Origin of the sequence: Bradyrhizobium sp., from assembly GCF_004799405.1 — a bacterium.
GTDB lineage: Bacteria > Pseudomonadota > Alphaproteobacteria > Rhizobiales > Xanthobacteraceae > Bradyrhizobium.
On sequence record NZ_SSMW01000122.1, the window covers coordinates 1 to 56649 of the forward strand.

The window sequence follows — 56649 nt, forward strand, 5'->3', positions numbered from 1 at the left end:
GACGGCGCCTGCTGTTGGTCGCAGCGGGGATCCGGGAAGTTCAAATCTAGCTTCATCATTCCGGGCCTGGCCGTTCGGACCATCCCGGAATGACGGTGCCGAGAAACATCAGCCGTTGCGAAGGCCGTCCGCGGCGCGCTTCCATTGCGAGACGTTGTCGGCGATCATGCGCGTCGACTTCATCGCGGCCTGGCTGAGCTGGGCATAGCCGGAAATCTCGCGCTGCACCCGCTGGCCTTCGGCATGCAGCAGGTCGCGCAGGCCCTCGAGTTCGGTAATCAGCTTCTCGATTTCGGCGAGCGAGGTTCCGGCGACGCGCTGGATCAGCGAGTTGACGTTGGTGACGGTGGCCTCGGCGCTGGGCTCCAGCGGCGTCTCGCTGTTCGGCGCCAGCGAAACCGGGCGGCGCAGATAGGCGATATCGTTGCGGACGAATTCTCGGATGCCGGCCTCGACCTCCGAGACCGCATCGAGGTCACGGTCCACTTCCGTCGATTCGATTTTTTCAGAAAGCATGGCATTCATCTGCTGTTCCCCTGTTTCGCGTTGCGATGCGGATGTCCCCCGCACGACGAAATCAACGATGCCATCTGGGCTGCCGATTTTGACCGGATCGCGGCCAATATGCGGCAATGCTCGATCTTTCCGTGGAATCAGCAAGATGGCAGCGCTGCGACGGCCTCGCCGGATTTGCCTCAACCCGGCACTGTCACGCGAGCTTCGGCAGATGGATCGGGTGCCCGAGCGCCTGCTCCACCAGGTCGAAGGTATCGAGCAGGACGCGGATGTTGAGCAGCCGACCGGCCTTGAATTGCGCGAAGTGGGCGAGCCGCAGGCTGATCGGCTTGCTGGACTCCAGCGAGGTCAGCGAGTAGCGCATCATCGACGCCGCCGAATCCACCCCCAGCATGATCGATTCGCGGTCGAAGCGGTGCACCCGGATGTTGTCGGCGATCTGCCGGATCACCTCGAGCACGGCTTCCTTGCCGCGGCGCGCGCCGAGAAACGGAAACATGTCGATCGGGCCGTAGATCGCCCAATCGACGTCGTCGTCGATCAAGGGTTCGATTTCTTCGCGCTGGCGCTCGTTGATGGCGCGATGGATCGCGCGCGAAAAACGCCAGAGGCAGTTCTCTGTCATGATGTCTGGTCCCTGAACTGGATTGCAAACCGGTAAAACGGCCCTGACAAGCGTCATTGGCGTCGGAAGCCGCACGCGGGTATTTGAAGCTTCAAGTAATTAAGGTGCGGCCAAAACGCAATCTGCATTTTTGCATTGCACGGATGCAGGCCGGTTTCGAGTTGCTTGTCTTGTCAAGTATCCCTGGGATGCGCGGGCTCCCGTTCGATGGCGATTTCGGCGTCGCGGGCCGCGATCACGACAAACAATAAAGCGCCGCCGAGCCCGCCGATCAAGGCGACCGCCGGCATGAAGGTCAAAAACACCAGCATGCCGCTATAGCCTTCAAGGTTGGTGGTGTTGAAAATCGTGATCCAGGCAAGCCCAACGGCGATGCCGAGTGCTGCACCGCCGAGCGCGCCCAGCATCAGACCCAGCAGCCCCAGCAACGCGATTTTCATGGCCGTGTGTTCGCCCGTCGAGATCCGCATCAACCCGTGATGAGTCGCGGCAGGCGGCGAAAAGGTTCAATTGTTTTTCGGCATTCACCGCCGCATAGCGCCGCGCACGCTGGCGGCGAAGGCCTCGGTCAGGTCGTGGCCGAGCACCTGCTGGACGAAATCGAACGAATCGAAAAACGAGCGGTGTTCGAGGATGCGTGCCTTGCGCAAGGTGAAGAATTCCGCGACCTCGAGATGCACGACGCGGTCGTCGCTGCGCTTGCGCAAGGAGACGACCTGGGTGGTCGCGACCTTGGCGCCATCGACCGCCAGAAACCTGATTTCGTATTTTCGGCTCGAATAGCGCTTCTGCTGGGTCTGGATCGCTTCGGCGACCCAGTCCTTGCCGTGCTTGTGGCCGAGATGCGGAAATAGTTCGACCGGCGCGTGCGTGATGCTGTCGAACTCGTCGTCGCAGCAGGCCTGCGCGGCGGCGATGTCGCCGGCATAGAACGCATCGAGAAAGTTCAGCACACGCCGCCGAGCAAGGCTCTCGACCATGTTGTTCTCCGCCGGTGTTGAGCCCGACTCCCGTTCCGGCCATTGTGCAGGGAAACCGGCAGATGGCCGAACAATCTTTAGTTGTACTGTGGTCCATAGCCTACTTTGACTGCAAGACGCGGAGCCCTGTTGCAGCCCGCAAAAGGGCAGCGAGCAGCAGTCCCGCCCGATCGGCGTGACCCGCTGCGCCGACAGCGGGGGTCAGTTCTTCCGGCTGTTGGGGCTCTGGCCGGCCGGGGTCTTGCCCGAGGCGAACGGCGAGGGCGCGGCGCCGCCTTTCTTGAGGTTCTTGTCGGCCTTCGGTTTCTTCTTTTCCTTGTTGCTGCGCATTTGACCCTTGGCCATGACGATCTCCCTCGCGCCCCGTTGAAAGTTTCGGCGCGATCCGAGACTAGCAAATCCGCCGGCGTTTGTATGCAGGCGGCCGCGACGCTTCATGACCTGCCAGCGGCCTTGAAAGACCGAAGTGGCTGCCTAACTCAGCCGGCGAATGGAACCGGATCGGCCGCTGCCGATTATCTCATCACCCACGTCGCCGAGTCACCCAGAGGATTGCCGCCATGAAAACGCTTCCCACCTTGCTCGCCATCGCTTTGCTCGCGCTGGCGGCCAATGCGGCCGAGGCCAAGGGCTGCCTGAAAGGCGCCGTAGTCGGCGGCGTCGCCGGTCACTATGCCGGCCATCACGGCGTGATCGGCGCCATCGCCGGCTGCGCCTACGGCCGCCACCACGCCAAGGAACAGGCGCGTCCACCGCAGGACCAGGCGCCGCCGGGGCAGGAGAAGATTTGAGGCGGTCGTTGCGGGCCGTGGCGATGGGCCTCGGCGTAATCTCGCAACGCTTGGCGTAATCTCTCGAGGTCGTCCCTGCGAACGCAGGGACCCAAACGCCGTGTCGCCTGTTGTGAAAGACGCTCTTCGACGACTTTCGCACAACCCCAACTGCCTGTGCTTATGGGTCCCTGCGTCCGCAGGGACGACGAAACTGGGATGATGCAAGGTACTGCTCCGTCATGCCTCGCCACCGGGTCTCGCCTTCGGCGAGCCCGATGACAGGCTCCGGCGGGGCATCCAGTGCGCCGCGGCTTATCGATTCATCATCGGTGTCTCTGGAATACTGGATCATCCGCTTTCGCGGATGATGACAGCTCGGATTCAATTTTCAAACAGCCCGACCGTCATTGCGAGCGAAGCGAAGCAATCCACACTGACTTCGACGGTCGCTATAAGACCGATTACCTCTTCTTCCACCCGCCGCGATGTCCCGGTGCACCGCCGGTGGAGCGGGGGGCGGGGCCGAATTCGGGGCCGGACTGGCGCGAGTCGGTGGGCTGGAAGATCCGGCTTTCGGGGCCGATGTCGTCGAGCGAGGGTTTGCGCGGTCTAGAGCGGTCCGGACGATAGGGCAGGGATTCCGGGCCGTGCATTTCGTCGAGATGGGGTTTGTGGACGCGGGAGGTGTCACGACTCGTTCGCCCCTCTCCCTGGCCCTCCCCCACAAGGGGGGAGGGAACAGAGGCAGCGCCGCGAGGGGAGCGTGAAGCCACGCGCGGGGTGTTGTTGCCGCCGCGCTTTGAGGAGCCGCGTGGCAAATTCGCCGACTCGCCGTATTTCTTCATCCCGGCATAGGCGCCGGCCTTGCCTTGCACCACGCGCTGTTTGGCGGTGGGGTCGTCGACCACGGCGAGCTCGGTGGCGCGCAGGCGCTTGACTTCGTCGCGCAGTCTAGCGGCTTCCTCGAAGTTCAGGTCGGCGGCGGCCTCGCGCATCCGGGTTTCCAGGTCGTTCAGCACGGTCTCGAAATTATGCCCGATCGAGATGACGTCGTCCGCCATGCCGCCGTCGCCGATCTCCACCAGCACATGGTCGCGCTCGTAGACGCTGTTCATGATGTCGCCGATGGATTTCTTGATGCTCTCCGGCGTGATGCCGTTGGCGGTGTTGTATTCGACCTGCTTCTCGCGGCGGCGGTCGGTCTCGGCGATGGCACGCTCCATCGATCCGGTGATCTGGTCGGCGTAGAGGATCACCTTGCCGTCGACATTGCGCGCGGCGCGGCCGATGGTCTGGATCAGCGAGGTCTCGCTGCGCAGAAAACCTTCCTTGTCGGCGTCGAGGATCGCCACCAGCGCGCATTCGGGAATGTCGAGGCCTTCGCGCAACAGGTTGATGCCGACCAGCGCGTCGAACGCGCCGAGCCGCAAGTCGCGGATGATCTCGATGCGCTCGATGGTGTCGATATCGCTATGCATGTAGCGCACGCGGATACCCTGCTCGTGCAGGTACTCGGTGAGGTCTTCCGCCATCCGCTTGGTCAATACGGTGACGAGGCTGCGATAGCCGGCCTGGGCTGTGGCGCGGACTTCGCCGACGAGATCGTCCACTTGGGTGCGGGCCGGGCGGATATTGACCGGCGGATCGATCAGGCCGGTGGGGCGGATCACCTGCTCGACGAACACGCCGCCGGACTCGTTGAGCTCCCATGCCGACGGGGTCGCTGACACCGCGACCGATTGCGGGCGCATCATGTCCCATTCCTCGAACCGCAAGGGGCGGTTGTCCATGCAGGAGGGCAGGCGGAAGCCGTATTCGGCCAGCGTCGCCTTGCGCCGGAAATCGCCTTTGAACATGCCGCCGATCTGCGGCACCGTGACATGGCTTTCATCCGCGAACACCAGCGCGTTGTCGGGGACATATTCGAACAGCGTCGGCGGCGGCTCCCCGGGGCGGCGTCCGGTCAGGTACCGCGAATAGTTTTCGATGCCGGCGCAGGAACCTGTGGCTTCCATCATTTCGAGATCGAAGGTGGTGCGCTGCTCCAGCCGCTGCGCTTCCAACAGGCGGCCCTGGTTGTTGAGCTGGTCGAGGCGCAGCTTCAGCTCGGACTTGATCGACTTGATCGCCTGCACCAAGGTCGGCCGCGGCGTCACGTAGTGCGAGTTGGCGTAGATCTTGATGAATTCGAGCTCGTCCTGCTTGTGGCCGGTGAGCGGATCGAACTCCTCGATATTCTCCACGGTGTCGCCGAACAGGTTGACGCGCCAGGCGCGGTCTTCGTAGTGCGCCGGGAAGATGTCGATGACGTCGCCGCGGATACGGAAGGTGCCGCGGGTGAAGTCGGCCTGGGTGCGCTTGTATTGCAGCGCGACGAGATCGGCGATCAATTGCCGCTGGTCGATGCGCTCGCCCTTTTTCAGCGCGAAGGTCATCGCGGTATAGGTCTCGACCGAACCGATACCGTAGATGCACGACACGGACGCGACGATGATGACGTCGTCGCGCTCCAGGAGCGCCCGCGTCGCCGAGTGCCGCATGCGGTCGATCTGCTCGTTGATCGAGGAATCCTTCTCGATGTAGGTGTCGGTGCGCGGCACATAGGCTTCGGGCTGGTAGTAGTCGTAGTAGGAGACGAAATATTCCACCGCATTGTCGGGGAAAAAGCTCTTGAACTCGCCATAAAGCTGCGCCGCCAGCGTCTTGTTCGGCGCGAGAATCAGAGCGGGGCGTTGCGTCGCCTCGATCACCTTGGCCATGGTGTAGGTCTTGCCGGAGCCGGTGACGCCGAGCAGTACCTGGGTGCGGTCGTTGCGCTTGATGCCCTCGACCAGTTCGGCGATCGCGGTCGGTTGGTCGCCCTTCGGCTCGTATTCGGACTTGATGACGAAGCGCACGCCGCCTTCGGACTTTTCCGGGCGCGGCGGGCGATGCGGCGCCCAGATTTTCACTTGGCCGTCCTCGCCCTTGAACTCGGGACGTCCTTCGCGGATCAGCGCGTCCAGCGCGTCGGCAGTAGCGGCGACCCCGAGCGCCTCCATCTTGTTGCGCGGCGGGCGCGCCAGAGCGGCGGCGTCTTCCTCCTCGGTGGTGAAGCCGAGTTGCTTTGCCAATTCCGGATCGAGCGCCGGAATGGTGGCTGCGGTGCCGTAATTGGCCGGCGCGAATTCGCGTTGCGGGGATTCGTCGAAACCTTCTGCTCCCCTCCCTCCGCGCGCGTCGCGCGCGGGGAGAGGAGAGGAAGAATCGTCGCCGCGCTTGGTCAGCGAATTATCTCTGGTCGCGACAACATCCCGCATCGAGCCCTCTCCCGCTTGCGGGGGAGGGTTGGGTGGGGGCGATCCACGGGTGGTCTCGAGCGAAGCATCCCGCTTGGCGACATCATCCCTGGTGCCCCTGGTCGAGGCCCGCGCGCGGTGGGCGGCGGCTTCGCCGCCGGAGCGGCGGTCCCAGGAATTATCCGGCGGCGGCTGCAAGCCGGCATTTCTCTCCCGGGCGCCGGTGGTCGATCCTAGTCCGGCCTCGCCGCGGTTGATCGCGGGATTGAGCAGTTCCGCCAGCGCAGGCCCGATCGGCTGCACGTCGGGACGATGGGCCTTGGATTTCGGGGCCTTGGATTTCGGAGTTTTGACGGGCTTTTTGGGAGGATTGGGATTCTTCGCCATGACGTGAATATGGGGCGAGTCCGGCCGGGATAAAAGAGCAAAAGCCGCGAAGGAAGACGAACAGAATCACTTGCGCGCGGCGATGTGGTCCGCGAGCACGGCGGCGTCGTCGCCCACGCCGGAGAGAAACGACGAGTTCATCTTGGAGAGCCATTGCAGGCCGAGGAAATACAGGCCCGGAACCTCGGCGATGCCGCGGCGGTGGATCGGCTCGCCGCTGGCATTGAACGCGTCAATATCGATCCAGCCGAAGTCGACGCCGTAGCCGGTGGCCCAGATCACCGCGCCGATGCCGTCGGCGCCGATATCGAGCTGCCGCAGCGGTGCGGTAACGCAGTGCGGATCCGGCAGCACCGCGCGGGCGGCGGGATCTTCCGGCATGTTCGGCGCGTGACGTTTGACATGGGTATCGGCCATGTCGAGGAAGGCCGCGTACGTCGCGTCGCCACCGGCGAGACTTTCGGCGAGGTCCGCCGCGAAACCGATGACACCGTCACGCGCGGCCTCGACGCGCCCGAGCAGCGTCACACCTTCATCGGCGAACCGGCGGAAGTCGATGGTGTGGCCGCCATAAGCGCCTGAGATCACCGGCAATAATCGCGACGGGCCGCGCTGCTCCACCGTGGTTTGATCGAGGCCGAGCGCGCTCAGCCACCAGATCAGGTCGCGGCCGCGATAGCGGCGCGGCAGCCGGGTGTGCCGGCCGACCGAGAGATAGACGCGGCGGCCCGAGCGAAAAAGTTCTTCGGCGATCTGCGCGCCGGAAGCGCCGGAGCCGACCACCAGCACCGCGCCCGGCGGCAACTGGCCGGGATTGGCGTAGCGGCTGGCATGCACCTGAAAGATTCTTGTGTCACCCAACAAGGCCGGCATGATCGCACGCTGATAGGGACCGGTGGCGACCACGACATTGTCGGCCTCGATCGCGCCATCCGACGTTTCGGCGATGAAACCGGAACCGCCGTCGCGGCGCCGCAGCCGCGTCACCGCGACGCCGCAGCGGATCGGCGGCGCGACAAAGGCGGCGTAGGCCTCGATGTAAGCCAGGATATCGGCGGTCGCCGCGAAGGCGTCGGGATCATGATGCGGAAACGGAAAGTCCGGCAGCCGCACCGACCAGTTGGGAAACTGAAACCGCAGGCCGTCCCAGCGTTCGCTGCGCCAGCGTTCGGCCACGCGACCCCGCTCCAGCACCAGATGCGCGCGGCCGCGCTGCTTGAGCCGGTGGCTCATCACGAGGCCAGCCTGACCGCCGCCGACGATCAATGTCTCGACGTGCTCAACCGGCATGGCGGCTGCTCCTGCGCAACGTCGGTCCGGCGGCGGCGCGGATGATCCAGCGCCGGAACGAGGCGAAGTCGCGCTGCTCGGCGCGGAAGCCGCGATAGACCAGGTACCAGCGCATGCCCTTGGGCACGCTGAGCGCAAACGGCGCCACCAGTCTTCCGGCGGCGAGGTCGTCGTCGATATAGGGCCGGATGCCTATCGCGATGCCGAGCCCGTCGCTGGCGGCCTGCAGCGCCTGGCCGTAGAATTGAAACTGCGGTCCGCGCGCGGTGACGCGGGCGACGCCGGCGGCTTTGAGCCATGACGGCCAGTCATCCGGCGAATGCGCGACGCGCAGCAGGCCGGAGCCCTTCAAGTCGCCGGGACGTTTTAACGGCGTTGCCAATCGCGGCGCGCAGACCGGTTGCAGGTCGGCCGCGAACAACGGCTCGGCGACCAGGCCCGGCCAGTCGCCGTCGCCGAGCTTGATGCCGCAACTCCAGTCCTCGCCGAACGGTGCCGCGGCGCCGCCGGTGGTGATGCGCACGTCGATGCCGGGCGACTGTTGGTAAAACTCCGCCAGCCGCGGAATCAGCCAGCGCATCGCAAAGGTCGGACCGACGCCGACGGTCAGCACCCGCACCCCGGCGGGGGCGGTGATTTGCGCGGTCAGGCTGGCGAGCGCGTCGAAGATCGGCGTCAGCCCGTTCTGGTAGGCGCGCCCCGCCGCCGTCATCGACAGCCGGTTCGCCTTGCGCTCGAACAGTTCGACGCCGAGCCGCTGCTCCAAAAGATGCACCATCCGGCTGACCGCGGCCGCCGTGACGTTGAGCTCGGAGCCCGCGCCGCTGAGCTGCCGCTGCGCGCCGCGGCCTCGAATGCCTTGATGCCGTTGAGGAAGAGCAGGCGGCGCATTCCACCCTCAGGAAAACTGATGCCAGACCAAGATAAACCGGTTTGCGCCGCCGATACAAGCAAGGCAGAACTATCGCGGCGATTCCATTGACGCGCGATGGAGGAAGATCCCGATGGTCGATAATCAAGACCCGCTGGTCCTCGATCTCGTCGAATGGATCGCCCGCGAGCCCAGGCTTTATGCCGAGGTGATCGAGAGCTGGCGCACCTCATGCCCGCGGCTGACGATCTGGGAGGACGCGGTCGATCGCGGCTACGTCACGCGCCAGCCGGTTGGCGGCGAGATGCGCGTGGCCATCACCGCGAACGGCGAAAAATTCCTGCGTGACAACGGCCGCTCTCGCCCTTCTCCCCTTGTGGGTGAAGGTGGCGCGGACGAAGTCCGTGCCGGATGAGGGGTTCTCTCGATAGCCCGGAACCCGCATCTATCAGCGCGCATCACATTTCCGCGCCTTGGCGCCAATGCCATTGACTCGTCCTGGGGTTATGGCGACCTTCATGCATCCGCATCCATTTTGCGATGCACGCCCTTTTACATCAGGAATGCCGCCATGATCGACCTTCATTACTGGTCCACGCCGAACGGCCACAAGATCACGATGTTTCTCGAGGAGACCGGGCTCAAGTACAAGATTTTCCCGGTCAACATCGGCAAGGGCGACCAGTTCAAGCCGGAGTTCCTGGCGATAGCGCCCAACAACCGCATCCCCGCGATGGTCGATCACGAGCCGAAGGGCGGCGGCAAGCCGATCTCGATCTTCGAGTCCGGCGCGATGCTGCTGTATCTCGCCGAGAAGACCGGCAAGTTCCTGCCCGCCGACATCTATGGCCGCTACGATGTGATCCAGTGGACGTTCTGGCAGATGGGCGGGCTCGGGCCGATGGCCGGGCAGAACCATCATTTCTCGAACTACGCCCAGGAAAAAATCAAATACGCCATCGACCGCTATGTGAACGAGACCAACCGGCTCTACGGCGTGCTCAACAAGCGGCTGTCGAATCGCGAATTCATCGGCGGCGAGTATTCGATCGCGGACATGGCGAGCTATCCCTGGATCGTGCCGTACAAGAACCAGAGCCAGAACATCGACGACTTCCCGCATCTCAAGCGCTGGCTGGAGACCATCCGCGGACGGCCCGCCACGGTGCGCGCCTACGCCAAGGCCAAGGAAGTCAACCCGAACTTCGGCCAGCCGGCGATCCGCACCGAGGAAGAGCGCAAGCTGTTGTTCGGCCAGACCGCGGCGGTGGTGAAGTAAGTCTGACCCACGGAGTCTTTGTCTTTCGTCATGCCCGGGCTTGCCCCGGGCATCCATCACTTTAGCAAGAGTCTTTCGACGAGGATGGATTGCCGGGTCATCTGGCGCGAAGACGCGCTTCGCGCTTTTGCCCGGTAATGACATGGAATGTTTTTATTCGGCGGCGTGCATCTCGGCCGCCATCTTCCGCAGGCAATTCCGGCACAGGCAATCGCCGCCGTCGGCCGGCATCGGCAGCCGCGCGGTTTCCTCGGCGCACCAGCACGGCCCCGACAGGCTGCAGGTAAATTCTGTTCCACAGCCGGAACAGCAAAGGCGCCGCGATGGCGGAGTTTCTAAACGATTTGTCATGAATCGAACCGAATCCCGGTCCCTGATTTTCATGTCGGGTTCATGCCGAACGGCGTTATGATCCAACATAAGCGTAAAGGTGCGTTCAAGATACGTTGAAGACTCCTCAAAGGGAACTGCGATGGCCCGCGATTCGCAAGCAGCGTTGGTGGCGCTCAATCGTTTCGGTTTTGGCGCGCGCGGCGGCGCCTCGGGCGACTTCGTCAACGCGGCATCCGATCCGCGCGGCTTCGTGAAGGCCGAACTCGACCGTCCCAACGGCGTGCTGCTACAGGTCCCCGGATTGTTGCCGACGCCGGCGCTGGGCGAAGCCGTGTTCGCCTATCAGCTCGAGGTCAAGCAGGCGCGCGCGGCCGCGGAGAAGGCCGGCGTGCCACCGCCGGTGGAAGACACCAAGGCGCAAAAGCGCGGGCTCTCGCTCAACATGGCGATGGACATGGCGGAGCCTGCGCCTGCGGCGAAGGTTGCGGAAGGCGCCAACCCGGCCATGGCCGCCGGCGATACGATGCAGCCTGGCGCGATGCAGCCCAACACTGCCGCCAAGCCCGCGCCGCAGCCGCTCAATATCATTCAGAAAACCTTCCGGGCCGAAGCGCTGGCGCGGCTTCAACGCGCCGTGATCGCCGATTGCGGATTTGCCGAGCGGCTGGTGGTGTTCTGGTCCAATCACTTTTGCATTTCGGCCAACAAAGGCGAGTTGGGCCGGATGTGGGCCGGCTCGTTCGAGCGCGAGGCGATCCGGCCCCATGTGCTGGGACGTTTCGGCGACATGCTCAAGGCGGTGGAGCAGCATCCGGCGATGCTGTTCTTTCTCGACAACCAGCAATCGCTCGGGCCTGACTCCCGCGCCGGGCAAAACCGCAAGCGCGGACTGAATGAAAATCTCGCGCGCGAGATCATGGAGCTGCACACGCTCGGCGTCGGCAGCGGCTACTCCCAGGAAGACGTGACGTCGCTGGCGCGCATCATTACCGGCTGGACCTTTGCCGGACGCCAGGGAAAACTCGGCCAGCCCGGCAGCTTCGTGTTCAACGCCAACGCGCATCAACCGGGCGCGCAACGGCTGCTCGGCAGGGTCTACGAGAACGACGGCGTCGCCCAGGGCGAAGCCGCGCTGGCCGATATCGCGCGCCATCCCGCCACCGCGAAATTCATCGCCACCAAATTCGCCCGCCACTTCGTGGCCGACGATCCGCCGCCTGCACTGGTGGCCCGGCTTCGGGACGTGTTCGTCAAGTCCGACGGCGACCTCAAGGCGCTGGCGACGGCGCTCCTGGATTCCAGCGAAGCCTGGCAGGCGCCGCTGACCAAGATGCGCAGTCCTTATGAGTTCCTGATCGCGACCGACCGGCTGCTGGCACGAATCCCCGAGGACCCCGTCCGCTACCTCGGCGGCCTGAATGTATTGGGGCAGCCGCTGTGGTCGCCGGCCGGGCCGAACGGATTTCCCGATAGCAATGCCGCCTGGGCCGCGCCCGAAGGCATGAAGCTGCGGCTCGACATCGCGGCGCAGATATCGTCGCGTCTGGCCGACAGCGTCGATCCGCGCGACCTGCTCGAACTCGTCGTCGCCGACGCTGCGTCATCCGAAACGCGCCACACCGTGGAGCGCGCCGAGACGCGGCAACAGGCGCTGGCGCTGCTGCTGATGTCGCCGGAATTCCAGAGGAGGTGACGATGGATTGCTGCGAAAGCCGGACTTCGCTTGCGGTCAGCCGCCGCGGGCTGCTGCTCGGTGGCGCATCGTTTGCCGCCTGGGCGTACTTGCCGAAATTCGCGCGCGCCGCCGACGGACGCGATCCGCGGCTGATCGTGGTGATCCTGCGCGGCGCGCTCGACGGCCTCGCCACCGTCGCACCATCAGGCGATCCCGACTACGCCGGCCTGCATGGTTCGATCGCGCTGACCCCGGATGGCCCGCACGCGGCCGTGATGCTCGATTCGTTCTTCGCGCTGCATCCCTCGATGCCGGAATTCGCGCGGATGTATCGCGAGAAACATGCCGCCGTTATCCATGCGGTGTCGACGCCGTACCGCGACCGTTCGCATTTCGATGGCCAGGATGTGCTCGAAAGCGGCTATGCCGGTCCGGGCCGGGTGCAATCCGGCTGGCTCAACCGGACGCTGGCAGCCTTGCCGCGCGGCGACCGCGTGACGAGCGGCCTCGCCGTCGGTCCGACCACGCCGTTGGTGCTGCGCGGTCCGGCGCCGACGGTCGGATGGGCGCCCGTCACCCTGCCGCAGGCCGCCGACGATACCGCCGCAAGGCTGCTTGAACTCTACAGCCATCGCGATCCCGCGCTGGCGACGGCGCTGTCGCAGGGCCTCAAACTCGACAAGACCGCGCAGGGCGACGACATGAAGCCGAAGCCGGGCACCAACAACATCGGCGCCATGCGGCTGGTGGCGCGGGGCGCGGCCAAGTTGATGTCGGCCGACGATGGCCCGCGCATCGCCGCACTGGCGTTCGACGGCTGGGATACCCATGCCAATGAAGGCGGTCCGGTCGGCCGACTGGCGCAGTTGCTGTCGGGGCTCGACGGCGCTCTCGCCGAATTCGAGAGCGGTCTCGGCGAGCGCTGGCGCGACACCGTGGTGGTGGTTGCCACCGAATTCGGCCGCACGGCGCGCATCAACGGCACCGAGGGCACCGATCACGGCACCGGCACGATCGCGCTGCTGGCGGGCGGCGCTGTCAAAGGCGGCCGGGTGATCGCGGATTGGCCGGGGCTGAAACCCGCCAATCTGTATGAAGGCCGCGATCTCGCGCCGACCACCGATCTGCGCGCCGTCATCAAGGGCGTGCTGCACGACCATCTCAGCCTCAACGAGCGCGCGCTGGCGGAGACGGTGTTTCCGGATAGCGCGACGGTGAAGCCGGTGAAGGGACTGCTGGGGTGACTATGTCGTCCCGGCCAAGCGAAGCGCGCGCCGGGACCCATAACCCCGGTACGTCGTTGTTGCGGGAGCTGGGGCAACAGCTCACCTAGTCGGGAAGTCCTGCGGCTATGGGCGTTGCTTTCGCAGGGACGACGAGCTGCGCGATCTATCCCTTCGTTATCTTGTCGATCTCCGCGATCTCATCCGCGCTCAGCGTCCAGCCGATCGCCTTGACGTTCTGCTCGACCTGCTCGACGCGGGTGGCGCCGGCGATCACGCTCGATACTTGCGGCCGCGACGCCAGCCAGGAGAAGGCGAGCTCCAGCATGGTGTGGCCGCGCGCCTGTGCAAACGCCTGCAGCTTTTCGACGATGTCCTCGTTGCGCGGCGTGACGTAGCGATCGCGCAATGCCGGCGCCTTGCCAAAGCGCGTGTCGTCCGGCGCCGCGGCGCCGCGCTTGTATTTGCCGGTCAACAGTCCGCTGGCGAGCGGGAAGAACGGCAGCAGGCCCAATTTGTATTCTTTCGCCGCCGGCAGCAGATCCTTTTCGATGTCGCGCACCACCAGGCTGTATTCGTCCTGGCACGACACGAAGCGGCTGACATTGATGGCGCGGGCGGTGAGTTCGGCTTCGGCGATGCGCCATGCCGGAAAATTCGAATTGCCGATGTAGCGCACCTTGCCTTGCCGGATCAAGTCGTCCAGCGCCCGCAAGGTTTCCTCGATCGGCGTCAGGGGATCGTAGTCGTGCTGCTGGTAGAGGTCGATATAGTCGGTCTTCAATCGCGTCAGGCTGGCCTCGACGGCGGACAGGATGTAGCGCCGCGATGCACCCTGCTTTGTGCCGTCCTTGCTCATCGGCTTGGAATATTTGGTCGCCAGCACGATGTCCTTGCGCCGGTCGCCCAGCACCTGGCCGAGCACGGTCTCCGAGCCGCCCATGCCCGCGTAGATGTCGGCGGTATCGAACAGCGTGACGCCGAGGTCGATCGCCTTGTGGATCACCTTGCGCGAGGTCTCGAGGTCGGTGCGCTGGCCGAAATTATTGCAGCCGAGGCCGACGGCGGAAACACGCAGGCCGGAGCCGCCGAGATTGCGAATTTGCATGATCGATGCTCTGATTTCCGAAGGAGCGCATGAGAGTTGCGGACGGATCGTATTGTGACTCGCCGGCCTCAAGGCCGCAAGGCGCGCAACGCCGCCGTCGTCATGCGGCGTACCGATTTTTCGGAAATCCGCGTAATCGCCTTGCGATCGGCGGCCATGTCGTAGGCGACGGCCTCGCCCCAGCTCACGGTGACGTCGATGGCGCCGGAAGCCACCACTTGAATCAGGTGCGGGATCAGTTCGAGGTCGCCGTACCACGCCACCCGGTCGCGTAGCGCGCGGCAGGTCGGCAGGCCGTCGAACCTGACATAGGCCAGCGACATCGGCTGCACGGTGACATGGGTATGATGCGTGCTGTTGCCGAGCGCGTGATGGACCGCGCCGACCAGCGAGGAGCGGAACGGCAACACCCGGATGCCGTCGCTCGAGGTACCCTCGGCGAACAGCACCACCGCATCGCCGCCGAGCAAGCGGTCGGCGATTTCGCGGGTCGCCGCGCCGGTCTGATGACGGGCCTGCCGGTTGATGAAGATCGTTCGCTGCAATCTCGCCAGCCAGCCGAACACCGGCCACCTCGCGACCTCGCGCTTGGCGACGAACACCACCGGCGCCAGCGCGGTGATGACACAGACGTCCAGCCAGGACACGTGGTTGGACAGGATCAGCGCCGGGCTGGCGGTCGATCGCCGGCCGACCTCATGAATCCGCACCCCGATCAGTTTGCAGAGAATGCGGTGGTAGAGATGGGGAACGCTCCGCTGCAGCCGCAGGTCGAAGGCGATGCCGATCAACTGGAACGGCAGCAGCACCAGCGTCAGCACGACAAAGGCCAGTGCGATTGAAATGACGCGGATCATGACGTGGTTCGCTGAAGTCCTGGATGCCGTGCGGCGGACAGGCAGGACCGTCGCGCGCCGGTTATACGCAACGCAGCCGGCGGCGTGACAAAAAAGCGGCCCCGGTCAGACGCGGCGACTGACGGGGACCGCTTTGGGGCGCGTGATCGATGACGGGGGGCCTGATCAGACGCGAGCGGAACCTAACTTGGCTTTGTTACGCCCCGGTGACAGCCGGACTTATCCACAGGCCGGTACGGCCGGCGCGGAGGATTCCGGATGTTGGAAACGTGAAAGTTCAGAACGGCTTGCGATAGGCGACAAATCCGGAGTGTGCGCCACCGTGTCGTAAAGCGGCATCGCGGTGAGCAGCGTGGCTATTCCGCGGCGCGCAGGTGCCGGGCAACGCGACGGTCGTTGCCGCCGCGCAGCGACAGGTAGTAGTCGGCGTTGGCGGGGTCGTCGCCATAGCGGATCAGGTCGGTCACCGGCGTATAGCTCAGCATTCGGCCGCCGTCGGGCAGTGCCGTGCAACGGAAACGCAAGACCTGTCCGTTCGCGAGCTTGATATTGATCGGCGTCGAATCGCCGGCGCGCATCATCTCGGTGCGCTGCGCGATGAACGCGCTCAATTCCTCCTCCGGCAGTTCATAGGCGCCGGTATCGCGGCCGTGATACATCAGCGCGATGAAGGGCGGCTTGCTGTCGGCCTTCTGGTCCGGCAGCGAGAAGTAATCGCGAAAGGCGCGGTTGATGAATTCGGCGCGGGTATCGGAGTCCAATAGCACGATGCCGATATCGACCTGATCGAGCGCCGCCGCCAGCCGCTCCGCGGTCGCGTGATGCTTGCGCTCCCAGGCAAAGGCATCCACCAGTTTTTTCCGCAACAGGCCGGTGATGAACGCGGTACCGGCCGCGGTTACCGCCAGCATCGACAGCCGAACCAGGTCCGCGGTGTCGTAGCCGGGCGTTGCGCGGTGATCGAGGACAAACAGCGCGGCTGAAACCACCGCGATGACGGCGCTGGCCATGGCGGAGCCAAGGCCGCTGAGCGAACCTGCGAAAGCGACGATGCAAACCAAAAGCGGCGCGGGATTGGGGACGGTCAGGAAATGACGATCGACAAAGATGGCGATCAAAGCCGTCGCTGCCGCCAGGGCCGGACCGGAGATTTCGCGCCAGTTTAGCTGCATGGCCCGTTCTCGCTCACCACGAGAGTAAGGGCCGCAGTCCGGTGCATGGTTGCATCAGCGGCGGGTTTTCGTCTGCTGTCCTTAACAGGCGGTTGATCGAACCGGTCCGGCTTTACGATTTCTCGGCTCAAATGCTCCCCGCTTTGGGCCGCAATCATTTTGCTTTTGGCGGCGCCAGTGAGAACCGTGCGGGACGCAACAGCGGCGATGCTACTTCGTGAGTGGTGACAGAAACCCGCTCGCCGGTTGTCCGGTGAGCAGCGGCAGGCCCTCGTCGCCGCGCGTTCCGGTGGCGATCAAAAGGAACGCGGCCAGCAGGATCGCTACCGTCAGCGTCGCAGCAACAAGTACGACAGGTGTTTTCATCATTGTCCGATCGCGATGCAGATCATTGCGCGGTGACGCGCAAAAAATGCCAATGGCCGGAAAAATAGTTCGGGCTTACGCCGGTATCGGCATCGCCACCGCGACCCGGATCGAAAGCACGGTGAGGGTCACCATCAGGCACAGCGACAACGAGCCGATCGCAAGCGAGGCCGCGACGGCGTCGGTTAGTCGGGACGAGGCAACTGGCGCGGATGGGCGAACAAAACCCGCGGCGCCGGGCGACCGTGTCATGGCCGATATCCTTTGGCCGATATCCTTCAATGCGCGGGCGAATCACCGCGACATCGGAAATTTTGCAGGAATCGCTGGCAATATTGGGGCGGCAACCGCCCGAAAGTGGCCAAATGGCGGCGAGGTCGGCGTTGTACCGGCGGTTCCCGCCGTCTACGCCTCGGCGGCGGCGCTGGCCGGATCCTCGACGGCAGCGTCGGGCCGCCAGTCCATGGACACGAAGCCGGGGATCTGCTCGACCCGCCGCAACCAGGCGCGGATTGCCGGGAATGTCGCGAGGTCGAAATCGCAGCGATCGGCGAGGTGGGTATAGCCGTACAGCGCGATATCCGCGACCGTGAGCTGGCCCGCCGCAAAATAATCGTGGGTCTTGAGGTGATTTTCCATCACCTGCAACGCGGCATAGCCGCGCTCCATCCAGTCTTCCAGCGCGTGGGTTTGCAGGTCGCGGCCGCCCTTGACCAGCGACAGCCAGAAATAGGCCGCGCCGATGTTTGGCTCCAGCGCGTGCTGTTCGAAGAACATCCACTGCAGCGCCTCGGCGCGTTCGATCCGGCTTTCCGGCGCAAGCGAGGTGCCGATCGCGACATACCAGAGAATGGCGTTGGATTCGGCGAGGTAGCGTCCTTCCGCGACTTCCAGCAGCGGCACCTGTCCGCTCGGATTCATCGCCAGGAAATCCGGCGTGCGGCTCTCGCCGCGCAGGATGTCGATTTCGATCGCGCGATAGGGGGCATCCAGCAACGCCAGCGCCAGGCGGACCTTGTAGCTGTTGCCGGAGCGCTGCATGGAATAGAGTTTGTACATTCTCGATTTCGTTCGGTGGGCCACGCGCCGCGAGTCAAAAGGACGCGCCGCGCATGCGATCAGGCTATCGCTTGGCAACGCGGCCAAACAATGATGCCGATGCGGATACCTCGCAAGGCCCGGTGGTTGGAAAAAGTCGAAAACCTCTGCCGCACTGCAACCGCGCAGCAAAATTTTCCCAACACGGGACGGCGCACACCAGATCACGTTAGCGCGAGTCCAGGGATGCGGCTGACGGGCGATCATGCCCGGCCGCCATCGAAACCGTGGCTCGGCGGCGGCCGGCGAAAACACGCTGCCGGCTACGGGCATGGCGGGATGGCCGGCAAGACCGCGCGGCGTCCTTGCCGGAAATAAGCCATTTGGTTGCAGAATTTTAGGAATGTTGCGCGAAAACCGGCGAGCAACTTTCAGGTCCGCGAAAGTTTGGGTGCATCGGGCCAACGTTCTTGCGATGCAGCTTAATGCGTTTTAGGGTGCGCCGATCCCATTAAAAAGAGTCGTGAACGCGCCAGTTCACGACGCCTGCAAGGAGATGAATGATGCCGTTCCTGTCCGCTGCGCTCGACCGTGTGAAGCCGTCCGCGACCATCGCGGTGACGGATAAAGCACGCGCGCTCAAAGCGGCCGGCCGCAACGTCATCGGCCTCGGCGCCGGCGAACCCGATTTCGACACCCCGGCCAACATCAAGCTGGCGGCGATCCACGCCATCGAGGCCGGCAAGACCAAATATACCGATGTCGGCGGCATTCCCGAGCTGAAGGAGGCGATCGCCGCCAAATTCAAGCGCGAGAACGGCCTCACTTACAAGCCGAACCAGATCATCGTCGGGACCGGCGGCAAGCAGGTGCTCTACAACGCGCTGATGGCCACCATCAATCCGGGCGACGAGGTGATCATTCCGGCGCCCTACTGGGTGAGCTATCCGGAAATGGTGGCGCTCGCCGGCGGCGAACCGGTGCCGGTGGTGTGCACGGCGGCGGCTGGCTTCAAGCTGCAGCCCGACGCGCTCGAAAAGGCGATCACGCCGAAGACCAAGTGGATCATCCTTTGCTCGCCGTCGAACCCGACGGGTGCTGCCTATACGCGTGCCGAATTGAAGGCGATCACCGACGTGCTGGTGAAGCACCCCAATGTCTGGGTCATGACCGACGACATGTACGAGCATCTGGTCTATGACGACTTCGTGTTCTCGACGCCGGCGCAGGTCGAGCCGAAACTGTACGACCGCACGCTGACGGTGAACGGCGTGTCGAAGGCCTATTGCATGACCGGGTGGCGCATCGGCTACGCCGGCGGCCCGGCCGAGCTGATCAAGGCGATGGCGACGATCCAGTCGCAGTCGACCTCAAACCCGTCGTCGATCTCGCAATGGGCGTCGGTCGAGGCGCTCAACGGCCCGCAGGACTTCATTCCGGTGAACAACAAGGTGTTTAAGGAACGCCGCGATCTCGTGGTGTCGATGCTCAATCAGGCCAAGGGTATCGATTGTCCGCGGCCGCAGGGCGCGTTCTATGTCTACCCGTCCTGCGCCGGCACCATCGGCAAGAGCTCGCCGTCGGGCAAGACGATCGCCAACGACGAGGACTTCGTCACCGAACTCCTGGAGAACGAAGGCGTCGCGGTGGTGCAGGGTTCGGCGTTCGGGCTCGGGCCGGCGTTCCGCATCTCCTACGCGGCCAAGACTTCGGATCTCGAGGAAGCCTGCAAACGCATCCAGCGGTTTTGTGGCAATTTGAGATAGAGCGTTTTCAAGCGAAGTGGCTTCGGTTCGCGTGAAAAGAACGCGTCGGAAAAGAGGCTGTCAAATCACTTCTCACATCGCTTCGCCGTCGAACGTTTGATGTTTTGATGGCGGTCTCCTGAAAGCGCCTTGTTTTGAACAAGGCGTTTTCTTTCTGTCGCTCCGCCAACTTAATCCGTCATGCGGGGATCACAGATATGCGACTTTCAACCCTCACCATTTCCGCCGCCGCGCTGGTGGCGTCGTTCGCGAGCGCCAAGGCGCTGCCACCGGTTCGTGCCGGTATCCTGCAATGCCAGGGTGGTCAGAATGTCGGTTTCGTCGTCGGCTCGGTGACCAGCTTCCAGTGCGTATTCCAGAGCGAGGGTGGTCGTCCTGATCCCTATATCGCTACCGTCCGCCGCTATGGCGTGGATCTCGGCTTTACCGAGCAGACCCGGTTTTCCTGGGCGGTGAATGCGCCGGTGCGGCGGGTGGGACGCGGCGAACTCGCCGGCGACTATGGCGGCGTCGGCGCCAACGCGTCGATCGGGGTCGGCTTTGGCGGCAATTTTCTGGTCGGCGGTCCGGCCAATGCCTACGCGCTGCAGCCGATCAGCGTGCAGGGCCAGACCGGGCTGAATGTCGCGGCCGGCATTGCCGATATCGACTTGCAGCCGTACCGGCCCGGCCATGGCGGCCGGTCTTATCATCGCCATCACCATCGCGGTTGAGCGATCGCGATGTTATTGGAAGAGGCCCGCGGAAGCGGGGCTTTTTATTTGGCGGAATCCAAACGCGGTGAAATCTGGCACCGCTGCCGATGTTGTGGCATAGAGAGGGCGGCGCCGGGGCTATGGCGCTTTCCTGATTCTCTGCCCGCATCACATCCTTTCAGCCGGAGATTTCCTCATGCGCCGCTTCATCAACCTTGCCGGTGTCGCCGGCACCTTGCTGGTTGCCCTTTCCGCCGCCGCTGCGCAGCAGCCGATGCAGCGCGTACAGATCGGCGTCCTCGAATGTCGCGGCGGCGCCAGCGTAGGCTTCATCGTCGGCTCGGTGACCAACCTCGGCTGCGTACTGCACGCCGACGGGATGCCGGACGACCGCTACGTCGCCACCATTCGTAAAGTGGGCGTCGACCTTGGCATCACCCAGGAATCGGCGCTGGCCTGGGGCGTGTTCGCGCCGTCGGCGCGGCTTGGGCCGGGCGGCCTGTCCGGCAATTATGCCGGCGCGCAGGGCAGCGCTTCGGTCGGCGTCGGTGTCGGCGGCAACGCGCTGATCGGCGGTTCGGAGAATTCGATCGCGCTGCAGCCGCTCAGCGTCCAGGGCCAAGTCGGCCTCAATGTCGCGGCCGGGCTGGAAAGCCTGGAACTTCGACCGGGAATGTAATTTCTTCTCCCTCGTCCCGCACTCGCCGCGAAGGCGACATAGCCGAAACTTCGCTTCGGCGTTCTTGAAGAACGGCCGCCGAAGGTGGGCTGTGCTCTTCCGCGCCGAGCGGGGAGAGGTGAAGAAGCCACCAGCCTCGCATCGCAGCGATATTTTTCCCGCTTGCCAAAATCTCGCGGCGGGCGGAGCATCCATCCGCCGACCCAATCAAGGGCCGAGCTCCAGATGAGGAGGCGGCGATGGGACATGATGTCAGAAGTCCTCGCGGTCCACGGTGCATTGCACTGGTGGGCCCTTTCCAAAGCGGTAAAACCACACTTCTTGAAGCGATCTTGGCGCGCACCGGCGCCATCCCGCGTGCCGGCAGCGTCGATGCCGGAACTTCGGTAGGCGACGCCAGCCCCGAGGCCCGCCATCACAAGATGGGCGTCGGCCTGACCGCCGCCACGACCAGTTTCATGGGCGACAGCTACACCTTTATCGATTGCCCCGGCTCGGTGGAATTCGCGCACGACATGCGCGCGGCGGTCCCGGCGGTCGACGCCGCGGTGGTGGTCTGCGAGGCCGACGAACGCAAGCTGCCGCAACTTCAGATCATCCTGCGCGAGCTCGAGGATCTCGGCATTCCGCGCTTTCTGTTTCTCAACAAGATCGACAAGGCCAGCAAGCGCATCCGCGAGACGCTTGCGACCCTGCAGCCGGCATCGCGGATCCCGCTGGTGCTGCGGCAGATTCCGATCTGGAACGGCGATTTGATCGCGGGCTTCGTCGATCTCGCGCTGGAACGCGCCTTCGTCTATCGCGAACACAAGGCCTCCGAAGTCGTGGCCCTGGAAGGCGGCGACCTAGACCGCGAGAAGGAAGCGCGGTTCTCGATGCTGGAAAAGCTCGCCGACCACGACGACGCGCTGATGGAGCAATTGCTCGAGGACATTGCGCCGCCGCGCGACGCGGTGTTCGACGACCTCGCCCGCGAATTGCGCGAAGGTTTGATCTGCCCGGTGCTGCTCGGTTCTGCGCTGCGCGAGAACGGCGTGCTGCGCCTGATGAAGGCGCTGCGGCATGAATCGCCCGATGTCACCGCGACCGCAAAGCGTCTCGGTGCGTCCTCGAAAGGCGATGCGCTGGCCTATGTGTTCAAGACCGTGCATCTGCAGCACGGCGGCAAGCTGTCGCTGACGCGCGTGCTGGCCGGACATCTCGACGACGGCGCGACGCTGCAATCCTCACGCGGCGAGACCGGCCGGGTGTCCGGGATCCTTGCGGCGAACGGCGCCCACGACACCAAACGCGCCGCAGCCGAGGCCGGCGACATCGTCGCGCTCGGCAAGCTCGATTCCGTCAGGACCGGCGACACGCTGTCCAGCGGCAAGACCGCGCCGTCATCGCTGGTCAGCGTCGTGCCGTCGCCGCCGGTGCTGGCCGTGGCGCTCGCGGCCGCCGACCGCAAGGATGACGTCAAGCTCGGTCAGGCCCTGTTGCGGCTGAACGAGGAAGATCCGTCGCTGACGATGATCCACAACGCCCAGACCCACGACATCGTGCTGTGGGGGCAGGGCGAAATGCATCTGCGGGTCGCCCTCGAGCGGTTACGCGACCGCTTCGGCGTCAACGTCAAATCGCAGGCTCCCGGAATCGGATACCAGGAGACGATCCGCAAATCGATCACCCAGCGCGGCCGGCACAAGAAACAGTCCGGCGGCCACGGCCAGTTCGGCGACGTGGTGCTGGAGGTCAAGCCGATGCCGCGCGGCGGCGGCTTCGTGTTTCAGGAAACGGTGGTCGGCGGCGCGGTGCCGCGCAACTATATCGGCGCCGTGGAAGAGGGCGTTGTCGACGGGCTGTTGCGCGGACCGCTCGGCTTTCCCGTCATCGACGTGCAGGTGACGCTGACCGACGGTTCCTATCACAGCGTGGATTCGTCGGATCTGGCGTTCCGCACCGCGGCCCGGATCGGCGTCACCGAAGCGCTGCCGCAGTGCCAACCGGTATTGCTGGAGCCGATCCACGTGGTCGAGATCGTCTGTCCGACCGAGGCTACCGCCAAGATCAACGCCATCCTGTCGGGACGGCGCGGCCAGATTCTCGGCTTCGATACCCGCGAGGGCTGGGCCGGATGGGATCGCGTCCGCGCCATGATGCCGGAAGCCGAGATCGGCGAACTGATCGTGGAGTTGCGGTCGGCAACCGCCGGCGCCGGCAGTTTTACCCGGCAGTTCGACCGCATGGCCGAGGTCACCGGCCGCGCCGCCGACCAGATCATCGCGGCGCACCGGGTGGCGGCGTAGCTTCGGCGGCGTCGCTTCCTTTTTTGCCAGCGCACGCCATTTCCGCTTTTGCGGGAATGGCGGCGTGGGCGTCGGGTTGTCCCGTGTCTCGCGCCGGTACGCCGGACAACTGCGGCGTCAGCGCAATCCGCAAGCAAGATCACGGCTTCGCAATCGTCCGCGGCGGATCGACCAGCGTTCATGGCTCTGGCGCATCACGCGTTCGAGCGTCGCCCGTGAACCCAGCGTCTTCTCGGGCGTGCAGGCGATGATGGCATTGCGGTTCTCGATGCCTTGCTCGTCGACGATCCATGTCCGCAGGTCTTCACCCGCAAGCCGGGCGGCGATCCGGTCAACGGTGGGATCAATGTCGTTTGCCACCATGGCGTTCATCACGATCCTGCCGCCCGGTGCAAGGCGGGCGCGGATGGCGTCGCAGGTCTCTGCATCGAACTCGTCCGTGAACCGGAATTCCGGGCCGCCAACGTCGATCGCGATGCCATCGTAGTAGGCGCGGTCATCGAAGACGAATTTTCGGAAGTCGGAGACGATGCAAGGTATTTCGTCCGGCAGTTCGAAGAACCGATGTGCAAGCACGAAGCTGATCGGGTTGATGTCGACCATCGTCAACTTCTTGCCGTGACGCGACAGCCTGGTCGCCAGATTTCCGCCGCCGCAGCCCAGGATGAGGATTTGCTGGGAGCAGGATAGCAGTTCGTCCATGAGCTTGACGTAGGTGAACACGCTTTCGCCGTCCCGCGTGGCCTGGCTTTGCCTGACGCCCTCCTCGAAGTACACGCGCGTGCCGTCCCAGGAACACTCGACGATATCGATCTGCCCGTTCCTCCCTTGATAACGACCCAGCAATTTCACGGCGGACCATACCTCAAGAGTAGTGCATCACAATATATGCATTAAACATCTCTTATCATGTAATTTTTGTGCCGGCAACCATCCCAAGGTTTTGCTGATGATGTTTCCATGTTCAGTCCTCGCGAAAAATTCGATACAAAAGTCGCCGCTTCGATCTGTCTTTGGACGGCGCGAACGGCGTGTTGATATATTTTGCATCTGAATTGATGCTTGAAACGGTAATTCAGATAGTATAGATATATTCAATACGCATCGAACCGGAGGCCGCTATTTCATGATCACGGCCAACCAACTCAGGGCCGCCCGCGCGCTGCTGAACATAGATCAGCGGCAGACTGCCGATCTGGCAGACCTTTCGGTTCCCACCATCCAGCGCATGGAAGCCAGCGATGGCGTGATCCGGGCCAACGTCGATTCTCTCATGAAACTGGTTTCCGCGCTGGAGAACGCAGGGATCGAACTGATCAATCCGGGCGTTCCGAGTTCGACCGGCGGGCGGGGCGTTCGGCTTAGGGAGCATGTGGCAAACCCAAAGATCAGGAATGTCCGGCAACCCAGGCAGTCCTCCTCGCGGGCCATGGAGCGGGCCCGGTAGCTCGCACAACACTTTCAAGTCGTCACGGCGTTGATGTCCACCCGTTCCAGCAGTGCCAGCAGCCCTTGCAGCATGTCCGTTGGATTCGGCGGGCAGCCGGCAATGTGGAGATCGACCGGGATCACGTCGGAGACGCCTCCGACGACCGCGTAGCTCCCGGCGAAACAGCCGCCATCCCGCGCGCAATCGCCAATCGCGACGACCCATTTGGGATTGGGCGTCGCATGATAGGTGCGCTCCAGCGCCTCGCGCATGTTTTTGGTCACGGGGCCCGTCACCATCAGCACGTCGGCATGGCGCGGCGAGGCCACGAAGCGCAGGCCGAAGCGCTCGACGTCATAGTAGGCGTTGTTGAGCGCGTGGATTTCGAGTTCACATCCATTGCAGGATCCAGCGTCGACCTCGCGTATCGACAGGCTTCGGCCGAGCCGCCGCCGCGCAGCGCGACCGACCATGGTGGCAAGCTCGATCACCGCGGCACCGTCTGCGGACGGCGCCTGTTCGGTGAACGGCCGGCGAAACAGACTGTCAAAAAGCAGCTTGCGCATTTTGTGCCGTCCTTAGAGATCGTGCCCGGAATAGGAACAGTTGAACGACTTGTTGCAGAGTGGAAAGTCAGCGACGATATTGTTCTCGACCACAGCCTCGAGCAGCGGCCACTGGAACCAGGATGGGTCGCGCATGTGGCACCGTTCGATCCGACCATCCCGCAAGCGTAGCCAGACCAGCACGTCGCCGCGAAACCCCTCGACGATCGCCATGCCTTCCCGCGCCTCCGACCGATCTCCCGCCGGTGTCATCAACCGGCCCTCGGGAAGCCGATTCAGTATCTGGTCGATCAGTGAAAGACCCTGCTCGACCTCGCGTATGCGAATCCAGACGCGGGCGTTGACGTCCCCCTCGCTGAGGACGGGCACCTCAAAGGACAGGCTGTCATAGGGCGGGTAGGCAAGGGCCCGGCGCGCGTCGAAGGATCGGCCGGAGGCGCGGCCGATGTAGCCGCCGGCGGCATATTGCCTGGTCAATGCGGGTTTGAGCACACCCGTATCGACGGTACGATCCTGCAGCGACGCCGTGTTGTCGTACAGTTCGACCAAAGCGGGAAAGCGCAGGCGGATGTTGTCCGCCATCGCCTGGATGATTTCCGTCCCTGCGTCGTCGAGATCGCCGATGACGCCGCCGGGGACGATGATATCCCGCATCAGTCGATGGCCGAATGCGCTACCGGAAGCACGCAGGACGCTCTCCCGCAGCACGCTGCAATGCGCGTGCATCAGTGCGAAGGAGGCATCGTTGCAGATGGCGCCGATGTCGCCGAGATGATTGGCGAGCCGCTCGAGTTCCGCCAGCAGAGCCCGCAGCCAAACCGCGCGATCGGGCGCGCCAAGCTCCAGGGCTGCCTCGGCCGCCTTCGAAAACGCATAGGCGTAGGCGACGGTGCTGTCGCCCGATACCCGTCCGGCGAGTTGGACGGCCCGCTCGAGACTGGCTCCGATCATGAGTTGCTCGACGCCCTTGTGGGTGTATCCCAGCCGTTGTTCCAGCCGGACCACGGTCTCCCCGCTTGCCGTAAAGCGGAAATGACCCGGCTCGATGATTCCGGCATGCACGGGTCCGACCGCAATCTGATGCAGCCCGCTGCCTTCCGCCGGCAGGAAGCGGTAGGGCATGGCCTGTGACGGCCCGTTGATCCGGTCTCCCGATGGGAAACGTACGCCCCAGCGATCGTGATCAAGCCAGGGACGGGTGTCGGGAAGACCTTGCGCTGATAGTCCGAACAGGTCGTTGACGGCGCGCTCCAATCGAAGCGCCGGCGGATGATGCCTGCCGACCGACGGATAACGGCGATCGGGGCAGTCCAGACTGACGACCAGGATTTCCGTGGCGAACGGATCCATGATCGCCATGTGCACCGTCGAGGGTTCTCCCCACAGGCCGAGCAGACCCCAACGTCCCTGCTGCAGTTCGCCCGCCGCAAACTCCCACTGCTGCGCATCGACCACGACACGCGGCCACGGGCCGTGTTGCTGGACCTTGTGGCCCTTCAGCATCAGATCGATCAGCGCCGCCATATCCCGTTGATCCTTCAATTATCCAAGCAGGCGAGCTACATGCTGGAACCAGACCACGAACGGACCGGGAAGATAGATTCCCGCGATCAGCACCAGCGTCAGATGCGCAAACATCGGAACATAGGAAGCCTCCGCCGACGCCGTGCTGCCGCGCGGCGTGCCGAATGCGACCGTGGTCAGGCGCAACAACAGCGCGCCAAAGGCCAGCAAAATCCCGAACACCAGCACGATCGCGAGCAGGGGCTGGCGCGCAAAGGTCGAACTGACGACCAGAAATTCGCTCATGAAGATGCCGAGCGGCGGCAACCCGGCGATCGCGACGACGCCCACCACCAGGCCCCAGCCAAGCGCCGGATGGGTTACCGTCAAGCCGCGGATCCGGCTGATCCGCTGCGTGCCCTTGATCTGCGAAATATGGCCGACGGCGTAGAAGATCGCCGACTTGGTCAGGCTGTGCATCACCATGTGAAGCAGGCCCGCGAAATTGGCCAGCGGGCCGCCCATTCCGAACGCAAACACGATGATGCCCATGTGTTCGATCGAGGAGTAGGCGAACAAGCGTTTGATGTCGCGCCGACGGTAGAGCATGAACGCTGCGAACACGAGCGAAACCAGGCCCATGGTCACCATCAGCGGACCGGGCGCAATCGCGTGGGGATTGGCAGCGAGCAATATCTTGAAGCGCAACAGCGCATAAAGCGCGACATTCAGCAGCAGGCCGGACAGCACCGCCGAAATCGGCGTCGGACCCTCGGCGTGCGCGTCGGGCAGCCAGGCATGCAGCGGCGCGAGGCCGACCTTTGTTCCATAGCCGAGAAACAGGAATATGAAGGCGACGTTGAGCAGCGCAGGATCGAACCTGTCGGCATGCTGGATCAGCAGTGTCCAGACCATGGCGTCCTGGCCCTCGCCGACCACCGGACGCGCCGCCATGTAGACCAGGATGGTGCCGAACAATGCGAGCGCGATACCGACGCTGCCGAGAATAAAATATTTCCACGCCGCTTCCAGCGCGGCATGCGTGCGGTAGATGCCGACCATCAGCACGGTGGTCAGGGTGGCGATTTCCACCGCCACCCACATCAACCCGATATTGTTCGACACGAAAGCCAGATTCATGCCGAACATCATGGTCTGGTACATCGCGTGGTAGAAACGCAGGTAGGCCGGCGTCAACCGGCCGGTCTCGAGTTCATGGGCGATGTAGCTGGCGCTGAATATGCTGGTGGTGAAACCCACGAAGGTATTGAGCACGATGAAGACGATGTTCAGATCGTCGACCAGCACGTAGGGCGCGGGCGGCGGACGGTCGATCGCGAACAGCGACAGTGCCGAAAGAAATGTCGCGAGACTGGCCATCACGTTCAGCCGCGCCGTCAGCCGGTAGCCGGGCAGCACGGCCAGCAACGCCGCCGAGCCGATCGGGATCAGCAGCACAGCCACGACGGGATTGAAAGTGGGCACGCTCATCGGTGCTCGCCCCGATAGTCATCCAGCGCGGACACGTCCACGGAATCGAAGCGTTCGCGGATCCGGAACAGGAAGATGCCGATCACGATGAAGGCGATCAGGATCGAGAACGCGACGCTGATCTCGACCACGAGCGGCATGCCCTTGGCGCCGGTGGCCGCCAGCACGAGGCCATTTTCCAGCGACATGAATCCCACGACCTGACTGACGGCGTTGCGGCGGGTCACCATGACCAGCAGCCCGAGCAGCACGACCGACAGCGCAAAGGCGAGATCCTCGCGCGCCAGAGGGTCGGCCTCCGCGGTGACCCGCAGCATCAGCACCATGGAGAGGGCGACCAGCCCCATCCCGGCCAGCATGGTCGGGCCGATCCCGACCGCCGACTCGATATCGCGGTGAATCCCGAGCTGTTTGACGATGCGGTGCAGCGCCACCGGGATGACGATCGCCTTGAACACCAGCGCGATCGCCGCGGTCACGTAAAGATGCGGCGCGTCCTGAATGAAGGCTTGCCAGGCGACCGAGAGCGCGAGCACCAGCGCATGGAGCGCAAACACGTTGAGCAGCGAATAAAGCCGGTCCTGGTACAGCATCATGAAGCTGATCAGAACCAGGCCGCCGGCGAGGGTATGAGAGACATCGAAGGAGAGACTGTGCATCTGCATCAGAAACTCCTCGACACGAACAGCAGCAGGGTGCCGAGCAGACCCAGCATGAGCGCAGCACCGAGGAATTGCGGGATGCGGAACACCCGCATTTTCGCCGTCGCGGTCTCGAACAGTGCGAGCAGGAAGCCGGCAACCGCGAGTTTGACGATGTAGGCGCCGGCGCCGATGGCGTATGCCAGCGGGCCGGTGCCGAACAGCGCGATCTTCCAGGGCACGAATACGCAGGCGATCAGCGAAATGTAGAGCAGCAGCTGGAGAAAGGCGCCAAACTCGATCATGGCGAGATGGCGACCCGAATATTCGAGAACCATCGCTTCGTGCACCATGGTGAGTTCCAGGTGCGTGGCCGGATTGTCGACGGGGATTCGCGCGTTCTCCGCGAGCGCCACCATGATGAGCGCAATCAAGGCCATTCCGAGCGACACCCGCAATCCGACGTAGGACGAGGCGAGGAAATTTGCCACCGTCGAAAGCTGGGTCGAGCCGGCGACCAGCGCCATGCAAAACACGATCAGCAGCATCGCCGGCTCGGCGAGTGCGGCGATCATTACTTCGCGACTGGAACCGATGCCGCCGAAACTGGTGCCGACGTCCATCCCCGCGAGCGCCAGGAAGAAGCGTGCACTTCCAAGCAACGCGACAATGGCGATCAGGTCCGCGGTCCAGTTGAACAGCAGGCCGGTGGCGAAAGTCGGCACCAGGGCGGCGGCGACCCAGATCGCGGCAAAGGTTATGTACGGGGTGACGCGGAACAGCCACGACGCGTTGTCGGCCAGCACGACCTCCTTGCGGAGCAGCCGCAACAGATCCCGATACGGTTGAAAAACCGAAGCCCCCCGGCGACGCAGCAGCCGGGCCTTGATCTTGCGCACGAAGCCGGTCAGCAGCGGCGCGAGCAGCAGCACCAGCAGCATCTGCACGCCCTGGACAAGGATGTCTGAGATCACGACCATATCGCGAGCACCAGCAGCAGCGTAACGAGGGTGGCGAAAACCAGACTGAGATAGCGCCGGATGGTCAGGAACTGCAGGTTATTGAACCGATTGGCGGCGAAGCCGATCGCACCGGCAGTCGGAGCGTAGATGCCCTCCCAGATCGGATCATGCAGTTCGATCCTGAGCCGGGCGGGCCGGGTATCTCCGGGGGCCGGCATCTCGACATGATCGCGGGCGTGAAACACCAGCGTGCCGAAGACGCGGCGGATCGGTTGCGCAAAGCTCTCGGCCGAATACTGTGCCGCCGGGGTGGAATCGGAAAAGCCGCAGCCCCAGGCCGGTCCCCGTCGCAGTGCATGAGAGGCGAAGCGGTGGATAAAGAAGTTCGCAAGCGAAGCAGACACCGTGATGAATACCAGCACGAGCAATCCGTTATATGAGCTGCGGCTCTCCGCGATCGGCGCGATCGAAAGCCAGGCCTCGTTGGCCTGTATCGGCATGCGTCCATCGAGGATCGCAATCGAAATCGGCGACAGCGCGTCGATCACCGGCCCCGGCAAAATCCCGGCCAGCAGGCAAAATGCGGCGAGGATGAACATGGCCGAAAGCGAGTAGCGGTCGACTTCCCCTGCAGTTTCCGCCGCCGCGCCGCGCGGCCGCCCAAGAAAAGTGACGCCGAACGCCTTGACGAAACATGCCGCCGCCAATGCGGCAGCCAATGCCAGCAACGCCCCGACCGCAGGCACCATTATCTTCAGGGCCCATTGCGGCAACTCCGGACTTTGCAACACGGCCTGGAAGATCAGCCATTCCGAGACAAAGCCGTTGAAGGGCGGCAGCGCCGAGATCGCAACGCAGCCGACGAGAAAGGCAAAGCTGGTGAACGGCATCCGATGGATGAGGCCGCCCAATTTGTCCATGTCACGCTCGCCCGTCGAAGTCAGGACGGCGCCGGCCCCAAAGAACAGCAGACTCTTGAAGAAAGAGTGATTGAGAACGTGAAACAGCGCCGCCGTGAATGCGAGTGCCGCCGCCAGTTTCAGGCCGTTGGCCTGAAAGGCCAGTGCAAGGCCGAGGCTGACGAAGATAATGCCGACGTTTTCAATCGTGCTGTAGGCCAGCAGGCGCTTGAGGTCCTTTTCCATCATTGCGTACAGAATCCCCATGACGGCGGTGAGGCCACCAAGGAAGAGAACGATCACGCTCGCAGACCAGGTCGGCTGCCCCAGCAGATCGAAAACAACGCGAATGAAACCGTAAATCGCGACCTTGGTCATGACGCCGCTCATCAGCGCCGACACATGGCTGGGAGCCGCGGGATGCGCGAGCGGCAGCCAAACATGCAACGGCACCAGGCCGGCCTTTGAGCCGGCTCCAAGCAACATCAGGATCAACGCCAGCGTGGCCACGTACGGCGTATGTTGAGCGGCGCGAATCGCCGCAAATCCGTAGTCCCCGGTCGGTCCCGCCAACAGGCCGAAGGCCAGCAGCAATGCGAGCGTGCCGAAGCTTGCCATTACGAGGTAGACGTAGCCCGCCCTTGCGTTGCCGGGTTCGCGGTGGTGCGCCATGACGAGCGCCCAGGAAGCGAGCGACATGAATTCCCAGCACAGCAGATAGGAAAACGCGTCATCTGCCATCACCACAAGATTCATGCCGGCCAGAAAGGCGGGGAAGAAGGGCAGCACGCGATGCGGTGCCGGGTCGTGGCGGCCGTAGCCAAGGCCATAAAGGCTTGCGGCCGCTCCTCCCAGATCGACCACAACCAGGAAGAAGGACGCCAATGCATCCAGGCGGAAATGGGCGCCAAGCCACGGCAATCCGATCGGCAAGGTCACGCCCGAGGCATTGGTGTTGCCGCCGATCAACCAGTACAGCGACCCGAGCATTGCAATCAGGCAAACCACCGACGTGGCGCCGTAGATCACGGCGCTGGCGCGGTGTGAGCGGCTCAGAACTATCGCGAGAATGGCGATGCCCAGCAGTGCCGCGACGCACGACATTTGCAAGGTGACAGCGGAGACAGCCAGCACAGAACTCATGTCCGCGCCCTGGTTCTGCCGGATGCCCTGGATTGAACATCCCTGGCCGGACTCGACCCGATCTTTAACCGCACTCCGCGGCCCTGCGAATTGCTGACGGCTCCTTCGTCGATCATCTCGATCCCGGCCGCATCGAATGCGGCGATTAGCTTGACGAGCGAATCGACGTTGCCTCGCACCATCGTTTCGCTGGCCTCCATGCGCTGAATGGTTGGCACCGAAAGCCCTGACAGTTCGGCGAGCCGGCGTTGATCGATGCCGAGAAGCACCCTGGCGGCCCGCAATTGAGCTGCCGTGATCATGGACCTACCTCACTGTCGGGACCCCGGCCGGTATGAGACATCATATTTGCATGATAAGTAATGATGTTAAAATGTCAATAAATGATATTTAAGATATCTAATCTAAGGGATGCTTCCTGACCTTTAAACTGCGGGTTTTGAGGGTCGCGCCTGCCGGTTATTGCGCGACGCTCGCAGCATTGACAGCGGACGCGGCTTGCCCGATTTGAGCAGGCGTGACGCCCGTTCACTGGGCGCACAACGGGACTGGCAATGACCGCCGAGACCAAGGTTCGCGCCGCGTGTCTGATCGGATGGCCGGCGGCGCATTCGCGCTCGCCGCTGATCCATCATTACTGGCTGCGAACACTTGAAATCGAGGGCGGCTACAGCATCGAGGCGATTCCCCCCGAAGGCTTTGCCGAATTCGTGCTCCATCTGTCGACGCACGGCTTTGTCGGCGCCAATGTCACCATCCCGCACAAGGAGCGCGCGCTGGCGCTGTCGATACCGGATGGGCGCGCCCGCGCGGTCGGCGCGGCCAACACGCTGTGGTACGAGGGCGGCGAATTGCGCTCGACCAACACCGACATCGAAGGCTTTATCAACAATCTCGACGCCTGCGCGCCCGGATGGGACGGGATCGAGGATGCGCTGGTGCTTGGCGCCGGCGGGGCGTCGCGCGCCGTGATATTCGGGTTGATCGAGCGCGGCATCAAGCGGGTGCATCTCGCCAACCGGACCTTCGATCGCGCTCGTGCGCTGGCGGATCAATTTGGCGCCAGTGTTCATCCCGTGGCGTGGGACGGCATCGCCGCTCTGCTGCCGCGCGCGGGATTGCTGGTGAATGCGACATCGCTCGGCATGCACGGCCAGCCCGCGCTGGAAGTCGATACCGGCCTGCTGCCGCCGCATGGTGTTGTCGCCGACCTCGTCTATGTGCCGCTGGAAACGCCGTTGTTATCCGCTGCTCGGGCGCGCGGGCTGAAGATCGCCGACGGGCTCGGCATGCTGCTGCATCAGGCGGTGCGCGGCTTTGAACTATGGTTCGGGCAGCGTCCCGAAGTCACGCCGGAGCTTCGCGCGCTGGTCGAAGCCGATCTCACAGAAGTTTGAGCCGGAATATCGAACCAAACGCGGTGTCCCCTGTTAATCGACACCCCCTCAAGCAGTGCCCGCCGGAGAACATCCCATGTCATTTCATCGTTTCGTGTTGCGTTCGCTGGCCGCGCTCGCGCTGATCGCCGTTGCATTGCCCGCGATCGCCCAGCAACCGCCGACACCATCGCGGGTTCGCGGCACCATCGAAGGCGTTGACGGCGACGTGCTGTCGGTCAAATCGCGCGGCGGCGAAGATGTGAAGCTGCATATGACCGGCGACATGCGGGTGGTCGGAATCATCAAGATTGCGCTGGCGGAAATCAAGGTCGGCTCTTTCGTCGGCGCCACCACGGTGCCGGGACCGGACGGCAGCCAAAACGCGGTCGAGGTGCATCTGTTTCCGGAGAACATGCGCGGCACCGGGGAAGGGTCGCGGCCCCACGATCTGCGCCCCGACAGCACCATGACCAATGCGACGGTGGCGGAGAGCATTGCCGGCAATGACGGTCACACGTTGTTGATCAAATACAGGGACGGCGAAAAGAAAGTCGTGGTTTCGCCGGATACTCCTGTTGTGACCTACGTTCCCGCCGACAAGTCCGACCTCAAGGCCGGCGCCAAGGTGATCGCCTTGATGACCAAGCTGCCGGATGGTTCGTTCGAGACCAGCCGTGTCAGCGTCGGCCGCGACGGAACCACGCCGCCGATGTGAAGCTGGCCTTTGGCGCCTCGCGGCGAGGAATAGGCCCTCCGCCGCGGTGTTGTCCTGTTTGGTGGGGAACCAGAGGGACAAAATTTATGCCGATAATTTCCTGGTCGGAGCCGCGCGCGCTGCTGGCTGCGCTGATGGCAATATCCGCGCTCGCGACGGTTGCGTGGGCGCAGCAATCCCCGCCGGTCCGCATCCGCGGCACCATCGAGAATGTCGATGGCTCCATGCTCATGATCAAGTCGCGCGAGGGTGCCGACGTGACGGTCCGCATGACCGACAATGTGACGGTGTTCGGCGTTGCCAAGACCTCGCTGTCCGAAATCAAGCCGGGGTCTTACATCGGGGTGTCGGCGATGCCCGAACCCGACGGGACCCAGAAGGCGCTTGCGGTTCATATTTTCCCTGAAAGCCAGCGCGGCGCGGCCGAAGGTTTCCGGCCCTGGGATCTGCGACCCAACTCGACCATGACCAACGCCACCGTGGCCGAGACGGTCCAGGGTGCCGACGGCCAGATCATCCTGGTCAAATACAAGGATGGCGAAAAGAAAGTCGTGGTGCCGCCGGCCACGCCGATCGTGACGTTCGTTGCGGGGGACAAGTCCGAAATCAAAGCGGGCGCCAAGATCATCATCTTCGGCGCGGTGAAGAAGGACGACGGCGTGCTCGAAGCCAACCGCGTCAATGTCGGCCGCGACGGGATTACGCCGCCGATGTGAGGCGAAGCGCGAATCTCTCAACAAGTCGTCCCGGCGAACGCCCGTACCCATACGCCGTGTGGTCTCGTTTCAGCAATGCTGTAGAACCACCATTCCAAAATCATCGGCATTGGTGGTTATGGGTCTCCGCGTTCGCGGGGACGACGATGGATTTTCGATCGTTCGCCTCAAATCGCCAGCACGTGGTCGTCGATCTCGGCGATGCTGTTGACGCCGCACAGGCCCATGGTGACGTTGAGTTCGTTGCGGATCAGATCGATCGCCTTGGCGACGCCGGCTTCGCCGAAAGCCCCGAGGCCGTGAACGAAGGCGCGGCCGATCATGCAGGATTTGGCGCCGAGCGCCAGCGCGCGCATCACGTCCTGGCCGGAGCGGATGCCGCCGTCGAACATGACTTCCATCTGCGAGCCGACGGCCTCGACGATCTCGGGCAGCACCTCGATCGATGACGGCGCGCCGTCGAGTTGCCGGCCGCCATGGTTGGAGGCCACCAGCGCCTGCGCGCCGCTCTTGGCCGCTTCCTCGGCGTCCTCGACATCGAGGATGCCCTTCAGGATCAGCTTGCCCGGCCAGATGCTGCGGATCCATTCGACGTCTTTCCAGTTCAGCGAGGTGTCGAACTGCGTGGCGATCCATGCCGACAGCGCCGTGATATCGTCGGTGCCCTTGAGATGACCGACCAGATTGCCGAAGGTGCGGCGCTTGCCGCGCAACACCCCGGACACCCATGCCGGCTTGCTGGCGAAATCGAGGAATTTCGACAGCGTCCATTCCGGCGGCACCGTCATGCCGTTCTTGATATCCTGGTGGCGCTGCCCGATTACCTGCAGATCCACGGTCAGCACCAGCGCGCTGCATTTGGCGGCGATGGCGCGCTCGATCAGCGCCTTGATGAAGCCGCGGTCTTTCATGACGTAGAGCTGAAACCAGAACGGCTTGTCGACACTGGCTGCGACGTCCTCGATCGAGCAGATCGACATCGTGCTCAGCGTAAATGGAATGCCGGCGGCTTGCGCCGCGCGACAGGCATGAATTTCGCCGTCGCCGGATTGCATCCCCAACAGCCCGACCGGTGCCAGGATCAGCGGCAGCGATGCCGGTTCGCCGAGAATCGTGGTCGAAAGATCGCGCCTGGAGACATCGACCAGAATGCGCTGGCGGAACTTGATCGCCTGAAGGTCGTCGCGGTTGGCGCGCAGCGTTTCCTCGGAATAGGAGCCGCGATCGGCGTAATCGAAAAACGCCTTGGGCACTTTGCGCCTGTGAACCTGACGCAAATCCTCGATGCAGGTGATGTGTTTCATGGACGTTTCCGACCCTTCTTGTATTTCTCGCTTGGGCAGTCATCTAGCATGGTTGGGCCATCCGCAAAATCGCTCCGCCGGAATAGCGCCGCCAGCCAGGAGGGCATCATGACCCGACCACGCTCCGATCCCAAAGACGTCAAAGGCACCGAAAAGCGCCGGCTGGATCAGGCCCTGGAGGAGGGGCTGGAAGAGACGTTTCCCGGCTCCGACCCGGTCAATGTGACCCAGCCGGCACCCTCCAAACAGGACCATCACGTCAAGCGCAAGGATTAGCCACGTGGCGCGGGCGGGCGATCGGGACCGTTGCCAAGGCCCGGCAGGATCGGGCCATGAGGCGGCCGATCGCGGCAGCGCCCGGTTCCGGAGTTGTCCGGTTGTCGACGTTATTGGAGCGTTAAGTGAATTTTTCCAATATGTTAGGTGCCATTCGCGGGATTGGCCGCCGGTAATAATTCATCATATTTTTTGAAGCCATTTTAGCACCGAAGGCATTATAACCCCCTGCACGCCATGAGGGCGCGCGTTTTGAGGGTTCTTGCCGGACGGTTTGAGACCTCGAAAGCTGCTGGGGGATGCATGAGCCGCAAATATTTCGGGACGGACGGGATTCGGGGCCGCGCCAACGGTCTGATCACGCCGGAACTGGCGCTCAAGGTTGGGCAGGCGGCTGGATTGGTGTTCCAGCGCGGCGAGCATCGCCATCGCGTTGTGATCGGCAAGGATACCCGTCTTTCCGGATACATGATCGAATACGCGATGGTGGCCGGCTTCACCTCGGTCGGCATGGATGTGCTGCTGCTCGGCCCGATGCCGACGCCGGCGGTGGCGATGCTCACCAAGTCGATGCGCGCCGATCTCGGCGTGATGATTTCGGCCTCGCACAACCTGTTCGAGGACAACGGCATCAAGCTGTTCGGCCCGCAGGGTTTCAAACTTTCCGACGACGTCGAAAGGCAGATCGAGCAGTTGCTCGATGAATCGCTCGACAAGCGCCTTGCGCAGAGCGCGAGCCTGGGGCGCGCCCGCCGTATCGACGGCGTTCATGACCGCTATATCGAATTCGCCAAGCGAACGCTGCCGCGCGATCTCAGCCTCGATGGTTTGCGCGTGGTGGTCGATTGCGCCAATGGCGCGGCCTACAAGGTGGTGCCGGAAGCGCTGTGGGAACTGGGCGCCGACGTGATTTCCATCGGCGTCGAGCCGGATGGATTCAACATCAACAAGGAATGCGGTTCCACCTCGCCGGAAGCCCTGAGCCGCAAGGTGCGCGAAATGCGCGCCGACATCGGCATCGCGCTCGACGGCGATGCCGACCGGGTTATCCTAGTCGACGAGCGCGGACATCTGGTCGATGGCGACCAATTGCTTGCGGTGATCGCGCAAAGCTGGAAGGAAGACGGCCGCCTCTCCAGGCCGGGCATCGTCGCGACCGTGATGTCGAATCTCGGGCTTGAGCGCTTTCTCGACGGCTTGGGCATCGAGCTCGTGCGCACCCCGGTCGGCGATCGCTACGTGCTCGAACAGATGCTGAGCCAAGGCTATAATCTCGGCGGCGAGCCATCCGGTCACATTATCCTGTCGGATTACGCCACCACCGGCGACGGCTTCGTTGCGGCGCTGCAGGTACTCGCGGTGGTGCAAAAGCTCCGCCGCCCGGTGTCGGAAGTCTGTCATCGCTTCGATCCGCTGCCGCAGATCCTGAAAAACGTGCGCTACCGCACCGGCAAGCCGCTCGACGACGCCGAGGTCAAATCGGCCATCGACGCCGGCGAAAAGCGGCTCAACGGCCACGGCCGGCTATTGGTCCGCTCTTCCGGCACCGAGCCCGTGATCCGCGTGATGGGCGAGGGCGACGACCGCATCCTGGTCGAGGAAGTTGTCGATCACATCGTCTCCGCGCTCGGTCACGCCGCGGCGGCCTGAGCCTAACCGGCCGCACCCGAGCGCATCGCTGCCATTATCGATTGTTGCTGGTCGGCGCGGCGTCGGCATCGTAGGAAGTGCCGGTCACGGCGTTTGCGAATCTTTTGCGGAAGCATCCCTTGAACAAGCCTGTTGTCGTCTCCGAAGAAGCTCTGGGTGCGCCGATGATGGTGCCGGTTGTGACGTCCGGTTCCATGGCCAGGGCGGCCGCGGCAGGCCCGGCCTACATCGTGCTGGGCGGCATCAGCTTCTCGCATTTCCTCAACGACACCATGCAATCGCTGATCCCATCGGTCTATCCGATCCTGAAAGAGAACTATGCGCTCGACTTTGCGCAGATCGGGCTGATCACGCTGGCGTTCCAGTTCACCGCCTCGCTGCTGCAGCCGGTGGTCGGACATTTCACCGACAAGAAGGCGCAGCCGTTTTCACTTTGCGTCGGCATGGGATCGACCTTTTTCGGGCTGCTGCTGCTCAGCATCGCGCACCAGTATCTTGTGATTCTGGTTGCGGCGGCGCTGGTCGGGCTCGGTTCGGCGGTGTTCCATCCGGAATCGGCGCGGATCGCGCGGCTGGCCTCGGGCGGGCGCTACGGCTTCGCGCAGTCGGTATTCCAGGTCGGCGGCAGCTTCGGCTCCGCGATGGGCCCGTTGCTGGCGGCGTCGATCGTGGTGCCGTTCGGGCAACCGAGCATCGCCTGGTTTTCATCGATCGCATTCCTGGCGATCATCATCCTGTGGCGGATCGGGCTCTGGTACCGGCCGCAGATCGCGGCGAGGAAGTTCGCTGCGCCCCAGCCGCATCCGGACGCGCCGAGTTCGCGCCGCGTCATGATCGCGCTGGTGGTGCTGGTGGCGCTGCTGTTCTCCAAGCAGCTCTATGTCTCCAGCCTGTCGAGCTATTACATGTTCTACCTGATCGACAAATTCGGGGTCTCGACCCAGGCCGCCCAGCTCTATCTGTTCGTGTTTCTGGCCGCCAACGCGATCGGGGCGTTCTTCGGCGGACCGATCGGCGACCGGTTCGGCCGCAAATACGTCATCTGGTTTTCGATCCTCGGCGCACTGCCGTTCACGCTGGCGCTGCCGCACGCCGGCCTGGTCACGGGCGCGGTGCTGACGGTGTTCATCGGCCTGATCATCTCGTCGACCACGTCGTCGATCATCGTGTTCGCGCAGGAGTTGATGCCGCACCGGTTCGGGATGATCTCGGGCGTGTTCTTCGGCGTCGCCTTCGGCATCGGGGGTCTCGGCGCCGCGGTGCTCGGCAAGGTCGCCGACCATACCGGCATCGCATTCGTCTATCAGGTCTGCGCATTCCTGCCGGCGATCGGGCTGCTCGCGATATTCCTGCCGAAGATGCCAAGGTCCGCGCACTGACGCGGACGGCCCGGGCAGAGGCTCTTTGCGGATTTTGTCAACGTATTGTTAGTGATTGTGGCGATTCCGCCATTTTTGCGCGGGCCGGCTTCCTCGCCTGGAAAAATAGTCACAGATTATCAACCTTAAAAATTAGGGTTAAGCGACGCTTAAGCATTTGGTGCCATCGTCCGACCGTGAGTTTTTTGATGTGGGGCCTCCGCTGTCTGCCTCACCGGACAAAAGGACGAAGCCAATGCGTAGCGTTAAGTCTATCGTTGCCGCCGGAGCGGCATCCCTGTTGTCGTCGGCGGCGTTTGCCGCGGACATGCCTTCCATCATGCCGCCGCCGATGTCATATGCGCCGCCTCCGATCGAGGATTTCGGCGGATGGTATCTTCGCGGCGATATTGGCTTCAGCAATCAGAACGTCAAGAAGGTTCTCGACACCAACGCCGCCGCCTACAACAACGTGGCGGTCACGCAGACCAGCGGTTTCGGTAGCGCCGGAATCTTCGACGCGGGCGTCGGTTATCGGTTCAACAACTGGTTCAGGGTGGATGTCACCGGTCAATACCGCGGCAACTCCAATTTCACCGGCCTCGATGTCATCACCGGAACCGGTCCGTTGGCCGGTTTTGTAGGGACTGACAACTATACCGCGACCAAGTCGGAACTTCTCTTTCTCGCCAACGCCTATGCCGATCTCGGTACCTGGTGGTGCATCACGCCGTTCATCGGCGCCGGTGTCGGTACGTCGCGGGTATCGATCGGCAATTTTACCGACACCGGTGATTTCATAACTCTCGCCCCGGCTCAGGCTCACAGCTTCAACTATGCCGGTCAGGCTTCGCAGTGGAATTTCGCCTGGGCGCTGCATGCGGGTCTTGCCTACAAGGTCAGTCCTGGCCTCACGCTGGAGCTTGCCTACAGCTACGTCGATATGGGTAAAGGCATGACCGGCCCGACCAACTCTTTCGATCAAGTGACCAACACCACCCACGCCCCGTTCTCGTTCAACAACATCACCTCCAACGACGTGATGCTGGGCCTGCGTTGGGAACTGAACAGCCCGCCGGTCTACGCGCCGCCGCCGCTGATCCGCAAGGGCTGATCGAGCTACCTGTTAATGGTTGTTAACGGCGCGGGATTTTCCCGCGCCGTTTCGTTTTGCGCCGCGCGGGCGATTCGGAGCGAATGTGGCCGTGCCGGCGCAAGGCGGGGAATCCTCGCGGACCAACTGCAAGGTGGCGGGATCCGGCCAGCGGGACGATGGTGACGCCAACCTGACCGCAGCGTTACGCTGGACCGCTTCAAGCAGGCATTCTTAAGCTGCCCGAGACCCCCGGCATTCGCGGCGCCCGACAAGCCTGCATTTGGGCGTGGTGACAGGTCTCGCGTTGCCGAGCAATCAGCCGGCGCTCGATTCCGAGAGGACTGCAGCGTCCTTAGGGGCATGCTGGATGCCGCGAGCGGGAAACGTGTAAACGGCTGCACACCGCCGGGCTCAGGCGTATGCGTCTGTCCCTGAGCAGCAAGGGAAGATCGCGCCGCGACTACCGAACCCCGATGCAGACGGCGATTCGTCAAAGCCAGCGATCGCAGGGACCGTTTGTCGATCGACCGGCCACCACACCGGTGGCCAACTCCCGCACAAATCAAAAGACCGCCCCGAAAGGGCGGTCTGTGTTTTTGTCCTTGTGGGAAACATCGCCGTCAGAACTTGTAGCCGATTCCCGCTCGCACGGTGTTCATCGTCACCGACGTATTTTCGACCGACAGGAACCTGATATATTCCCATTCGCCACGCATGAACACGTTGTTCCACAACATGTATTCCATGCCGAGACCGCCGGTCCAGCCGACCACGAAATTGTTGGGGCGTTCCTGGCCAACGGTTGTCGTCAACGACGGAATGATAACCGGCGGGCCGAATACCGTGGTCGTGACGCCGAGGTTGGTGGTCGTGACGTCCTGCTCCTTGGTTACGAAGCTTGTCACCGAGCGCGAGACGTCCATACGGCCAACGGCAACACCGCCGAATACATAGGGCAGGAAATTGCCGGTCGCCCAGCCTGTGCGGCCCCTGAGCGTGATCACGTCCTTGATGTGCACCGCGGCGGTTCCGCTCAGCGTTACCGCATAGGTATCGGTGGTGTTCGGAGGCGGAGTTTCGCCCTTCGGATTGACGAATAAAAGCGGCCCGATCGAGCTGGTGGACGAGCCTGCGAGCCCGTTGAGGTAGCTGTAATTGGCCTCGACGCCGAAAACCAGGTCGTCCCATTGGTAGTTGCGGCCGACGAAACCGCCGAATCCGGCGGTATGCGGGTTGGCCCTGCTTAACGCCGACAGTTGCGAGGTCGGATCCTCGAGCACCGTGTCGCGAAAAATGAAGTTGGTCAGGCCCTGGAGGCTTTTGCGGAAATCGATGTTTGCCGCTGAATAGCCGACCTGGCCGCCCGCATACCATCCATCCCAGTTTCGGGTCGGCGTCTGATCGGCGGGGACGCTGCCGCGCAGAAAGTCGGGCATATCCGCAGCCTGCGCGGTGCCCACAGCTCCAAACGTCACTACAGCCATCAAAAATCGACGCATCAAACGCTCCTGCCGGCACTCAACTGGCGGCGATTATGATTTGTTAACGTTAATCAATCGTGAAGTTGGCGAACCGATTCTGGCGCGCGACGGCATCGGCTACAAATTCCGATCGGTGACCGGTTCCGATCCTCGCCGGCGAGACACCGCCTTGACAGGCAATGACCCGGCTGGTCCGATGCCGCTCCGGTCCGGGAGCCCGCGCAATCGATGAAAATCCATGGCGATGCCAAATCGGGCAATTGCCTGAAGGTGAAATGGGTGTGCGACCGGCTCGGGCTGCCCTACACGTGGATCGCGGTCGATACGCTCAAACGCGAGACCCGCACCTCGCAATTCCTCAAGCTCAACAATGCGGGTCAGGTTCCGGTCGTCGAATTCGACGACGGGCGGGTATTGGCGGAATCCAACGCCATCATCCGCTACCTGGCCCGTGGTAGCGATCTGATCCCAGCGGACGCCTTTGCGGCGGCGAAGATGGACGAATGGCTGTTCTGGGAACAGTACAGCCACGAGCCCTATATCGCGGTCTGCCGCTACCAGATGCTCTATCTCGGCAAGCCGGCCTCCGACCTCGATCCCGACAAGGTCAAGCGTGGCTACGCGGCGCTGGCGCGGATGGAACAGCAACTCGCCGCGACCCGATTTTTGGTCGGTGAAGGCGTCAGCCTCGCCGACGTCTCGCTGTTGGCCTATACAAGGCTGGCGCATGAAGGCGGCTTTCACCTCGACGGCTATGCCGCCGTGCGGCGCTGGATCGGCGAGACCGAACGGTCTCTCGGGCTGACGCCGGCGCACTGACTGGAGCGATCATGGCCGCGACTTCTCCGGTTACCATCCGGCGCGCCCGCCGCGACGATGTCGGCGCCATCGTGCGGATGTTGGCGGACGATCCGCTCGGCCGCGCGCGGGAACGGCTCGAGGATCCGCTGCCATCGTCCTATTTCCTGGCGTTCGACAGGCTCGAACAGAATCCGCACATCCAGCTGATGGTCGCGGAGGAGGGCGGCGGTTCCGTCGTGGGCTGCCTGCAGCTCTGCGTCCTGCCGGGAATAAGTTCGCAAGGCGCCTCGCGCGCTTTGATCGAGGACGTTCGCGTCGCCAGCCATTGCCGCAGCCGCGGCATCGGCGAGCAGTTGGTGCAATGGGCCATTGCCGAGGCCAGGGTCAAGGGCTGCAAGCTGGTCGAACTGTTGACCCATCAAACCCGCGTCGATGCCCAGCGGTTCTACCTGCGGCTGGGATTTCAGGCGAGCCATGTCGGCATGACGATGCGATTTTGATCAGGCTTGCCCATCGCCAATCGGCATCGCCCTTGCGTCTGTTGCGAAACGGGTTTCGGCATTCGTTCCGGTTAACGGGCGATAAACTAACCGATCTTTCGTAATTTTTGCTCGGCGTCTTTCGTGGCACGCTGACTGTCCCCGGAGGGCTGGGGCGGTTTGGGGACCGAACATGAGAAACTATTCGATTGTCCGTATCGGCAGAGAATATGTCGTGCAGGCCGATGAAAAGAGCGTCCTGAAAGTCGCAAGCCGGCGCAGAGCCGCACGGCTGGTCACCGATGCGGCTGAACTGCTGGATTCGCAAACGCCGGCGCAACCATCGGCGCAAACGCATGGCGGGTCAGCTATCACACCGGATCCTTCCAAAGTTCCTTGACGATCCCGGGCGATTCCCTTAATCACCGCGGCGGGACACCTCCCCCCAACGGGAGGCTACTATCTGGAAGGATAGATCATGACTGCAGCGAAGCCCGCTTTGCGGCCGAATGTGCCGCATTTTTCCTCCGGCCCCTGTGCCAAGCGCCCCGGCTGGAACGCCCAAAATCTCAAAGACGCCGCCCTCGGCCGTTCGCATCGTGCGAAAATCGGCAAGGCCAAGCTCAAGCTCGCGATCGAACTGACGCGCGAAGTGCTTGAAGTGCCCGCCGATTACAAGATCGGCATCGTGCCGGCCTCCGATACCGGTGCGGTGGAAATGGCGCTGTGGTCGCTGTTGGGTGCGCGGCCCGTCACCACCATCGCGTGGGAATCCTTTGGCGAGGGCTGGGTCGGCGATATCGTCAAGGAGCTCAAGCTCAAGGACGTGACTAGGCTGCATGCCGGCTATGGCGAAATCCCGGATCTCGGCAAGGCCGATCCCTCAACCGACATCGTCTTCACCTGGAACGGCACCACTTCCGGCGTGCGTGTCCCCAATGCCGACTGGATCGGCGCCAACCGCGAAGGCCTCACCATTTGCGACGCGACCTCGGCGGCGTTCGCGCAGAAGCTCGACTGGGCCAAGCTCGATGCGGTGACGTTTTCCTGGCAGAAAGCGCTGGGCGGCGAAGCCGCCCACGGCATGCTGGTGCTTAGCCCGCGCTCGGTGGCGCGGCTGGAAAGCTACAAGCCGGCATGGCCGCTGCCGAAAATCTTCCGCATGACCAAGGGCGGCAAGCTCAACCAGGGCATCTTCGAGGGTGAAACCATCAACACGCCGTCGATGCTGTGCGTCGAGGATTATCTCGACACGCTGCATTGGGGCAAATCGGTTGGCGGCCTCAAGGGCCTGATGGCGCGCGCCGACGCCAACACCAAGGTGCTGGCGGACTGGAAAGCGAAAACGCCGTGGATCGATTTCCTGGCAAAGGACCCCGCGATCCGTTCCAATACCTCGGTGTGCATGAAGGTGATCGATCCCGCGATCACCTCCCTGACGCTGGATGCGCAGTCGGATTTCGCCAAGAAGCTGGTCGCCCTGGTGGAGAAGGAAGGCGCCGGCTACGATTTCGCGCATTACCGCGACGCGCCGCCGGGCCTGCGCATCTGGTGCGGCGCCACGGTGGAAGCCGGCGACGTAGCACTGCTGACGCAGTGGATCGACTGGGCCTTCGCCAAAACCAAATCCACGCTCGCCAAGGCGGCATAGGTTTTCCCTTAACCTCTCCCCGTTCTTCACGGGGAGAGGTCGGCGCGCAGCGCCGGGTGAGGGGCTGTTTCGAGCACCGCACCCGTCGATAGATGCCCCTCACCCCGACCCTCTCCCCGCAAGCGCGGGGCGAGGAGAAGTAATCTCCCCAAGATATCATCCCACTCCGGCGCTTGGCGCCAACCCTCCCGCTGGAGGGCAGAGGAACACAAAATGACAAAACCCAGAGTTCTCATTTCCGACGCGCTGTCGCCGGCCGCCGTGCAGATTTTCAAAGACCGCGGCATCGACGTGGATTTCCAGCCCAATCTCGGCAAGGACAAGGAAAAACTCGCCGAGATCATCGGCGATTACGACGGCCTCGCGATCCGCTCCGCCACCAAGGCCACGGCGAAAATCATCGAGAAGGCAAAGCGGCTGAAAGTGATCGGCCGCGCCGGGATCGGCGTCGACAATGTCGAGATTCCCGCCGCCACGGCCAAGGGCATCATCGTGATGAACACGCCGTTCGGCAATTCGATCACCACCGCCGAACACGCCATCACCCTGATGCTGGCGCTGGCGCGCGAAATTCCGCAGGCCGACGCCTCGACCCAGGCCGGCAAGTGGGAGAAGAACCGCTTCATGGGGGTGGAGATCACCGGCAAGACGCTCGGCGTGATCGGCTGCGGCAACATCGGCGCGATCGTCGCCGACCGCGCGCTGGGCCTGCGGATGAAGGTGATCGCGTACGATCCGTTCCTGTCGCCGGAGCGCGCCAAGGACATCGGCGTCGAAAAGGTCGAACTCGACGACCTGTTGAAGCGCGCCGATTTCATCACGCTGCATACGCCGCTGACCGACAAAACCCGCAACATCATCGACGCGGCGGCGCTGGCCAGGATGAAGAAGGGCGTCCGCATCATCAATTGCGCGCGCGGCGGACTGGTCGACGAGCAGGCGCTGGTCGATGCGCTCAATTCCGGCCATGTCGCAGGCGCGGCGTTCGACGTATTCGTCGAGGAGCCCGCCACCTCCAACGTGCTGTTCGGTCATCCCAATGTGATCTGCACGCCGCATCTGGGCGCCGCCACCACCGAGGCGCAGGAAAATGTCGCGTTGCAGGTAGCCGAACAGATGTCGGATTATCTGTTGTCCGGCGCGATCTCCAACGCGGTCAACTTCCCGTCGATCACCGCGGAGGAGGCGCCCAAGCTGAGGCCGTTCATTGAACTTGCCGAAAAGCTCGGCTCGTTCGCCGGCCAGCTCACCGAGACCGGCATCGCGAAGGTGCAGATCACCTATGAGGGTCACGTCGCGGAGATGAAGATCAAGGCGCTGACCTCGGCGGCGCTGTCGGGGCTGCTGCGGCCGATGCTCGGCGACGTTAACGTGGTCTCGGCGCCGGTCGTCGCCAAGGAGCGCGGCATGGTGGTCGACGAGATCGTGCGCGCGGCGCAGAGCGACTACGAAAGCCTGATCACGGTCACCGTCACCACCGAGCGGCAGGAGCGATCGGTGTCGGGTACGGTCTATGCCGACGGCAAGCCGCGGCTGGTCGACATCAAGGGCATCCGGGTCGACGCCGAGTTCGGCAAATCGATGATTTACGTCACCAACGAGGACAAGCCCGGATTCATCGGCAGCTTCGCAGGCCTGCTCGGCGACGCCAAAATCAACATCGCGACCTTCCATCTCGGCCGAACCAAACAGGGCGGCGACGCCATCGCGCTGGTCGAGGTCGACGGCGCGGTGCCGCCGGAGGTGCTCGCCAAGGTGCAGGCGCTGCCGCAGGTGAAGCAGGCCAAGGCGCTGGCGTTTTAGGATACGAGAGGCTTATTCCTTGACCGCGCCCGATCGCGACCGGAACCGTCTTGTTGGCGCCTGCTAACTGTTCGGGCCGCGGTCCATGCTGACGGGTTGCCAGCGGCGCAGCGAGGTGTTTTGCAGCACCGAGGGATTGACGCAACTCACCGGCCACATGCCGGACAGCACCAGCGACAATTCATAGCCGACGCGCCGCTTGCGCGCCTCGTCGAAACGCGCCGAGGCCGAAGCGACATGGGCCGTCAGCGTGACGTTCTCCATGCCCAGCATCGGATTGTTGTGCGACGGCGGCTCCTTCTCCAGCACGTCGAGCGCGGCGTGCGCGATCCAGCCTTCCTGCAACGCCTTGATCAGCGCCTCTTCGTCCACGGTCGGACCGCGCCCGGTGTTGATGAAGATGGCGTTCGGCTTCATCTGCCTGAAGTGCTTCTCGCCGAGCATGTGATGGACTTCGGGCCGGGCAGGGGCGTGCATCGACAGGAAGTCGGATTGCGATAGCACTTCGGACAAGGTCGCCGGCAACACGCCGTGATCGGAGATCAGCGTCTCCTGGATGAACGGATCGTAGGCCATCATCCGCAATCCGAACGGTGCGGCGCGTTTCGCGACCGCGCGCGCCACCCGCCCGAACGAGATGAAGCCCAGCGTTTGCCCCATCAGCCTAGGAATCTTCAGCAAGGCGGGACGGCCCTCCGACCAGCGGCCGGTGCGCACCAGTTTGTCCTGTTCGACCAGCCGGCGGAAACCCGCCAGCAGCAGCATCATAGCGTGATCGGCGACTTCCTCGATAAAGGTGTCGGGGATGTTGGTGACGGGAATGCCGCGTGCGGTCGCGGCTTTGACGTCGACGCTGTCGACGCCGACGCTGCCGAGCGTGATGACCTTGCAGTTTTGCAGCGCGTCGATGATGGTTTTCGTGATCGGCATGCCCTTGGCGTAGATCGCGTCGGCGGTCTTCGCGGCGGCGATGAATTCCGCCTCGTTGGCCGGCGCCTCGACGATCTCGGCATCGATCGGATCGAGCGCCTCTTTCTCATAACCATAGCCGCCACCGGCGACGGTAAAACTCGCGCCTTTCGGCGTCACAATCCTGAACTTCGACATTTCATCTCCCGATTGATTTTCGGTCTTGTTATCGACGCGAAATTGACACTGCTTCTCGATTTCGGCGTTTCTTGACAGGTTCCCTGCCGGACAGGCTAGCCTGCCCGAAAGCAAAGCGGAAGCCGGTAAGGCGCCGGAGTTGAAAATGCGTTCCCGGGCGCTGCGATCAAGGAGACGGTCAATGGGCGTGGATTTGCTGAATATCGAAGGCCTCAAGCAACTGGAACATCAGGGGCCGGTCGTGATGGTGAACCTGATGCGGTTCTTCGACCGCTCGCTCGACGGCAATGGCAGCGGCTGGGATGCCTATCTTCGCTACAGCGCCCTGACCGTGCCGATGATCAAGGCGCGCGGCGGCACCTTGCTGTGGACCGGCGATGCCAAGGCGGTCGCGCTTGGGACCCGGCACGGCAATGACTGGGATTACCTGGCGCTGGTGTACTATCCGTCCGTCGCCGCCTTCATCGACATGATGACGTCGCACGATTACGAAACCCGAAGCGATCCGCATCGCCGCAACGGCTGTGCCGAGCACCTCATCATCGCGACCGCCGAGGCGTACAGCAAATTCAAGATTGAGTAGGGTGTAGCAGAACGAAAGGTGCGCCCCCTCTCCCAGACGGAGAGGGTTGGGATGGGGGGTTCAAGTCTATCGTTGGACCGCAACCCCTCACCCGAATTGCTTCGCAATTCGACCTCTCCCCGTGGGAAAGGTGACGCCCTCAATACCTGTAAGGCTCGATCTCCAGCAGCGGGAAGGCGCTGAAGACGTGGGGCAGGTTGGTCGCCGTTGCCGGATGCAGATAGGACTTGTCGAGCTGCGCGAAAGACGTGACGCCGAGCAGGCCCAGCGACCTGACCACCTCGTCCTCCAATAGCTCCAGCATCCGCACCACGCCGGCCTCGCCCTTGGCGGCAAGCGCCCAGCATTGCAGGCGGCCGATGCCCACGATATCCGCGCCCGATGCGATCGCCTTGACGATATCGGCGCCGCGGCAGAACGAGCCGTCGACCATGATCCTGGCCCGACCGGCGATGGCCTTGACGATTTCCGGCAGCACATGCATCGAGCCGCGGCCGTGGTCGAGCTGGCGCCCGCCGTGGTTCGAAACGTAAACCCATTCGACTCCGTGATCGAGCGCGATGGCAGCGTCCTCCGCGGTGGCGATGCCCTTGAGGATCAGCGGTATCTTGTACTTGTCCTTGATCAGCTTCACGGTGCGCCATTCCAGCCCCTTCTGGAAATCGCCTCCGGTGGAGCGGGCGCGGCTGGCGCGGACATAACGCTTGGCGATGTCGCGTTCGCGCCGGCTGTAATGCGCGGTGTCGACGGTGAGGCAGAACGCGGTGTATCCGCCTGCGACGGCGCGGCTGACGTGATCCTCGACAAAGGCGTCGTCGCCGCGGACATAGAGCTGGAAGATGCGCAGCGCGTCGGGCGCGGCCTTGGCCACGTTCTCGAGGCCCGGTTCCGTTACCGAACTGATCATATGGGCGGCGCCGAACGAGCCTGCGGCGCGCGCGACGCTGGCGGCGCCACCGGGATCGAAGCTCTCGAGCGCGCCGACCGGCGCCAGCATCACCGGCAGGCGCAATTTGCGGCCGAACACTTCGACCGACGCGTCGACCCTGGCGACATTGCGCAGCACCCGCGGCCGGAACGCAATCTCGTCGAGCGCCATGCGGTTGCGGCGCATCGTGGTTTCGGTCTCGGCGGCGCCGACGATATAATCCCAGGCGTTCTGATGCAGGTTGGCCCGCGCCTTGCGGACGAACTCGTGCAGGTTCTGGAATTCCTCGCCGCTGGCGCCGAGTTCGACATTCCTCGCCGCCTGAATCGGGGTCGCCTCGTTCATGGTAGTCTCCTTCGTGCCCGCAAGTGGCGTTGATCGCCGCTCAATTTACTTGTTGCAGCCTGGTGTCGATTTCTTCCCTCAGTAACGTGAAGTCGATGGGCTTGGTCAACAACCCAGTCGCGCCGCCTTCGATCGCCTTGCGCTTGGTTTCGGGGTCGCCGTAGGCCGTGATCATGATGACGGGAACCTCGGGCCGCAATTCCCGGACCTTGGGCAGCATTTCGAGACCGGTCATGCCGGGCATGTTGATATCCGAAAGGATCAATATCAGCGACTGCTCGATGGTGCCCGCGATGCGGGCCAGCGCGTCGGCCGCCGAGTTCGCGAAATCCATCATGAAACGCTGCGCGCGCAGGTCGCGCCGGAATTGCTGGCGGAACAAGGCTTCCACGTCCGGCTCGTCATCGACCACCAGTACCAAAACGCTCACGACTGACCTCGCTTTTTTTCTTGAAGACTGCTTGTTCGCGGCAACACGATCCGAAATTCGGTGAACCGGCCGGGCTCGGTCTCGACATCGATGGTGCCGCCGTGCTGCTTGACGATGATATCATGGCTCATCGACAGGCCAAGGCCGGTGCCTTCGCCGGCGGGCTTGGTCGTGAAGAACGGATTGAACATCTTTTCCTTCACTGCATCCGGAATGCCGGTGCCGTTATCGCGGATGCGGATCTCCACGCTGCCGCCGAGATTTCGTGTAGCCGCGATGACCGCCGGTTCAAAATCCGGACCGCCGTCATCCGTCTTGCGCTTGGTGACGGCATAAAATCCGTTCGAGATCAAATTGAGGAAGACGCGGGTGATTTCCTGCGGAAATACCTCGATGGCGCCCGCCGTCGCGTCAAAGTCACGTTGCAGCGTGACATTGAATTGCGGCTTCTCGGCGCGGGCGCCGTGATAGGCGAGGTTGAGGCTCTCATCCAGCAGCGCGTTGATGTCGGCGGGCCGGTGCTCGCCGGAGCCCTCGCGCGAATGGAGCAGCATGTTCTTGACGATCGAATCGGCCCGCTTGCCGTGCTGCACCACCTTTTCGAGATTGTCCTTCAGCATCTTCGTCAGTTCGTCGACTTCCTCGCGGGTTTTTTCGTTCATCGTTGCCTGCTTGAGCGCGTCGTTCAGTTCATCGATCAATTCCGCCGACAGCGCCGAAAAATTGTTGACGAAATTAAGCGGATTCTTGATTTCGTGGGCGATACCGGCGGTGAGCTGACCGAGCGAGGCCAGTTTCTCGGTCTGTACGAGGCGATCCTGGGCGGTGCGCAATTCTTCGAACGATTGCGACAATTCCCTGGTGCGTTGCTGGACTTGTTCGAACAGCCGGACATTGCCGATCGCGATCACCGCCTGATCGGCGAAGGTCTGCAACAAGCTGATCTGCTTGTCGCTGAAGGGATGCACTTCCATCCGGCGAAGCACGATCGCACCGATACTCTCGTTCTCGCTCAGCAACGGCACGCTCAAAATGCTGCGATGGCCCATGCGAAGCGACAATTCCCGACCGTCCGATAAATCGGCATTTTCGTCTGCGCGCAGGTCGTGAATATGCACTGGCTTCCGATCCAGGAAGGCGCGTCCGGCGGTCCAGTTGCGGTTAATCGGCCATTTCTCCAGACCGATCGGTATCGACCCATGATGTGCGCTGAAACGAAGATCACCGCCATCTCGCAGCACCACTGCGGCATCGTAGGCATCGCAGAGTTCGGCGGCATTCTCGGCGATAGCCGTCAGGACCGGCCCGACATCCGTCGGCGAGGAAGCGATCACCTTCAGGATATTGCCGCTGCCGGTCTGGTAGGTCAGCGCTTCCGTGAGGTCGCGGGTCTTCGCCCGCACCTCGTCGAACAGCCGCACATTTTCGATCGCGATCACGGCCTGGTCGGCGAACGTCTGCAGCAACAGGACGTGATGGGGAGCAAATGTACCCGGCTCGCTGCGGGTCACACTGATCATCCCGATCGTGACCCGATCGCGCAGCAGCGGGACGAACAGCAGGCTGCGGAAACCGCGCAACCGCGCCATTTCCCGCAAGTCGGGTTGTTGGGCCGCTTCGATCGTGCTTTCAAAGTCAGGAATCTCGACAACCTCCCCATTGCGGATCTGCTCGCCCCAGCTAGCCTCGGACATCGGTCGCGGAAACGACGCTTGCAGGGCTGCATCGGCCTCGGGATTGGTTCGCGTGAAAGCCATCAAGTGCAGCGCATCGTCGCGGAGGCTGTACACTGCGGTCGACAGGCCTTCGACCAGCCGGTTCGATCTTTCGGCGATGGCTTCGAATACCGGCTCTACGTCCGATGGCGAGGAGGCGATCACCTTGAGGATGTCGGCCGTTGCAGTCTGCCGCTCCAGCGCCTCTCGCGTTTCATTGAACAGCCGCGCGTTCTCGATGGCGATGGCTGCCTGATCCGCGAAGCTTTGCAGCAACGCAAGCTCTCCGGCTGTGAACGGAGCCAGCCGGTCGCGATGCACGATGAGAACGCCGATCGCCTTAGCGGCGCGCCGGAGCGGGGTTCCGGAAATCGTACGGCTGCCCGCGGCACGTGCTGGAGCCAGGCCCGGCCAGTCGGCAATCGCGGGATCGACGTTATTGACGTCGGGCAGGTGAATCTGCCGGTTTTCACTGAACGTCGCACCCGGCAGACTGTGACTTCCAATGCGAAGCTGGGCCACCGGGACTTCGGCGCCGATACGTTTCGAGCTTGGACCGTCGTGGATGACCTGGGTCCACGCGTCATCGCCGGCGACAAAGATCGATACGCTTGAGGCCGCGAACAGGCGCTTGGTGATCTTGGTGATCTCGCGCAGCGACCGGTCGGCGTCGCCTGAGTTGCTGGCAATGGCGCGGAGGATTTCGGCGCTGGCGGCCTGACCATACCGGGCCGCGCGCAGGTCTTTCGTCAACCGGACTGTCTTGCTTTCGGCTTTCTCGCGCCCGGCGATCTGTTCGTCCAATTGCCGTTGCAGGCTGGCGTTGGCGCGCTTGAGAGCGGCCAACCCGGCGCCGGGCTTCACGGTGTTTTTCTTCCCTGCCAAACCCAGGCTCCTGCCTCATATCCATCGGCGCCGGTTTTGCGCCTGGATGGAGGTCTTCAGGGGTGAATAAGCGACATGATTTTGCCGCCAAATCAATAGGGTCTCGGCGATGCCGAACTCTCCCGGAAAGCTGCTATGATGCGCTAACGGGAGGATTTTAGCCTGCTTATCCCGGGTGGTCGGTCTCGTCTGAAAGGAATTCCGTTAACCCGCGGTCGCGGGCTTTCGGGACGCTGCGAACACGCCGGCCATCACCAGCGCAAAGCCCACAATGTGAAACAATTGCGGACGCTCGCCGAGGAAGACGATGGCCATTACCGATCCGAACACCGGCACGACATGGAAGAACGGCGCAGCGCGATTGGCGCCGATCAGTTGCACGCCGCGATTGAAGCATAGATACGCCAGCGTCGAGGGAAACACCGCGACGTACAACAGCGTCAGCAGGTTCGTCATATCGAGCGCCATCACCGGGCGCGTGTACAGTTCGCGGATTACCAGCGGAATGAGGCATGCCGCGCCGCATCCGAAGGTGAAGGCGATGAACGACAGGCCATGAATCTCCGGACGCTTCGGAGACCACACCGAATAAAGGCCGAAGATCAACAGTGCGACGGTGAAGATGATATCTCCCTTGTTGAATTCGATGCTGGTGAGCGTCGTCAGGTCGCCGTGCAGCAGGATCACCAGCACGCCGATCAGCGACAGCGCGATCCCGCCGGCCTGCGCCGGCGTCAGCCGGATCCCGAACAGCACCAGCGACCACATCGCGACGAACAGCGGTCCGGCCGACTGCAGCAACAGCGTGTTCAACGCCGTGGTGTGTTCAAGCGACCAGTATTGCAGGGCGTTGAAGGCGGCAATTCCGGTAACCGAGAGAAAAATCATGGTGCCGAGCCCGGCTCGGATCGCGGCCCAGTCGCGCTTGAGGTGTCTCCACGCAAGAGGGAGAACAATCAGAAACGCCAATGACCAGCGCAGGAACGACAGCGTCACCGGCGGAATATGTCCGGCGGCGAGGCGGCCGACGATGGCGTTGCCGGCCCAGCACATCGCGGTGATGCAGAGCAGCAGATAGGGTTGGTTGGCGAGCCAATTGCCGGCGGAGGCTGCGGCGCTGAAGGTGGGATTGGAGGCGGACATTCTCGACAGGCCGGTTCATAGCGCCGCGGCCCGCCCGGCGTTCGGTGCCGGGCCGGAAATGTAGCCCGGCACGCTTCACAGACACGGATTTTCACCGCGCATCAATGGTTCAGATGCATCGCGACCATGCGCGAAAGCGGCATTCCCGCCTTTTGTTCCGACGGTTGGAAAACTCCGGCGCGTTGGTCTATCCTGCGGCCATGTTGCGGAAATTCATTCTCGCTTTGGTGATCGGTGCGGCCTTTCCGGCGGCGGCGATGGCGGAACCGCGTTCCGGCATCGACCTGTCGTCGATCGATCCGGCGGTGCGGCCGCAGGAGGATTTCTGGCAATTCGCCAACGGCAAGTGGCTGGCGGCGACGCCGATACCGGCCGACCGCGCCGCCTGGGACACCTTCTCGGTGGTGCGCGAGGCGACCCAGCAGCAATTGCGCGACGTGATCGAGGGCATCGATCCCGGCAGCGCCGATGGCAGTGAGCCGCGCAAGCTCAGCGATCTCTACGGTTCGTTCATGGACGAGGCGCGCGTCGAGGCTGCGGGCCTCGACGGCCTGCGCGACGAACTGCGACGCATCCACGACCTCCATGACAAGGCGGCGCTGCCCGCATTGTTCGCCTATTTGTCCCGCCTTCAGGTGCGCATCCCCTGGGGACTGAACATTGCGCCGGACGAGCACGATGCGACGCGCTACGTCGCGCATCTGGAGCAAAGCAGTCTGGGCCTGCCGGATCGCGATTACTATCTCAAGGACGACGCGCATTTTCAGGCGATCCGGACCGCCTATCGCGACCACATCGTCAAATTGCTCACGCTCGCCGGCGAGCCGGCGGCCGACACCAGCGCCGACGCCATCGTCGCGCTTGAAACTGCGCTGGCGCGCCTGCAATGGACGCGGGTCGAAAACCGCGACCCGCTCAAGACCTACAACAAACGCGATATCGCGGCACTTCCGGCGCTGGTCGGCAATGACGATTGGCCGTCTTACCTTTCCGCCGGTGGCGTCGGGGCGGACGTTGATACCCTGATCGTGGCGCAGCCGAGCTATTTCGACGGCGTCGGCGGGGTTTTGCGCGAGGTGCCGCTGGCGACCTGGCAGGCCTATCTGACCTACAACCTGCTCAGCGCCTATGCGCCCTATCTTTCGGCGCCCTATGTCGCCGAGGATTTTGCCTTCGAGCAGCACACGCTGCGCGGCGTGCCGGAGATCCAGCCGCGCTGGAAGCGCGGCGTTTCACTGACCGATCGCTTGCTCTCTTTTGCGCTCGGCCGGCTCTATGTCGAACGCTATTTTCCGCCGGCCAGCAAGGCCAGGGCCGATGCCATGATCGCCAACCTGATCGCGGTCTATCGCGAAAGCATTTCGACGCTCGACTGGATGGGCCCCGAGACCCGCCGCCAGGCGCTCGACAAGCTGGCGGCGATCCGCCCGATGATCGGCAATCCCGACAAGTGGCGCGACTATTCCGGGCTGGCGATCCGGCGCGACGATCTCGTCGGCAACGTCATGCGCGGGCGCCGCTTCATCTACGATTTCTGGATGGCCAAGCTCGGCCGCGAGGTCGACCGCGCCGAATGGTTTACCGCGCCGCAGACCGTCAATGCATTCTACAGCGCCAGCCGCAACCAGATCGTCTTTCCGGCTGGCATCCTGCAACCGCCGTTCTTCGACGCCGGCGCCGACGATGCCGCCAATTACGGCGGCATTGGCACGGTGATCGGCCACGAGATCAGCCACGCCTTCGACGATCAGGGCAGCCGTTTCGACGGCGAAGGCAATCTGCGCAACTGGTGGACGGAAGAGGATCGCGAACGGTTCGAAGGCAAGACCCGCAGCCTTGTCGCGCAGTACGACGCCTTTAGCCCGCTGCCCGGCTATCACGTCAACGGCGCGTTGACGCTGGGTGAAAACGTCGCCGACAATGCCGGCCTTGCGATTGCCGAGCGGGCCTATCGCCTGTCGCTCGGCGGCTGCCCCGCGCCGGTGATCGACAGCTACACCGGCGCGCAGCGCCTGTTCATCAGTTTCGCGCAAATCTGGCACGACAAGGTCCGCGATGCATTCCGCATCGAACGCCTCAAGGTCGATCCGCATTCGCCCGGACAGTTCCGCGCCGACGGCACGCTGCGCAACCAGAGCGCCTTCGTCGACGCTTTCGCGGTCAAGCCCGGCGATGCGATGTATCTGCCGCCGGATCAGCGCATCTCGCTGTGGCAGGTGGACCGCGAAGTGATGTGCAAAGAGAAAGAAAAGGCTCGATAGGCGCAGGTGGGACCGGATGTCCTCTCACAACCGGCCGGCGCCGTGTCCATTGGTCGGGTGGCGCTGCCGCACCGTAGCCATAGTTACGAATTTTTATGGGATATCAACGCGTTGAATCCGATTCGGGACCCTTCCTTGCGGGCGTTGCGGCTTGCGTCGATAGCCCGCATCCTTTATCCGATGGGATGCCTCGCATGCGAGCGGCCCCGGCCGTGATTTAGGCTGGGCGCATCATCAAGCTGCAGGGACTTCAGCGAAATGGCCAATGTTGTTGTCGTCGGCGCGCAATGGGGCGACGAGGGGAAGGGCAAAATCGTCGACTGGTTGTCGGAGCAGGCCGACATCGTCGTGCGCTTCCAGGGCGGTCACAATGCCGGCCACACCCTGGTCATCAACGGCGAAACCTACAAGCTGGCGCTGTTGCCCTCCGGCGTGTTGCGGCCCTCCAAGCTTGCGGTGATCGGCAACGGCGTGGTGTTCGATCCGCAGGCGTTCCTCGACGAGGTGGCCAAACTCAAGGGCCAGGGCGTCGCCGTCAGCCCGGAAAACCTGCGGGTCGCCGAAAACGTCACGCTGATCCTGCCGCTGCATCGCGATCTCGATTCGATCCGTGAATCTTCCAATGCGATCACCGCGATCGGCACCACGAGGCGCGGCATCGGGCCGGCTTACGAGGACAAGGTCGGCCGCCGCGCGATCCGGCTGATGGA

The 56649-nt window shown here is 63.3% G+C and carries 54 protein-coding genes and 1 pseudogene (1 of these 55 only partly in view); 25 read left to right on the forward strand and 30 right to left on the reverse strand.

The annotated features are described in order from the left end of the window. Window positions 1-108 precede the first annotated feature (108 nt). From E7813_RS19100 to E7813_RS19120, 5 genes are all read right to left on the reverse strand, one after another. Window positions 109-525: a hypothetical protein gene (locus E7813_RS19100; protein WP_291576523.1), complete on the reverse strand. Its 417-nt coding sequence runs from the start codon at window positions 523-525 to the stop codon at window positions 109-111. A gap of 184 nt (window positions 526-709) precedes the next feature. Next, window positions 710-1141, reverse strand: a complete 432-nt coding sequence (locus E7813_RS19105; RefSeq protein ID WP_291576525.1) for a nuclear transport factor 2 family protein — start codon at window positions 1139-1141, stop codon at window positions 710-712. Between the two features lie 173 nt (window positions 1142-1314). Next, the gene (locus E7813_RS19110; RefSeq protein ID WP_291576527.1) at window positions 1315-1581 is read right to left on the reverse strand and encodes a hypothetical protein; all 267 of its coding nucleotides are present in this window, start codon (window positions 1579-1581) and stop codon (window positions 1315-1317) included. 84 nt (window positions 1582-1665) lie between these two features. After that, window positions 1666-2121: a nuclear transport factor 2 family protein gene (locus E7813_RS19115; protein ID WP_291576529.1), complete on the reverse strand. Its 456-nt coding sequence runs from the start codon at window positions 2119-2121 to the stop codon at window positions 1666-1668. A 201-nt stretch (window positions 2122-2322) separates the two neighbouring features. Further along, window positions 2323-2466, reverse strand: a complete 144-nt coding sequence (locus tag E7813_RS19120; RefSeq protein ID WP_291576532.1) for a hypothetical protein — start codon at window positions 2464-2466, stop codon at window positions 2323-2325. Window positions 2467-2681: 215 nt separating this feature from the next. Here E7813_RS19120 and E7813_RS19125 point away from each other — a divergent pair, with 215 nt between their 5' ends. Continuing rightward, window positions 2682-2912: a hypothetical protein gene (locus E7813_RS19125; protein WP_291576534.1), complete on the forward strand. Its 231-nt coding sequence runs from the start codon at window positions 2682-2684 to the stop codon at window positions 2910-2912. A 443-nt stretch (window positions 2913-3355) separates the two neighbouring features. Here E7813_RS19125 and uvrB read toward each other — a convergent pair whose 3' ends face one another. The 3 genes and pseudogenes from uvrB to E7813_RS19140 all read right to left on the reverse strand — a co-directional run bounded on the left by uvrB (window position 3356) and on the right by E7813_RS19140 (window position 8740). Next, on the reverse strand, window positions 3356-6559 hold the full coding sequence (uvrB, locus tag E7813_RS19130; protein ID WP_291576536.1) for an excinuclease ABC subunit UvrB: 3204 nt from the start codon (window positions 6557-6559) through the stop codon (window positions 3356-3358). A 66-nt stretch (window positions 6560-6625) separates the two neighbouring features. Next, entirely contained in the window at window positions 6626-7849 is a 1224-nt protein-coding gene (locus E7813_RS19135) for an NAD(P)-binding domain-containing protein (RefSeq protein ID WP_291576538.1), read from the reverse strand. Continuing rightward, window positions 7839-8740 (reverse strand): annotated as a pseudogene (locus E7813_RS19140) (LysR substrate-binding domain-containing protein). Before E7813_RS19140 ends, E7813_RS19135 begins: the two are co-directional and overlap by 11 nt. Window positions 8741-8853: 113 nt before the next feature. On the opposite strand from E7813_RS19140, the gene E7813_RS19145 reads away from it, so the two are divergent. Together E7813_RS19145 and E7813_RS19150 are read left to right on the forward strand one after the other, a co-directional pair. Continuing rightward, window positions 8854-9135, forward strand: a complete 282-nt coding sequence (locus E7813_RS19145) for a hypothetical protein (protein ID WP_291576540.1) — start codon at window positions 8854-8856, stop codon at window positions 9133-9135. A gap of 156 nt (window positions 9136-9291) precedes the next feature. Further along, the gene (locus E7813_RS19150; RefSeq protein ID WP_291576542.1) at window positions 9292-9999 is read left to right on the forward strand and encodes a glutathione binding-like protein; all 708 of its coding nucleotides are present in this window, start codon (window positions 9292-9294) and stop codon (window positions 9997-9999) included. Window positions 10000-10152: 153 nt separating this feature from the next. On the opposite strand, the gene E7813_RS19155 is transcribed toward E7813_RS19150, so the two are convergent. After that, a complete protein-coding gene (locus E7813_RS19155; RefSeq protein WP_291576672.1) occupies window positions 10153-10350 on the reverse strand; it encodes a hypothetical protein in 198 nt (65 codons plus the stop codon). Window positions 10351-10471: 121 nt separating this feature from the next. Between E7813_RS19155 and E7813_RS19160 the strand changes: the two genes are divergently transcribed. Together E7813_RS19160 and E7813_RS19165 are read left to right on the forward strand one after the other, a co-directional pair. After that, the gene (locus E7813_RS19160) at window positions 10472-12025 is read left to right on the forward strand and encodes a DUF1800 family protein (RefSeq protein ID WP_291576544.1); all 1554 of its coding nucleotides are present in this window, start codon (window positions 10472-10474) and stop codon (window positions 12023-12025) included. Between the two features lie 2 nt (window positions 12026-12027). Beyond that, window positions 12028-13251: a DUF1501 domain-containing protein gene (locus tag E7813_RS19165; RefSeq protein ID WP_291576547.1), complete on the forward strand. Its 1224-nt coding sequence runs from the start codon at window positions 12028-12030 to the stop codon at window positions 13249-13251. Between the two features lie 145 nt (window positions 13252-13396). Here E7813_RS19165 and E7813_RS19170 read toward each other — a convergent pair whose 3' ends face one another. From E7813_RS19170 to E7813_RS19195, 6 genes are all read right to left on the reverse strand, one after another. Then, window positions 13397-14338: an aldo/keto reductase gene (locus E7813_RS19170; RefSeq protein ID WP_291576549.1), complete on the reverse strand. Its 942-nt coding sequence runs from the start codon at window positions 14336-14338 to the stop codon at window positions 13397-13399. Between the two features lie 68 nt (window positions 14339-14406). Beyond that, complete coding sequence (locus E7813_RS19175; RefSeq protein WP_291576551.1) at window positions 14407-15195, reverse strand: lysophospholipid acyltransferase family protein; 789 nt, start codon at window positions 15193-15195, stop codon at window positions 14407-14409. 356 nt (window positions 15196-15551) lie between these two features. Beyond that, window positions 15552-16367, reverse strand: coding sequence for a PAS-domain containing protein (locus E7813_RS19180; protein ID WP_291576553.1), 816 nt, complete (start codon window positions 16365-16367; stop codon window positions 15552-15554). A gap of 210 nt (window positions 16368-16577) precedes the next feature. Beyond that, window positions 16578-16736, reverse strand: coding sequence for a hypothetical protein (locus E7813_RS19185; RefSeq protein WP_291576680.1), 159 nt, complete (start codon window positions 16734-16736; stop codon window positions 16578-16580). A 72-nt stretch (window positions 16737-16808) separates the two neighbouring features. Then, window positions 16809-16985 (reverse strand): hypothetical protein, encoded by a 177-nt coding sequence (locus E7813_RS19190; RefSeq protein ID WP_291576556.1) that lies wholly within the window; start codon window positions 16983-16985, stop codon window positions 16809-16811. A gap of 153 nt (window positions 16986-17138) precedes the next feature. Next, entirely contained in the window at window positions 17139-17792 is a 654-nt protein-coding gene (locus tag E7813_RS19195; RefSeq protein WP_291576559.1) for a glutathione S-transferase family protein, read from the reverse strand. Window positions 17793-18334: 542 nt separating this feature from the next. Between E7813_RS19195 and E7813_RS19200 the strand changes: the two genes are divergently transcribed. From E7813_RS19200 to E7813_RS19215, 4 genes are all read left to right on the forward strand, one after another. Continuing rightward, window positions 18335-19537 carry a pyridoxal phosphate-dependent aminotransferase gene (locus E7813_RS19200; RefSeq protein ID WP_291576561.1) on the forward strand — a complete coding sequence of 401 codons (1203 nt, stop codon included), beginning with the start codon at window positions 18335-18337 and terminating at the stop codon, window positions 19535-19537. A 197-nt stretch (window positions 19538-19734) separates the two neighbouring features. Then, window positions 19735-20250 (forward strand): DUF992 domain-containing protein, encoded by a 516-nt coding sequence (locus E7813_RS19205; protein WP_291576563.1) that lies wholly within the window; start codon window positions 19735-19737, stop codon window positions 20248-20250. A gap of 178 nt (window positions 20251-20428) precedes the next feature. Then, window positions 20429-20911 (forward strand): DUF992 domain-containing protein, encoded by a 483-nt coding sequence (locus E7813_RS19210; protein ID WP_291576565.1) that lies wholly within the window; start codon window positions 20429-20431, stop codon window positions 20909-20911. A 239-nt stretch (window positions 20912-21150) separates the two neighbouring features. Then, window positions 21151-23199 (forward strand): elongation factor G, encoded by a 2049-nt coding sequence (locus tag E7813_RS19215; protein WP_291576567.1) that lies wholly within the window; start codon window positions 21151-21153, stop codon window positions 23197-23199. A 117-nt stretch (window positions 23200-23316) separates the two neighbouring features. Here the strand turns inward: E7813_RS19215 and E7813_RS19220 are convergent, their stop codons facing one another. Beyond that, the gene (locus E7813_RS19220; protein ID WP_291576569.1) at window positions 23317-24051 is read right to left on the reverse strand and encodes a methyltransferase domain-containing protein; all 735 of its coding nucleotides are present in this window, start codon (window positions 24049-24051) and stop codon (window positions 23317-23319) included. A 274-nt stretch (window positions 24052-24325) separates the two neighbouring features. Here E7813_RS19220 and E7813_RS19225 point away from each other — a divergent pair, with 274 nt between their 5' ends. Then, window positions 24326-24646 carry a helix-turn-helix transcriptional regulator gene (locus E7813_RS19225; RefSeq protein ID WP_291576571.1) on the forward strand — a complete coding sequence of 107 codons (321 nt, stop codon included), beginning with the start codon at window positions 24326-24328 and terminating at the stop codon, window positions 24644-24646. A gap of 14 nt (window positions 24647-24660) precedes the next feature. Here E7813_RS19225 and E7813_RS19230 read toward each other — a convergent pair whose 3' ends face one another. Genes E7813_RS19230 through E7813_RS19260 form a run of 7 tightly spaced genes read right to left on the reverse strand, consistent with a single transcriptional unit; the run spans window position 24661 to window position 32135 of the window. Continuing rightward, entirely contained in the window at window positions 24661-25194 is a 534-nt protein-coding gene (locus tag E7813_RS19230) for an NADH-quinone oxidoreductase subunit B family protein (RefSeq protein WP_291576573.1), read from the reverse strand. A gap of 12 nt (window positions 25195-25206) precedes the next feature. Further along, a complete protein-coding gene (locus tag E7813_RS19235) occupies window positions 25207-26718 on the reverse strand; it encodes an NADH-quinone oxidoreductase subunit C (RefSeq protein WP_291576575.1) in 1512 nt (503 codons plus the stop codon). Window positions 26719-26736: 18 nt separating this feature from the next. Next, entirely contained in the window at window positions 26737-28188 is a 1452-nt protein-coding gene (locus E7813_RS19240) for a hydrogenase 4 subunit F (protein ID WP_291576577.1), read from the reverse strand. Further along, entirely contained in the window at window positions 28185-28847 is a 663-nt protein-coding gene (locus tag E7813_RS19245) for a hydrogenase-4 component E (protein WP_291576674.1), read from the reverse strand. Before E7813_RS19245 ends, E7813_RS19240 begins: the two co-directional genes overlap by 4 nt. Window positions 28848-28852: 5 nt before the next feature. Then, window positions 28853-29809, reverse strand: coding sequence for an NADH-quinone oxidoreductase subunit H (locus E7813_RS19250; protein ID WP_291576579.1), 957 nt, complete (start codon window positions 29807-29809; stop codon window positions 28853-28855). Further along, a complete protein-coding gene (gene hyfB / locus E7813_RS19255; protein WP_291576581.1) occupies window positions 29800-31833 on the reverse strand; it encodes a hydrogenase 4 subunit B in 2034 nt (677 codons plus the stop codon). Before hyfB ends, E7813_RS19250 begins: the two co-directional genes overlap by 10 nt. After that, entirely contained in the window at window positions 31830-32135 is a 306-nt protein-coding gene (locus E7813_RS19260; RefSeq protein ID WP_291576583.1) for a helix-turn-helix transcriptional regulator, read from the reverse strand. Before E7813_RS19260 ends, hyfB begins: the two co-directional genes overlap by 4 nt. A 252-nt stretch (window positions 32136-32387) precedes the next feature. Between E7813_RS19260 and E7813_RS19265 the strand changes: the two genes are divergently transcribed. From E7813_RS19265 to E7813_RS19275, 3 genes are all read left to right on the forward strand, one after another. Further along, complete coding sequence (locus tag E7813_RS19265; RefSeq protein ID WP_291576585.1) at window positions 32388-33230, forward strand: shikimate dehydrogenase; 843 nt, start codon at window positions 32388-32390, stop codon at window positions 33228-33230. A 76-nt stretch (window positions 33231-33306) separates the two neighbouring features. Beyond that, a complete protein-coding gene (locus E7813_RS19270) occupies window positions 33307-33927 on the forward strand; it encodes a hypothetical protein (RefSeq protein ID WP_291576586.1) in 621 nt (206 codons plus the stop codon). Between the two features lie 86 nt (window positions 33928-34013). Further along, window positions 34014-34643, forward strand: coding sequence for a hypothetical protein (locus E7813_RS19275; RefSeq protein ID WP_291576588.1), 630 nt, complete (start codon window positions 34014-34016; stop codon window positions 34641-34643). A gap of 167 nt (window positions 34644-34810) precedes the next feature. Here the strand turns inward: E7813_RS19275 and E7813_RS19280 are convergent, their stop codons facing one another. After that, a complete protein-coding gene (locus E7813_RS19280) occupies window positions 34811-35947 on the reverse strand; it encodes an alpha-hydroxy acid oxidase (protein WP_291576591.1) in 1137 nt (378 codons plus the stop codon). A 108-nt stretch (window positions 35948-36055) separates the two neighbouring features. On the opposite strand from E7813_RS19280, the gene E7813_RS19285 reads away from it, so the two are divergent. The 4 genes from E7813_RS19285 to E7813_RS19300 all read left to right on the forward strand — a co-directional run bounded on the left by E7813_RS19285 (window position 36056) and on the right by E7813_RS19300 (window position 40345). Beyond that, window positions 36056-36223: a hypothetical protein gene (locus E7813_RS19285; RefSeq protein WP_291576593.1), complete on the forward strand. Its 168-nt coding sequence runs from the start codon at window positions 36056-36058 to the stop codon at window positions 36221-36223. Between the two features lie 303 nt (window positions 36224-36526). Further along, a complete protein-coding gene (gene glmM / locus E7813_RS19290; protein ID WP_291576595.1) occupies window positions 36527-37873 on the forward strand; it encodes a phosphoglucosamine mutase in 1347 nt (448 codons plus the stop codon). A gap of 119 nt (window positions 37874-37992) precedes the next feature. Then, window positions 37993-39252 (forward strand): MFS transporter, encoded by a 1260-nt coding sequence (locus E7813_RS19295; protein WP_291576597.1) that lies wholly within the window; start codon window positions 37993-37995, stop codon window positions 39250-39252. Window positions 39253-39487: 235 nt separating this feature from the next. After that, a complete protein-coding gene (locus E7813_RS19300; RefSeq protein WP_291576599.1) occupies window positions 39488-40345 on the forward strand; it encodes an outer membrane beta-barrel protein in 858 nt (285 codons plus the stop codon). A gap of 602 nt (window positions 40346-40947) precedes the next feature. Here the strand turns inward: E7813_RS19300 and E7813_RS19305 are convergent. Then, window positions 40948-41826: an outer membrane beta-barrel protein gene (locus E7813_RS19305; protein ID WP_291576602.1), complete on the reverse strand. Its 879-nt coding sequence runs from the start codon at window positions 41824-41826 to the stop codon at window positions 40948-40950. A 210-nt stretch (window positions 41827-42036) separates the two neighbouring features. On the opposite strand from E7813_RS19305, the gene E7813_RS19310 reads away from it, so the two are divergent. The 5 genes from E7813_RS19310 to serA all read left to right on the forward strand — a co-directional run bounded on the left by E7813_RS19310 (window position 42037) and on the right by serA (window position 46542). Continuing rightward, on the forward strand, window positions 42037-42627 hold the full coding sequence (locus E7813_RS19310) for a glutathione S-transferase family protein (RefSeq protein WP_291576604.1): 591 nt from the start codon (window positions 42037-42039) through the stop codon (window positions 42625-42627). 11 nt (window positions 42628-42638) lie between these two features. Further along, window positions 42639-43109, forward strand: coding sequence for a GNAT family N-acetyltransferase (locus tag E7813_RS19315; RefSeq protein ID WP_291576606.1), 471 nt, complete (start codon window positions 42639-42641; stop codon window positions 43107-43109). A 172-nt stretch (window positions 43110-43281) separates the two neighbouring features. Further along, a complete protein-coding gene (locus E7813_RS19320; protein WP_291576608.1) occupies window positions 43282-43488 on the forward strand; it encodes a hypothetical protein in 207 nt (68 codons plus the stop codon). A gap of 78 nt (window positions 43489-43566) precedes the next feature. After that, on the forward strand, window positions 43567-44739 hold the full coding sequence (locus tag E7813_RS19325; protein WP_291576610.1) for a phosphoserine transaminase: 1173 nt from the start codon (window positions 43567-43569) through the stop codon (window positions 44737-44739). A gap of 213 nt (window positions 44740-44952) precedes the next feature. Then, on the forward strand, window positions 44953-46542 hold the full coding sequence (serA, locus tag E7813_RS19330; protein WP_291576611.1) for a phosphoglycerate dehydrogenase: 1590 nt from the start codon (window positions 44953-44955) through the stop codon (window positions 46540-46542). A gap of 63 nt (window positions 46543-46605) precedes the next feature. Here serA and E7813_RS19335 read toward each other — a convergent pair whose 3' ends face one another. Beyond that, on the reverse strand, window positions 46606-47649 hold the full coding sequence (locus tag E7813_RS19335) for a C-terminal binding protein (protein WP_291576613.1): 1044 nt from the start codon (window positions 47647-47649) through the stop codon (window positions 46606-46608). A gap of 181 nt (window positions 47650-47830) precedes the next feature. Between E7813_RS19335 and E7813_RS19340 the strand changes: the two genes are divergently transcribed. Next, entirely contained in the window at window positions 47831-48232 is a 402-nt protein-coding gene (locus tag E7813_RS19340) for a DUF1330 domain-containing protein (protein WP_291576616.1), read from the forward strand. A gap of 139 nt (window positions 48233-48371) precedes the next feature. On the opposite strand, the gene E7813_RS19345 is transcribed toward E7813_RS19340, so the two are convergent. From E7813_RS19345 to E7813_RS19360, 4 genes are all read right to left on the reverse strand, one after another. Then, window positions 48372-49505 (reverse strand): alpha-hydroxy acid oxidase, encoded by a 1134-nt coding sequence (locus E7813_RS19345; RefSeq protein WP_291576618.1) that lies wholly within the window; start codon window positions 49503-49505, stop codon window positions 48372-48374. 40 nt (window positions 49506-49545) lie between these two features. Continuing rightward, complete coding sequence (locus tag E7813_RS19350) at window positions 49546-49935, reverse strand: response regulator (RefSeq protein WP_291576620.1); 390 nt, start codon at window positions 49933-49935, stop codon at window positions 49546-49548. Beyond that, window positions 49932-52535 carry a GAF domain-containing protein gene (locus tag E7813_RS19355; RefSeq protein ID WP_291576623.1) on the reverse strand — a complete coding sequence of 868 codons (2604 nt, stop codon included), beginning with the start codon at window positions 52533-52535 and terminating at the stop codon, window positions 49932-49934. The genes E7813_RS19350 and E7813_RS19355 overlap by 4 nt, the downstream gene beginning before the upstream one ends. Window positions 52536-52739: 204 nt before the next feature. After that, window positions 52740-53678: a DMT family transporter gene (locus E7813_RS19360; protein WP_291576625.1), complete on the reverse strand. Its 939-nt coding sequence runs from the start codon at window positions 53676-53678 to the stop codon at window positions 52740-52742. Between the two features lie 200 nt (window positions 53679-53878). Here E7813_RS19360 and E7813_RS19365 point away from each other — a divergent pair, with 200 nt between their 5' ends. Beyond that, the gene (locus E7813_RS19365) at window positions 53879-55939 is read left to right on the forward strand and encodes a M13 family metallopeptidase (RefSeq protein ID WP_291576626.1); all 2061 of its coding nucleotides are present in this window, start codon (window positions 53879-53881) and stop codon (window positions 55937-55939) included. Between the two features lie 258 nt (window positions 55940-56197). Further along, on the forward strand, window positions 56198-56649 hold the 5' portion of the coding sequence (locus tag E7813_RS19370; protein WP_291576628.1) for an adenylosuccinate synthase. 841 nt of this gene lie beyond the right edge of the window; the window shows 452 of its 1293 coding nt (coding positions 1-452); the start codon lies at window positions 56198-56200; its stop codon lies beyond the right edge, outside the window.

Coding starts and splice junctions, on each gene's coding strand:
- E7813_RS19145 (WP_291576540.1), top strand. CDS start 8,854: ATGGTCGATAATCAAGACCCGCTGGTCCTCGATCTCGTCGAATGGATC.
- E7813_RS19310 (WP_291576604.1), top strand. CDS start 42,037: ATGAAAATCCATGGCGATGCCAAATCGGGCAATTGCCTGAAGGTGAAA.
- E7813_RS19185 (WP_291576680.1), bottom strand. CDS start 16,736: ATGATGAAAACACCTGTCGTACTTGTTGCTGCGACGCTGACGGTAGCG.
- E7813_RS19105 (WP_291576525.1), bottom strand. CDS start 1,141: ATGACAGAGAACTGCCTCTGGCGTTTTTCGCGCGCGATCCATCGCGCC.
- serA (WP_291576611.1), top strand. CDS start 44,953: ATGACAAAACCCAGAGTTCTCATTTCCGACGCGCTGTCGCCGGCCGCC.
- E7813_RS19260 (WP_291576583.1), bottom strand. CDS start 32,135: ATGATCACGGCAGCTCAATTGCGGGCCGCCAGGGTGCTTCTCGGCATC.
- glmM (WP_291576595.1), top strand. CDS start 36,527: ATGAGCCGCAAATATTTCGGGACGGACGGGATTCGGGGCCGCGCCAAC.
- E7813_RS19280 (WP_291576591.1), bottom strand. CDS start 35,947: ATGAAACACATCACCTGCATCGAGGATTTGCGTCAGGTTCACAGGCGC.
- E7813_RS19115 (WP_291576529.1), bottom strand. CDS start 2,121: ATGGTCGAGAGCCTTGCTCGGCGGCGTGTGCTGAACTTTCTCGATGCG.
- E7813_RS19225 (WP_291576571.1), top strand. CDS start 24,326: ATGATCACGGCCAACCAACTCAGGGCCGCCCGCGCGCTGCTGAACATA.
- E7813_RS19360 (WP_291576625.1), bottom strand. CDS start 53,678: ATGTCCGCCTCCAATCCCACCTTCAGCGCCGCAGCCTCCGCCGGCAAT.
- uvrB (WP_291576536.1), bottom strand. CDS start 6,559: ATGGCGAAGAATCCCAATCCTCCCAAAAAGCCCGTCAAAACTCCGAAA.
- E7813_RS19270 (WP_291576586.1), top strand. CDS start 33,307: ATGTCATTTCATCGTTTCGTGTTGCGTTCGCTGGCCGCGCTCGCGCTG.
- E7813_RS19240 (WP_291576577.1), bottom strand. CDS start 28,188: ATGAGCGTGCCCACTTTCAATCCCGTCGTGGCTGTGCTGCTGATCCCG.
- E7813_RS19325 (WP_291576610.1), top strand. CDS start 43,567: ATGACTGCAGCGAAGCCCGCTTTGCGGCCGAATGTGCCGCATTTTTCC.
- E7813_RS19125 (WP_291576534.1), top strand. CDS start 2,682: ATGAAAACGCTTCCCACCTTGCTCGCCATCGCTTTGCTCGCGCTGGCG.
- E7813_RS19205 (WP_291576563.1), top strand. CDS start 19,735: ATGCGACTTTCAACCCTCACCATTTCCGCCGCCGCGCTGGTGGCGTCG.
- E7813_RS19365 (WP_291576626.1), top strand. CDS start 53,879: ATGTTGCGGAAATTCATTCTCGCTTTGGTGATCGGTGCGGCCTTTCCG.
- E7813_RS19180 (WP_291576553.1), bottom strand. CDS start 16,367: ATGCAGCTAAACTGGCGCGAAATCTCCGGTCCGGCCCTGGCGGCAGCG.
- E7813_RS19170 (WP_291576549.1), bottom strand. CDS start 14,338: ATGCAAATTCGCAATCTCGGCGGCTCCGGCCTGCGTGTTTCCGCCGTC.
- E7813_RS19120 (WP_291576532.1), bottom strand. CDS start 2,466: ATGGCCAAGGGTCAAATGCGCAGCAACAAGGAAAAGAAGAAACCGAAG.
- E7813_RS19320 (WP_291576608.1), top strand. CDS start 43,282: ATGAGAAACTATTCGATTGTCCGTATCGGCAGAGAATATGTCGTGCAG.
- E7813_RS19200 (WP_291576561.1), top strand. CDS start 18,335: ATGCCGTTCCTGTCCGCTGCGCTCGACCGTGTGAAGCCGTCCGCGACC.
- E7813_RS19340 (WP_291576616.1), top strand. CDS start 47,831: ATGGGCGTGGATTTGCTGAATATCGAAGGCCTCAAGCAACTGGAACAT.
- E7813_RS19100 (WP_291576523.1), bottom strand. CDS start 525: ATGAATGCCATGCTTTCTGAAAAAATCGAATCGACGGAAGTGGACCGT.
- E7813_RS19195 (WP_291576559.1), bottom strand. CDS start 17,792: ATGTACAAACTCTATTCCATGCAGCGCTCCGGCAACAGCTACAAGGTC.
- E7813_RS19285 (WP_291576593.1), top strand. CDS start 36,056: ATGACCCGACCACGCTCCGATCCCAAAGACGTCAAAGGCACCGAAAAG.
- E7813_RS19190 (WP_291576556.1), bottom strand. CDS start 16,985: ATGACACGGTCGCCCGGCGCCGCGGGTTTTGTTCGCCCATCCGCGCCA.
- E7813_RS19250 (WP_291576579.1), bottom strand. CDS start 29,809: ATGGTCGTGATCTCAGACATCCTTGTCCAGGGCGTGCAGATGCTGCTG.
- E7813_RS19245 (WP_291576674.1), bottom strand. CDS start 28,847: ATGCACAGTCTCTCCTTCGATGTCTCTCATACCCTCGCCGGCGGCCTG.
- E7813_RS19165 (WP_291576547.1), top strand. CDS start 12,028: ATGGATTGCTGCGAAAGCCGGACTTCGCTTGCGGTCAGCCGCCGCGGG.
- E7813_RS19230 (WP_291576573.1), bottom strand. CDS start 25,194: ATGCGCAAGCTGCTTTTTGACAGTCTGTTTCGCCGGCCGTTCACCGAA.
- E7813_RS19275 (WP_291576588.1), top strand. CDS start 34,014: ATGCCGATAATTTCCTGGTCGGAGCCGCGCGCGCTGCTGGCTGCGCTG.
- E7813_RS19175 (WP_291576551.1), bottom strand. CDS start 15,195: ATGATCCGCGTCATTTCAATCGCACTGGCCTTTGTCGTGCTGACGCTG.
- hyfB (WP_291576581.1), bottom strand. CDS start 31,833: ATGAGTTCTGTGCTGGCTGTCTCCGCTGTCACCTTGCAAATGTCGTGC.
- E7813_RS19215 (WP_291576567.1), top strand. CDS start 21,151: ATGGGACATGATGTCAGAAGTCCTCGCGGTCCACGGTGCATTGCACTG.
- E7813_RS19110 (WP_291576527.1), bottom strand. CDS start 1,581: ATGAAAATCGCGTTGCTGGGGCTGCTGGGTCTGATGCTGGGCGCGCTC.
- E7813_RS19300 (WP_291576599.1), top strand. CDS start 39,488: ATGCGTAGCGTTAAGTCTATCGTTGCCGCCGGAGCGGCATCCCTGTTG.
- E7813_RS19210 (WP_291576565.1), top strand. CDS start 20,429: ATGCGCCGCTTCATCAACCTTGCCGGTGTCGCCGGCACCTTGCTGGTT.
- E7813_RS19265 (WP_291576585.1), top strand. CDS start 32,388: ATGACCGCCGAGACCAAGGTTCGCGCCGCGTGTCTGATCGGATGGCCG.
- E7813_RS19335 (WP_291576613.1), bottom strand. CDS start 47,649: ATGTCGAAGTTCAGGATTGTGACGCCGAAAGGCGCGAGTTTTACCGTC.
- E7813_RS19345 (WP_291576618.1), bottom strand. CDS start 49,505: ATGAACGAGGCGACCCCGATTCAGGCGGCGAGGAATGTCGAACTCGGC.
- E7813_RS19315 (WP_291576606.1), top strand. CDS start 42,639: ATGGCCGCGACTTCTCCGGTTACCATCCGGCGCGCCCGCCGCGACGAT.
- E7813_RS19235 (WP_291576575.1), bottom strand. CDS start 26,718: ATGGCGGCGCTGATCGATCTGATGCTGAAGGGCCACAAGGTCCAGCAA.
- E7813_RS19155 (WP_291576672.1), bottom strand. CDS start 10,350: ATGACAAATCGTTTAGAAACTCCGCCATCGCGGCGCCTTTGCTGTTCC.
- E7813_RS19150 (WP_291576542.1), top strand. CDS start 9,292: ATGATCGACCTTCATTACTGGTCCACGCCGAACGGCCACAAGATCACG.
- E7813_RS19160 (WP_291576544.1), top strand. CDS start 10,472: ATGGCCCGCGATTCGCAAGCAGCGTTGGTGGCGCTCAATCGTTTCGGT.
- E7813_RS19305 (WP_291576602.1), bottom strand. CDS start 41,826: ATGCGTCGATTTTTGATGGCTGTAGTGACGTTTGGAGCTGTGGGCACC.
- E7813_RS19135 (WP_291576538.1), bottom strand. CDS start 7,849: ATGCCGGTTGAGCACGTCGAGACATTGATCGTCGGCGGCGGTCAGGCT.